Origin of the sequence: Tepidanaerobacter sp. EBM-49 (assembly GCF_001896645.1) — a bacterium.
GTDB classification, from domain to species: domain Bacteria; phylum Bacillota; class Thermosediminibacteria; order Thermosediminibacterales; family Tepidanaerobacteraceae; genus Tepidanaerobacter; species Tepidanaerobacter syntrophicus.
This window is the reverse complement of record NZ_MPPE01000004.1, coordinates 1-57,671: the sequence shown is the minus strand read 5'-3', so window position 1 is coordinate 57,671 and position 57,671 is coordinate 1. Positions and strand designations below refer to the sequence as shown.

Genomic DNA, 57,671 nt, shown 5'->3' with positions numbered 1-57,671 from the left:
AACCTTTGGAAAACCGCCACCCTTGCCTGCCGGAACGCTACTAGCTTTAAGAGCCAGTCTTGTTATACCCTGTGCTATATTATAAGATGTCAAATTAAACCTTTCTTTGCTATCATTAGTACCGAGCATAATTATTACAAGTTCCAACGGCGCATGGCTCATCAAACAGGGATAAATATATGTATAGCCATTTAAACCTTCAAATAAGGGGTCATCGGCCACACTTGTTCTACCGCAAAGCCCCTCCTCGATTACCTGAAATTCATCTCCAAGAAGTTTCCCTAGAAGGCATGGCCACCTGATGTCCTCCGAAAATCTTTCCATGGTAACGGCATTATAGCCCCAAGTATTTGAATCTCCAAAGCATACTATCCTTTTCATTTTACTTTCTTCCATTTCAAAATTGTGGAATCAATAAGTTCCTTTATATCTTTTACTTTATTTAAATCTTCTCCTGATACACCTTCAAGCGGCGCTCTGACACTGCCGAGGTTCATCCCTTTTAGCTTTAAAATTTCTTTTATCACAGAATACATTGACCCGTTAAACGAGGTTAATGCTATAATAATGTCATTAATATCGCCTTGGATCGCCCTGGCATTTTTAAAACTGCCGGATGTCACAAACTCTTCTGCTTTAAGGAATAGTTCCGGCATTACCCCATAGGTGCCCCCTATTCCCCCATCAGCACCCATTAATCTTCCTGCTACATACTGCTCGTCAGGACCGTTAAATACTATGATGTCATCGCCTCCGGCTCTTTTGAATCTTTCAATGTCAAGCACCGGCATAGAAGAATTTTTTACTCCTTTAACCTTTTTATTCGCAAGCATCTTTTTGAACAAATCTAATGAAAGACTGTATCCTGTAGTCTGTGGTATATTGTAGATAAAAAATGGCAGGTCTGTCGAATCTATTATTTCCGTCCAGTAGTTGTATATAGAACTTTCAGGCAACTTAAAATATATTGGCGGAATTGCCGATAATCCATCGTATCCTAATTCTGCAGCATATCTTGCAAGTATCTTGCTTTCTCTTGTAGAAGGCGCGCCTACATGTGCAATAAGTGTAAGCTTGCCTTTTACTGCTTCGGATGCATACTTTAACGTAGCTTTTCTTTCTTCTAGGTTTTGATATATACACTCTCCTGAACTTCCGCCTACGTAAAGGCCTTTTACACCTTTTTCATAAAGGTAATTGCATAAACTCATTGTTCTTTCTCTTGATATTTCCCCTGTATCATCATAACAAGCATATAAAGCAGGGAAAACACCTTTAAATTTTTCAAGTATCACTTTTATCTCCCGCCCGTTTTTTTAAATTGTTTAAATAAAATATATCATAGAAAAATCATTTTGTAAATAGTTTCTTTCATAATATTTAATTCTGGAAAAAATTTTTATTTATAAAATGCACATATCTGGTGTATAAAGTTTAAAAAGGCCGTCCTAAATAGGACAGCCTCAAGATTTATCTTTATTTCGTTCCAAACAGCCTGTCGCCGGCATCGCCAAGACCCGGCACGATATAGCCATGGGAATTTAGTTTTTCATCAATGGCAGCAGTATATATCTGAACATCTGGGTGATCTTTATGAACCCCATGTATTCCTTCGGGAGCTGCAATCAAGCACATGAGTTTTATATTGGTTGCTCCCTTTTCTTTGAGAATTTCTACCGCTTTGGCGGCAGATCCTCCTGTAGCCAACATTGGATCTAGTATTATAAGTTCTCTTTCGCTTACGTCAGAGGGAAGTTTGCAGTAATATTCGACCGGAAGGAGTGTTTCGGGATCTCTATATAGACCAATATGGCCAACTTTCGCTGTAGGGATTAATTTAAGCAAGCCATCTACCATGCCAAGGCCTGCTCGAAGAATTGGTATAATACCCAATTTTTTACCCGAAAGCATTCTAACCTTTGCAGGTCCTATAGGGGTTTTTACCTCAGATTCCTCTAACGGCATATTTCTGGTTGCCTCATAAGCCATGAGAACAGCCACTTCTTCTACCAGCTCGCGAAATTCCTTGGCGCCGGTGTTTTCATCCCTAATTAAAGCTAATTTATGCTGAATCAGGGGATGATCTAATACAAAAACATTTTCCATTAAGGCAACCTCCTAGTTTTTATTTCGCATAGAGCGGAAATTGTTCGCAAAGAGCAGCCACTGCTTTTGATATTTTTATTTTGACAAGTTCATCCTGTCCTTTAGTTAAGGCTTCGTCCATTAATTCGGCAATTTTTTCCATTTCCGCTTCCTTCATACCTCTAGAGGTAAGGGCAGGTGTTCCGACCCTTATACCACTTGTGACATTAGGACTTTCGGTGTCAAAGGGAACGGCATTTTTATTTACGGTAATGCCTACTTCTTCTAAAAGGTGCTCTGCTTCTTTTCCGGTAAGATTTTTATTTCTTAAATCTATCAATATTAGATGGTTATCGGTGCCGCCTGAAACAAGATTATAGCCTTTATCCGAAAGGGCGCCGGCTAATGTTTTAGCATTTTTTACTACTTGTTTCTGGTATTCTACAAATTCGTCAGTTGAAGCTTCTTTTAGGCAAACCGCTTTCGCTGCAATTACATGCATTAAAGGTCCGCCCTGAATTCCGGGAAAAATTGCTTTGTCTATGGCTTTGGCATATTCTTGTTTGCAAAATATAATGCCGCCTCTTGGACCTCTAAGCGTCTTATGTGTTGTTGTCGTTACAAAATCACATATGGGAACAGGGTTCGGATGAAGACCGGCTGCCACAAGACCTGCTATATGGGCCATATCCACCATAACATATGCCCCTACATCTTTTGCAATCTGCACAATTCTTTCAAAGTCAATAATTCTTGGATATGCGCTGGCGCCTGCCACTATCATCTTGGGTTTGTGTTCATGGGCCAATGCTTCCATATTATCATAGTCAATATATCCGGTTTCTTTAGAAACTCCATAAGGTATAAAATTATAATATTTCCCCGAAATGCTTGCAGGACTTCCATGAGTAAGATGACCGCCATGAGCTAAGTTCATACCAAGAACTTTATCTCCATAATTAAGATACGCAAAATAGACGCCCATATTTGCTTGGGAGCCTGAATGAGGCTGAACATTTGCATGTTCTGCCGAAAAGAGCTTTTTCGCTCGCTCTCGCGCGATATTTTCTACAATATCTACATATTCACAGCCGCCGTAATAGCGTTTTCCCGGGTAGCCTTCTGCATACTTATTAGTCAGAACAGAACCTTGGGCTTCCATAACTGCCTTGCTTGTAAAATTTTCTGATGCAATCATTTCCAGTTTATGCTGCTGTCTATATGTTTCTTTTTCAATGGCATCAGCTATTTCCGGATCTACGAGTTTAAGTATATCCACTTTGAACACCTCTTCTTGTATTGTTTGAAAAGTTAAAGGCCTATCTTCAAAGACTTATTTTGAATTTTCATATTCCATTATTTTTTCAACCCTACGTTGATGCCGATCTCCTGCAAACTCTGCTGCAAGCCACTCTTTTACAATATCTATCGCAAGGCCGGGCCCAATAACCCTACCGCCCATTGTTAGAACGTTAGCATTATTATGCTCTCTTGACATCCTGGCAGAAAAAGTATCGTGGCACAGTGCCGCACGAATTCCTTTAACTTTATTTGCAGTAATTGATACACCTATGCCGGTACCGCAGATTATAATGCCTTTTTCAAATTCTCCCCCAGCAACAGCCTCAGCACATTTGATGGCTATGTCCGGATAGTCTACCGGCTCTTCAGAAAAGCACCCCAAATCTTTGTAAGAAATCTTATTTTTATCAAAGTAGCTTATAATTTCGTTCTTTAGCTTGTAACCGCCATGATCACTGGCTATAGCTATAGTCAATTTATTACCACCCCTTTAATTAAAAAATACTTTTGTTAATTATATACTTAATTTGTGATTATTGTCCACTGTCTAAAGCTTGGTTATTATTTTTTGTAATTTTGCTTTAATTTCCCTTGCAACCATCCTATAAAAATTGGCATCCATGCCAATAGGATCCGGAATTTCTCTGCCGTCACCTGCATATTCGCTAAGGGTAAAAACCCTGCCGCGCATTTCGGGAAATATGCTGAGTATATATTCTTTTTGAGAGAGGGTCATTGTTAAAACAAGATCTGCTGTAAGGATATCTTCTGTAAGGGGACGCGACCTATGGCCGCTTAAATCTATCCCTTCATCCTTCATAACTTGTATTGCATTTTCAGAAGCAGGCAGACCGAAAATGGCGTGGGTGCCGCAGGATGAAACTTTAAATTCCTTAGATTTACCCTTGTCATCTAACATTTTCTTAAATAGGGCTTCTGCCATGCTGCTGCGGCAGGTATTTCCAGTGCATACAAAAACTATTTTCTTCAAGAAAGACCCTCCTACACTTCTACAATATTATATCCGGCGGCCTTATATAATCTATTCATCACCGCAAGGCCTATACCTGTTTTCGGTATGCTTTCTGCGAGGATTTTATCTACGCCAAGCCTGTCAAATTTTCTTAAAATAGAAAAAAGATTTGACGAAATGGTAAGAGGCGCCGTCCTGTCGCCTACTGAAATAACGTATCCTTTTGTATAAAAATGCCTTGTCTGAGCTGTTGCCATAATTCCAACTTCGAGACCACGGCTTTCAAGTTCTGCCGCTAAAGCGCAAATAGCTTTCACCTGATTTTCTACTGTCCCTTCAAAAACAGTAACTTGGGCTTTCGGGGCATAGTGTCGGTATTTTTGTCCGGGTGATCGAGGCTTTTCGCCAGGCGCAAGGCCCGGGTCTATTTCTACTTTTCCCAAGACTTTTTCCAGTTCTTCTTTTGTAACTCCGCCGGGTCTTAAAATTATAGGTATCTCTTCAGAAATGTCCAGTACTGTAGACTCCACTCCCACTTCTGCCGGCCCGCCGTCTAATATCATGTCGATTTTTCCCGAAAGATCTTCTGCTACATCCTGAGCACATGTGGGGCTTGGTTTTCCGGAAATATTGGCACTCGGTGCCGCTATCGGGACTCCGGATTCTTTAATAAGCTCTAAAGCTACCGGGTGTGCAGGCATTCGAATCGCTACGGTATCCAAACCGCCTGTAGTGCTGTAAGGTACAATATCCTTTTTATAAAATATAATTGTAAGTGGCCCCGGCCAGAACTTTTCCATTAGCGCATGTGCTTTTGCTGGTATTTCTTTTACCAATTCTTCCAATTGTATCAGAGAATAAATATGAACAATTAAAGGATTGTCTTGAGGCCTTCCTTTTGCTGCATATATCTTTTTTGCAACTTCTGCATCCAGTGCATTGCCGCCTAATCCGTAAACCGTCTCAGTTGGGAATGCCACTAGACCGCCGGCTTTAATTATCTTTGCCGCTTGTTTGATTATTTCTTTTTCCGGTTTATCTTTATCTACAGAAACAATCTGTGTATTCAACTAAAAACCTTCTTTGATTTAGTAATTTAAGCTTCCTGAAATTACCCTGTCAAAACCTGCGTAATCTTTTACAACTGAAATTGCCGTAAAGCCATTTGCCAGTAAAATTTTTCTTACTGCTTCTGCTTGATTCCAACCAATTTCAAAAATAATTTTCCCTTGAGGCTTTAAAAATCTCGGAGCCTCGAAAGCTATTTTTCTATAGAACATTAGGCCATCTAAGCCACCGTTTAGGGCTGATTCAGGTTCGTTTTTTACATCCGGCGGCAGATTTGCCAGTTCACTTTTAGGAATATAAGGGGGGTTTGAAACAATTACATCGAAATCTCTTATGTTATTTTCTTTGAAGGGCTCTAATAAATCCCCTTTGAATACAAATATCCGATCTTGTAAATTATAGGAATTTACATTGATTCTAGTAATTTCGCAGGAAATATCCGATATGTCCGACGCATATATTTTTACATTTTGGTTGTTTGCTGCAATAGCTACCGAAATTGCACCACTGCCGCAGCATATATCAGCAACTTTAGGTTTTTTTATATCCAAAATAGCATTTAAAGTTTCTTCAACTGCAAATTCAGTTTCGGGACGCGGAATCAGAACCCCGGGTTTCACATGTAATTTAATTCCGTAGAATTCTTTTTCTCCTATGATATATGCAATCGGAATGTGGCGGCATCGCAGTTTTAATAATTTATTAAAAGCATCTGCTTGCTCGCTGCTGAGCATAATATCATCATGTGTAAGCAGATATACCCTGTCTTTTTTAAGCACATATCCTAATATAATCTGCGAATCTAGAGCAGGATTTTCTATTTCCTTTGCGGCTAATATATTAGTACCTTCTGTCAAAGCTTCTCTGACTTTCACAAAGCTTCCCTCTTTTTATTGGGCTCTGGCCAGTTTTTTTGCTTGGTCTTCAGCAATTAAGGCATCGATTATCTCGTCAAGCTCGCCTTCTAATATGCTTGCAAGTTGGTGTGTTGTGAGATTTATGCGATGATCCGTTACCCTTCCCTGGGGAAAATTATATGTGCGTATGCGCTCACTGCGGTCGCCTGAACCGATTTGACTCCTGCGGCTCTGTGCTATTTCCCGATCCTGTTCTTCTTGCATTTTTTCCAATAATCGAGCTCTGAGTACCTTCATTGCCTTTTCTTTATTCTTGAGCTGCGAGCGCTCATCTTGGCAGGTAACAACTATGCCTGTGGGTATATGAGTTATTCTTACAGCCGAGTCGGTAGTATTTACGCCTTGTCCGCCGTGGCCGGAGGCTCTATATATATCTATGCGAAGATCATCCGGATTTATCTCTACATCTACTTCTTGAGCTTCAGGCAATACTGCAACAGTCGCAGCCGACGTATGAATTCTGCCTCCTGCTTCTGTTGTTGGAACTCTCTGCACTCTATGAACTCCTGATTCATACTTTAATCGGCTGTATGCACCTTTACCGTTTATTTCAAAAATTATTTCTTTAAATCCTCCAAGCTCTGTAGGATTTGATTCGATAATTTCGACTTTCCATCCCTTTTTCTCGGCATACCGGCTGTACATTCGAAACAAATCACCTGCAAAAAGTGCCGCTTCTTCGCCTCCGGTGCCTGCACGTATTTCCATTATGACATTTCTTTCATCGTTAGGATCTTTTGGAAGCAGCATTATTCGCAATTCTTCTTCCAGCTGAGCTTTTTTCTTTTCTAATATTTCTATTTCACTTTTGATGAGCTGTTCCATCTCAGGGTCATTATTTTCCTTCAAAAGTTCATAATTTTCTGCTAATTCTTTTGCAACCTTTTTATACTCTTTAAAACACGCTACAGTATCTTCTAATGAAGCGTGTTCCTTCGCAAGCTTTATCCATTCATCCTGACGGGCTATTATCTGGGGATCGGATATTTTTTGTGTAAGTTCATCATATTTCTTTTCAATTGTTTCTAATTTCTCTATCATAAAAAATCACCTTCCTGCGGTTTGAACAGAATTAATCTATTACAGCCTTCAACGCCGCTATCGCAACTTCCAATTGAGAATCATCAGGTTCTCTCGTTGTAAGTTTCTGAAGCCACATACCCGGAGTATTTAATATTTTTAAAAACGGACTGCTGCTTCTTCCTGCAAGTTGAATAAGTTCATATGAAATCCCTGCAACTACAGGCAGAAGCAAAATTCTCGAAACAATTCTTGCTATTATCCCCGGCCATCCCAATATAGAAAAAAGAAGTATGCTTACTATCATTACTATCATTATAAAACTAGTGCCGCACCTGGGGTGAACAGTAGAATATTTCTTAGCATTTTCCGGAGTCAGATCTTCGCCATGTTCATAACAGTGAACGACCTTGTGTTCTGCTCCGTGGTATTCAAAAACCCTGCGAATATCTTTCATAAGAGAAATAACTGCTACATATGCTACAAAAATTGCTATTCGCAAAAATCCCTCAGCAAGACTAAGCAAAAATGGTGTGTTTATATTTGCGCTTATAAATTTGACAGCAACAGTTGGTAAAATTATAAACAAAACAACTGCAAATACGACCGCAGAAGCCAGCGCAATAGCTATGTCCTTAGTGGTAAGGGTTTCTTCCTCTTCATAGCCTGCCATTGTAGCAGAATATGACAGGGTTTGAATTCCTATTATCATCATCTCAATTAGAGAAACTACTCCTCTTAATATAGGCAATTTAAGAAATTTATAGCGCTCAGAAATCGAGTGGTTTTCGTCTTTTTTTAAGACAATTTCACCATTGTCTTTTCTCACAGCAATAGCTGTGCTTTTGGGACCGCGCATCATTACGCCTTCAATTACCGCTTGGCCTCCTATGGCAGGTTTAACTTCCTTCATTTTTTCCTCCTATTGGCAATGCTTAAGGGATTAAGAAAAAAGGTTAGAGACAACCTCCAACCTTCTTGACCTACTCCTCGTCTTTTGCTTCTTGTAAGCCGTACCTCTTCTTGAATCTTTCCACACGGCCTCCGGTATCAACCAGCTTCTGCTTGCCTGAAAAGAAAGGATGACACTTTGAGCATATTTCAACGCGGAGTTCCTCTTTTGTCGATCCCGTTTCAAATGTATTTCCACAGGCGCATTTGACTGTAGCTCTCACATATTTAGGATGTATGCCTTTCTTCATGCCTTTCACCTCTTTGAATAAATTTATAAGATAAAGTTGGTTCGCCTCAAATTTAGAGTACCTTTAGTATTATAGCACACGCTCTAATTTTGCACAAGAGTTTTTACAAAGCCTCTCCATCACTGTTTTGGGTGCTAAATGATTTTTTCATTGAAAGCAAAACTAGCATACAGATAAATAAAATGCAAATTGAAATTATGTATATTAGCCGTGGATTCAAATCATAGATGTAACCTGAAATAAGTCCCATTGTTGCACTTAAAATGGAAATTCCGGTATTCAGCAGTGAATAAATTGTAGCTCTGGTATTGCCTTCTGTAACTTCTGCCAGCATAGCATCAGCAAATGGCCTGAATATACCAAAGCCTGCGGCAAAGACCATTACAGCTAGTATTGTAATTACAAGATTATTTGTTGGAATTGTAATTAGCATAAAGAGGCCACATGCTTGTAAAATCAATCCTGTCACCATATTGGTTATAGTGTTTTTTCCGCTTAAAATCGGATTAATAAAAACCAATGTTGCAATCATAGTAGCAGAATTTGCAACTCCCAGCAGTGATATCATAGATTTTTCTATTTTGAGAACTTCTGACATATAGGGAGCAAAATAAAGGCTAAGGTGGGTGCCGATTGTGGTATACATATTAAAAAGTATTAATACACTCATTATCATTAGGATTAAGGGTTTGTATTTAAGCTCAGCAATTACTTCTTTGTATATGTTTTTATTGTAGCCGGCTTTCTTTTTGTGCTTAGATCTTTCTTCTAATATAACCTTGCCTGTGGAAGTTTCGGTATGAAAATAATACCTAAGCGCCATCATTACTGTCATACTAACTACTGCCAATATCAAAAAGAATCTTTCTGCCTTTACTATACCATACATCTTTACTGCAATTCCTGCAATCGGTGTTAAAATACCTGCTGATATATTTATTATATTTATCAGATTAAAGGCAGCAAAGCGCTGTTCATTACTGGAGTCTTCTATCACCATTAAGTTGTAAGAGACAGCTGTAACTCGCTGAGCACTATTTATCATAATTCCCAGAGCAAACATCCAAAAATTGCTTGCAAAAGCATAAATCAGCGCAGCAAGGGGCCATGCTATAACGTCAAAAACAAATGTAGTTTTTCGCCTCCCCAATGTATCGGTTATGGGCCCTGCCAAAAGAGAAAATATTATTGCCGTTATAAACCCTAGCGATATCAGAAATCCTATTTGTTTATCTGTTATGCCCTGACTTTTCATATAAAGGCTTAAATAAAAATTATAGAGTACATAAGGAATGCCCCACATAGGTTCGAACATCACACAGGTCCTAGCATTGCCGTCGAGCATTCTAAATAAATCTATTATATTGTTTGCCGGTTTCTGGTCTATAGTAATTTCTCCTCTCCTGGCGCGTTTTTTTCATTATTAAAGCTTCATACATTTTTATCTTATTACCAGAATATCTCTGCCGCAATTTGGACACTTGCTATCTTCCATTTCTATTTGCACAAAGTAGCCTGTCCTTTGAATAACCATTTTCCCGCATGAAGGGCAGTAAGTATTGCTGCCTGTTTCATCTGTCATATTGCCAGTGTAAACATAATCCAAATATTTTAATGCTATTTCTCTAGCTTTCTTTATTGTCTCAAAAGGTGTAGCCGGGATATCCAATTTGTAGCACGGAAAATAGCGAGTAAAGTGAATAGGTATATCTTTTCTGAGAGAAGAAACCCACTTTGCAAGGGCTTCTATTTCTTCGGCGCTATCATTCATACCGGGAATTATAAGTGTTGTTAATTCAACATGGCATTTTTTCTGAGAAATTTCTATTGTTTCCATTACAGGCGCAAGACGTCCTGATGAAAGTTTCTTATAAAAATCTTCATGAAATGCTTTTAAGTCTATGTTCATGGCATCTACAAATGGGAGGATTTGATTTAGCGGTTCTTTTTCGATAAAGCCATTCGTTACCAAGACATTTTTAAGGCCTTCCTCGTGAGCAAGTTTTGCGCATTCCAACACATATTCATACCATATAGTAGGTTCGTTATAGGTATAGGCTATACCGATATTTTTCCGCTGTCCTTTAGCTATAGCAACTAAATCTTCTGGATTTACTTCTTGAGTTGGAACATCTGTAGATTGAGCGATTTGCCAATTTTGGCAAAATTTACATTTAAAGTTGCACCCTATGCTTCCTACTGAAAATATCACATTTCCAGGGTAAAAATGATATAATGGCTTTTTCTCTACAGGATCCATTCCCCACGATGAAACTTGTGCATAGTTTTCAGAATACAGTATGCCTCCTATATTTCTTCTTACTCTGCAAATTCCTGTGTGTCCCTCAGATATTATACAGTTATGTGGGCAAAGGACGCACTCGACGCTGCCATCGACATTTTTTCGATAATACATGGCTTCTTTCATTTGCATCAAGACTGGCTTTGCTTGTCAAAACCGTCTTTACCCTCCCTCCGTTACTTCCTTTTTCAATTATACTAGGAAATCTTATATTATTGCAAGCTTATAACATATAAAGCAAACCTGTAAAAAAATAAAGCATCAGCCGAAAAGATAGATGCTTTATTGGTTATTATATTTAGGTTGGTTAAATTATTTACTCTCTAATCTGACCATTACCTAATATGAGATATTTTGTTGTCGTCAGCTCTTCAAGTCCCATAGGACCTCTTGCATGAAGCTTCTGAGTGCTTATTCCTATTTCTGCCCCCATTCCAAACTCTCCGCCATCAGTAAATCGGGTAGAGGCATTGACATAGACGCACGCTGCATCCACACCTGCAAGAAATTTATTCGCTCTTTCATAATCTTTGGTAACAATGGCTTCGGAATGCCGTGTTCCAAAACGGTTAATATGCTCAATGGCTTCATCTATGCTGTCTACAACTTTTACACCTATTATAAAGTCAAGATACTCCATAGGCCAGTCTTCATCTTTAATCGGGATAGCATTAGGATAAATCTTCCTAGTCCTTTCACAGCCGCGAATTTCAACTCCTAGTTTTTGTAATTTCAAAAGGGCATCAGGCAAAAAATCTTTAGCAATTTTTTCATGGACAAGCAATTTTTCCGCAGCATTGCATACTGAAGGTCTGCTGGTTTTAGCGTTTATCAATATCTTTTCTGCCATCGGCAAATCGGCAAATTCATCCACATAAATATGGCAATTGCCTTCTCCGGTTTCTATAACCGGTATCTTAGAATTTTCTACAACATTTTTAATAAGAGCTCCGCCTCCCCGGGGAATTATGACATCCACATAATCTCTCATCTTAAAAAGTTCTTGAATCCTTTCCCGATCGGTATCTTCTATCAATTGTATACAGCTTTCTGGAAGACCAGATCTTTTGAGTCCGCTGCAAAGTGCCTTTACGATAACTTTGTTTGAATTTATTGCTTCAGATCCGCCGCGAAGAATAACGGCATTTCCGGATTTTATACATAGCCCAGCCGCATCTGAGGTAACGTTTGGCCTTGATTCATATATTATGCCGATTACACCTAATGGCACCTTTTCTTTTAGCAGAGTAAGACCGTTAGGCCTTTTAATTATCGTGCCACCACCTACAGGATCAGGCAAATCCAGTAGAGTCAAAAGGCCTTCTATCATTCCGGAAATTCGCTGTTCGGTCAATGTAAGCCTTTCGATAAGGGATTCCTTAAGTCCGTTTTTGCGCGCATTTGATACATCTTCTTGATTCGCCGAAATTATATCATCTTTCATATCTTCAAGTGCTTGTGCCATATAAGTTAACGCATCGTTTTTAACCGTGGTAGAACTTAATGCAATTTTATATGATGCTTCCTTTGCCTTTTTTGCAATATCCAAAACGCTGTCCAATAAAATCACCCCATCAAATTATGCTTCTTTAGCGCATTCCCCGGCTTTTTTGGGTTCAAAGAAAGTGCCGCAGGCAGTACTGCCATCTAAGATGTTGTAAATATCCGTAGGACTTTCGCCGCTGATAATTGCCATTGCTATTCCCGCTTCCGTAGCTATTTTTGCAGCCTTAATTTTGCTCTGCATACCACCGGTTCCAAGATTTGAATAGGACCCTTCTGCCAGAGCCTCGATTTCCGGCGTTATTTCCTTTACATAAGGAATCTTTTCAGCTCCCGGCTCATGGGGAGGCATAGTATAAAGACCGTCCACGTCTGAAAGAATAACAAGCAAATCTGCCCCAATTAGTTTTGCCACAACTGCCGCCAAAGTATCATTATCTCCATAGACAATTTCTTCTACTGCCACTGTGTCGTTTTCATTTACTATAGGAACGACTTCAAATTCAAAAAGTGTAGTCAATGTATTTAAGGCATTTTGCCTTCTTATATCAGTCTCCAAATCTTCTCTTGTGAGCAATACTTGTGCCACATTCACGCCATATTCCAAAAAAAGTTTCTCATAAAATTGCATTAAAACGCCCTGCCCCACAGCTGCTAAAGCCTGCTTAATTCTAATATCGCCTTTGCCTTTTATGCCAAGCCTGCCAGCTCCCGCCCCTACCGCTCCCGATGTAACGAGAACAACATTTTTACCGCTGTTTTTTATAGCAGAGATTACCCTGACCAGCTTTTCAATTCCTACGATATTTAGTTTACCATTTTCATTTACCAGTGTTGTAGTTCCGACTTTAACCACTATTGTCTTATATAAATCCTCTTTCAAAACTTTCACCTCAGGCTTATTAAGTATCTTATAATTATGCATTATATTGTATAATTATAACAAGTATATTTCAAAAATCAACCCTAAATTATTTTTCTTCATGCCTTTCCACTTCAAATTTATATATCTGATAGTCCTCATCAAGTCTTATCCCGGCTTTCGCAAGGGCTATTCTAAGCTGCTGCTCTACTGTATCCACACCTTCTAAATCAGGCAACAGCAGACCGGATTTATAGCCTTTTCTTACTAAAATACCGTACTTCTTAGGATCAAGTTCGTCAATACTGTACACCGGCACAGGCTCTGTAAGAACATCCACGGAATATTCAAGTTCAGGAAGTTCATCTTTTTCTACCGGGTAAAATCGTGGATCCTCGCACCCTGCACTTATAGCATTTCTTTGAATCTCTTCTGCGATGTTCTTGCGGGTGGGTAAAAATGTTCCTATACATCCTCTAAGTTGTCCGCCCTTCTTTATCGACACAAACACCCCGGCCCTTTGTTTGAGCATCTCTTCGGGTAAATCTTCGGGTAGCGGCGGTATAACGCCTTCTTTCACATAGGTTTCAAGGGTGTAGCGAGCAAGTTTTACATAAGGATCTTCTGTTTCTTTTTCAGGCGTGCTTGAATCTTCTTTTTGTTCGGCAACCTTAAATCTTGCTATACAGTAACCTACGCCAAAAGGCCCTTCATGTGAAAGCACTTCAGGCTCCACTTTGCAGCCGTCAAGAGTGCCTGCCATAATCCAAATTGATCTTAAGCCGCATTCTCCGGCTCTTTCGATAACCACCGGGTCAATAGATCGAAGAGCTTTTAAATCAAATTTTCTCAATGCATCTACCAATTGGTCTTCAAACACTTTTCCGTATGGGTCATAACCTGCAGGTGCATCTTTTGTAAGCCTGTGAGAAAGATCTCCGCTTGCTATTACTACTATTTTTTTATTTAGCGCTTTTGCAGATTCTTGTATTAGTTTTCCAAATTCGTAAAGGTCCTCATATGGAAGCATACCGAAAGATAAAGGCATTAATTTAAAATTCGAAGAATATTTGGCAATAAAATACATAGGTACAATTACACCATGATCCAGCTCCTCTTTGAAGCCGTATTTCCAAACCCCAACTTCACTGGTTGTAACAGTTGAAATGCCATGCCTGTTCGCCCTTTCGCGCACTTCATCTGCAAGCTCTGCGTCGCGTTCAAAACTCATCTTTACCTCAGGAGCGCCAAAGGATGCAAGACTGCCTTTTAAATTAAAATCATAGATACATAAGGCATCTGCGAAAATAGGACCATGAGGGGATATTATAACTATAGTATCAGGAGAGAGTTTTGCTATTTCCCTACCTACTGTATTGGCAGCGTTTATAGAAGAAATTACTTTTTGGGCCTCTTTTCCACCGACTTCCTCTACCATAATCGGGGGATGCGGCATTAAATAGCCTGACAAAACGCTCATTTCAAGACCCTCCTTTAAATTTTAAATAAGTATCATTATTCCAACTGCCTTATATAAGGTCTGTAAATATATTGATAAATCAGATAGCCTATAAATGGTATCGCCGCAAGAAAGAGATACAATCTTTCAAATGCCATATATTCACTAAAGCCGCCTAATGTAACACCTGCGGCCACCCCTAAATCAAAAGCCGCTGTAAATGCGCCTAATGCCGTGCTTCTTGATATACCGCGAATTGTAAGAACTAAAAGCGATGTCATAAAAGGGAAAAGCAGTGCAAAACCTAATCCGTATATTATAGCAACAACGATTAATCCTTGAAAACTATTTACAAAACTCATCAAAATAAGTGATACCGTAAGGTCGAGCAGAGCAAAGGCTATAATCTGTTCAAGATACTTATTGCTCCACCTTCCTACCAGCAGCCTTGTCGTAACTACTACTGCAGTATTTATTACGAAAAAGTATTCCGTTCCCGTAATATTTTTTGCAGCAGCAAAGAGAGGAAGCATTGCTGAAATTGCGCCAAATGTGGTCATACCGCAAAAGAGCACTATAGTCGGCAGATAAACGCTTTTGTTAAGCAGCACCCTTATGAAGTTAGAATCTTCTTCTTTTTTTGTATCTACTTTTATATCCGAAACGAAGGTCAATAAAATCAGGGCAAATACCGCAGCAGCAACTGTCGAGTAAACTGCAACATTAAAATTATAGTTATTAATAAGTTTTACTCCGGCGGCAGGAGCCAAGCCCTTTGCAATCATTACGGCTACTGAATTAAAACCCATAAATCTTACGAGATTTTCAGAGGATGATATATCAGCCGTAAAATTTGCTGATGCCACAGAAAATGCGCCTACTGTAAATCCGTAAATTAAAAGCGTCAATGAAAGACCTGCTAAAGCAGGAAATGTTTTTAAAAGCAGTGGTGTAAGAAAAAATAAAGCTATAGAAATTAGCATAACTTTTTTGCTTGTGTATGTATTTATCCAAATGCCGCCAATGGGTCTTGCAAGCATGGAACTTATAGAAAAAAGACCCATCGTGGTGCCTATCGTCAAGTTGTCAAAGCCAAGTTCTAGCATATATACGGGGATAGCGGGCATCATTATGTAATATGTGGAAACAAAGGCAACTGTCGCCAGTAAAACCATGATAAAATCTTTGCTCTTATTATTTTCTGCCATTCATTATCCCCCTAAAATTTATTCTCTTGTATTGTTATTTTAACATAGTACAGAGCAAAAATAAATTAAGTTCCGATATATACTAAAATTATAACCTCACCCGGTTACTTCAGGTGAGGTTATGGTTTCAGCTTGCCTGCTCTTGTTTTTTCTTCGCGTTCCTTTTAATGTTTTCAATCTGCTCCTGCGTTACTTCCCGTTCGAAACTCCTAAAGCCGGCTAATTTAAATCCATGCTTGTTGGCTATCCTTGTTATCTCTTCTACCTGTTCTACCGTCAGATCTCTACCCAAGGAAAAGCTCTCATAGCGGCCCTCTAACGCCAGCATCATAGTTTCAGCCATACAGGCATAAGAAGTTTTCGGCGGAAAACCAAAATTAAAATTGAAATTTACGTCGCCGGGAACTTCTACCACGCCACCCTCTATTATAAGGACATCATCGCGTTTTTCGGCAACTTCCTTTGAAACATCCCTTGGCCGGGATACATCGCATACTACCGCACCGGGCTTTAAATCCTCTGCTTCAATTATCGTATCAAGACTGCTGGTAACCGTCACAATAACATCTGCATTTCTTACGGCGCTTCTTGTATCTGATGTTATTTTCACAGAATTCCCTGTATCTTTTAGTATTTTATCAGCTACATCCTGAAGTTTTTCTGTATGCCTTCCAACAAGCGTCAGATGTTTGCAGTCTCTTGCAAGAATTTGAGCACATACCTTTCCGATAGACCCGGCAGCTCCAATAACCAACACCTGAGCTTCTTTTATGTCTTTACCCATAATTTCAGCAGCTTTTTTTGTGCCTTCTATGGCAGTAGCAACGGTATAGCTATTGCCCGTGGTAACAGGTATGTTTAAGTTTTTGGCAATAGTAATTCCGGCATCTCCCACTACTGATGTAAAGGCGCCAAGGCCGACTATTTTAGCTCCTAGTTTCTCCGCCAGTTTCCCTGCCTTTATAATTTTTTTAATTACAAAGTCTTCCGGAAGCTCAATCATTTGTCGTGTTGTCAGGGGGCATGTAACAAACCAGCCCTCGGCTTCATTGTATGGGCTTTTTACTCCCGTGATGTGAGAAATTGTAAAAGGCGGCACGTATTTCATTATAGCCTCCACCATGTTTGGCGGCAGCTTTTCCATGAACTTCAACTTTCTAAATACGTCAGATACTTCGATAGGATGTATTATAAAGGCAAATTTTTCCATGATCGCACCTCTTTAATTATTTTCTAGTTTAAAACCTCTACTCTTGGGGTAAGCCCGATTTTGTCTAAAAGTTCTTCATAGTCTGCTGGAGTTAAGGATTTATAAGGTTTGTCAGAAAGAGACACAAGAACAGCTTCCATGACATTTGTCCCAAAAGATCTGCCATTTAGTTCAGGTGTTGTTGTAATCAGCATTTTTACACCGCTTTGAGTCAGCATCTTTACATCGTCCGATGTTACGGTATTTGTTAATATAATCTTGCCATCAAGCCTATCAGGCATATAGCGCTTTATAAAATGAAAGTCACCGGCAATAATATCTGCCTCATTATAAAAACGCTCATATTTTGAGGAACCGGCTTTTTTCTCTTGTTTTTCTCCTGTAGGATACAGCATGTTAAATGGAAGCTTGCATATAATAGGGGCTAAGATGCTCGCTAAAATATTCAAGCTTTTAAGGGATCTTATTGGAATTGGCACTCCTACTGTAAAAATAAGGTCCCCAAATGTCAACTTACACCCGGTTTTATCTAAAGCCTCTGCCATGCCAAACCTATCTAGGCCGCAGACTAAGAGCACTTTCTTACCTTCAAAATCCACGATTTTGTTTTCGGCAAGGTAGTTCACTACTCGGCGCTCAAGAGTATTTTTTAAACCCGAGCCGTCCACGATAGGAGATATTTTAGCCGCTTGGGCAATCGGCACTGCGTCTCTTATTGTAAATCGCTTATTGCCGATGCAAACATAAAGGTCTATCCCCCCCATGCCGAAAGCACTTACTTTGCCATCGTTTTCTTTTATGATTTCAATGGCTTTTTCTATGTTTCCGTCAGTTCCCACACGCTCTATTATGAATTTTTCTCCTAAAATTTCTGTCTCCACTTTATGATCTCTTTTGGAAGAACCTATGCTCACGCTCATAACATGCTTCATTTTAATCTTCCTTCTTTATGGTTTTTATAATTTCTTTTAGGTTTTCAGGATCTACATAAACATCTTCTGTTATAGGTGATTTACCGATATTTACAGGTATGACTTCTTTGTCTAAAAGTGCTTTAAAAAGTCGAAGTCTTTGATCTGAGCCGAATAAAACAACTACATCATATTGTCTTACCTGGTAGATGATTCCCATAACTTCATTTAGCAGCTCTATTCCGCTTTTTTCATACACAAAATCCCAGCGTTCTTTATCATTCATAATCAATGTAAAGTCTACGCCTTCCTGAGCTGCCATTTGTTTAAGTTCTTCTGTGTTTTTTATTGGAAATCCAACTATTGCTATGGTTTTCCCCTTTCTTATTTCTCCTAAGCTCTCCAAGCGAGATAAGAAGGTCCTGTCAGTGTTAAACTTTTTAGCTACATCCGCTTGAGAAACTCCTTGCTGTCGCAAAATCAGCATTTCTTGAATGGTATTTTCTATTCGGGATATGCTAATAAGCTTACCGCCAATCCTTATAAAATCCACAGCGGCACCTCCTTGTGCACACTTTTGTGCTCACATCATTTTATATCAACTCACAAAAAAAATCAAGAGAAAATAATTTTGGCTTTCTCTTGATTTACCAGCAAATACCTTTATTGATAGCCTTGTTGAGCTAATTTTGCAAAATAGTCATTTAGTATTTCTTTAATAGATGTAACATCTTTGCATTTTTGTAGAGTATTTTTAACGGGAGCGGAATGAGGCAAACCCTTTATATACCAAGCCAGATGTTTGCGCATTTCAAGTATGCCAAGTCTCAAGCCATGATATGATATGGCTTTGTCTAAATGCAGCATCATTATCTGAAGCCTTTCGTCTAAGGTGGGAGGGGAAAGTTTTTCTCCTGTTGCAAGAAAGTGCTTGATGTCTCTAAAAATCCATGGATTCCCTAAAGCGCCGCGCCCTACCATTATTCCGTCACAACCGGTTTTAGAGAGCATGGAAAGTGCATCTTCAGGAGTAAATATATCTCCGTTTCCTATGACAGGTATACTCACTTTGTCCTTTACTTTTTTTATTATATCCCAATCTGCCTTACCTGAGTAAAACATTTCCCTTGTTCTGCCATGAACTATAATCATCGATGCACCACTTTCTTGCGCCATTTGTGAAAACTCAACTGCATTTACGCTCTCCTCGTCCCATCCTTTTCTAATCTTAACGGATACAGGTTTTGTGGAGGCTTCGGCAGTTGATTTTATTATACTTGACGCAAGTTTCATATCTCTCATCAGGGCACATCCATCGCCGTTTTTAACTATTTTTGGAGTCGGACACCCCATATTTATATTTATAAAGTCAAAAGACATATGATCAATTTTTTTAACTGCTATTTTAAAATCTTCCGGATTGTTTCCAAAAAGCTGAACCCCTATTGGCTTTTCTTCTTCGTCTATTATAAATAGTTTTTTTGTTTTTAAATCATTATAAACAATCCCCCGAGTGCTAATCATCTCGGTTATCAGAACATCCGCACCTAATTTTTTGCATATAAGTCTAAAGGGCAAATCGGTAACGCCTGCCATAGGCGCTAAATAAAGCGGTACATCAGAATAACCTGTCTGCAATATCTTAAACCTCCAAATCTAACCTTGCCTTTAATCATAAACACCCGTTATACGGATGGCTTATTGTTTTGCTTGCTTGATGTGCTAAAGCCTATAATTACAAAAAGTTAAGGGAAAACCCAGGTTTTCCCTTAACTTTTAACAGTATTTTTTTCATAAAGTAAGTTTAATCCATCAAGGGTAAGCATCATGTCAACTCTGTCAATATTTCTTGCATTGCTGCATATCAAGGGGGCTAGGCCGCCTGTGGCAATAGTGCATATCGAACCACCGCCCATTTCTTCTTTCATCTTGTCTACAATATTTTCAACTAGGCCCACATATCCGTTGTATATTCCTGATTGTATGCTGGATGCCGTGTTTTTTCCGATTACTCTTTCGGGTTTTGCTATTTCTACCCTATACAATTTCGCAGCGCTTTTAAAAAGCGCCTCAGAAGATATACCTATTCCGGGTGCTATAGCACCCCCAAGATAATCCCCTTCCGCTGTCAAGGCATCAAAAGTAGTTGCAGTGCCAAAATCTATAATTATAGCCGGTCCGCCATATTTATAAAGAGCGGCTACTGCATTGACAATGCGGTCGGCTCCTACTTCTTTCGGGTTTTCATATTTTATATTTATACCGCTTCTAATTCCCGGGCCAACTATTATGGGTGTAAATTCAAAATACTTTTTGCACATTTTTTCCAAGACAACAGTCAGTGACGGAACAACAGATGAAATGATTCCTCCCTCAATGCTGTTGCGATCCAAATCTTTTAAATGCAGCAGTGAAGTAAAAACAAGACTGTATTCATCTTCTGTATAATCATGATGTGTTGCTATCCTATATGATGCTGCGAGACTGTCATTGTGATAAATTCCAAAAACCAGGTTTGTATTTCCTACGTCAATTGCAAGGATCATAAGTTCACCTTCTGCTTTTTCGCATAGCTTTACAAATTATTACAGTAATAACTACGGCAACGATCATCTCAGGTATACCATGAGTCAGCACCACTATCCATGCTGCCGGTGCCGGCACATAGCCTCTTAGCACAGCTAAGCCCATAACGCCTAAGGTGTTGGTCATGCTCCCGAAGGCTGCAGCCAATCCATCGCTATGGGTAAGGCGATATACCTGGTATGTTACTACGCCGATTAGGATTCTAGGCACTAAGGCTATCAAAGGGTCTGCAAAAAGCGGACTGCTTGCCCTTAAAAGACTGTAAAGGCCAAAAATTAAGCCTGTTAAGGCTCCCGTTGTTGGTCCCTCCAAAACAGCGCCTAAAATTGCCGGTACATGCATTATCGTGGCATGGCCTGCCGCTGTAGGAACCGGTATAAAGCCTAAGGGCGTCAAACCCAACACTACCGATAAAGCTCCAAGCAAGCCTGATACCGTCAATGTTCGCGTGTATCGGCGATTAACTGTAAAATCAGTTTTCATGTTTTCACCTCCGTTCCAGCTCCTTTTTAGGATGCCGGACGTTTTTGAGTTGACTTAATGCACCCTAATTTTATCAATCCTATAGGCAAAAAGCAACATTTATTTCATGGATTTTTGCTTTCTTGTCCTGTAGCCAAAAACAGAAAGGGCTATTATCGTAATAATATAGGGAATTGTCATTGTCAGCTGGCTGGGAATTATATTTTGCAGGGAAACACTCAAGGTTTGAGCAGCGCCAAACAATAGGCTTGAGCCTATCACATACAAAGGATGGTTTTGCCCCATTCCGGCAGCAGCCATTGCTATAAAGCCCCGGCCGGCTGTCATGTTTTCTGTAAAGAGAGTTACTTGCCCCATGCTAAGCACACTGCCCCCAAGCCCTGATAATGCTCCGGAAAATGCAACTGCTGTCATCCTGATTTTAAGTGTATTTACTCCAAGGCTCTCTGCCGCTTCTTTATTGATTCCAATAGAATGAACCCTAAAACCGGCAACTGTTTTGAAAAGAAAAATATACATCAATATCGCTATTACATAAGAAATATAATCAACAACAGTCAAATCTGCCAAAACTCTGCCGATAAAAGGCAATGCTCTTATAAAAGATATATTTATCTTGCCTAGAGGTATCAAATCCGGACTACTGAAGCTTCCTCTTACTCCTAAAATCACAAAAAGCAATATACTTGTAAGGCCTGCGACTAAAAGATTAAGCGAGTTACCCACTACCATATCGGCAGCTTGGTATTTAACTTGAACAACAGCTACGATAGCACCGATAATTGTACCAGATATTATCCCTGCAATAATCGCAAGCAAGACACTACCGGTTAAATAATTTACAACTATTGAAGTAAATGAAGCTATAAGCATCTGGCCTTCAAGAGCAATATTAAATACACCTACCTGGCTACATATTGCAGATCCCAGCGCTACAAGTAAAACAGGCGTAGTAGATCTGAGCGTAGAATTTATAAGGCTTGCTATGTAATTAGAGTCCACCCTAATCTGCCTCCTTGTCGGCGCCTGTTTTGGCGTGCCTTTTCCATTTTATAAAATCAAAGGTAAGCTTAACTGACACAAAAAGTGTTATGCATGATTGGATAACCGTAGCCATTTGATAAGGAATATTAGAGGTGCGCTGAATGGATTGACCACCCACTTGTAATCCTGCAAGAAATGTAGAAGCAAAAAACATGCCTACAGGATCAAGATTTGCTATCAGCGCGGCCATAAGACCTGTCCATGCATAACCTCCGCTTACAAACATAGAATCAATGTAGCGATACTTTACTCCAAAAATCTCGCATATACCCGCCACTGCCGCAATAGCACCGCTTAACGCCATTGTCTTGAGCGTGACTTGTCTCTGGTTTACGCCTCCGTAGTGAGCAAAAACAGGGTTTAATCCTGTCATTTTCGATTCATAACCGAATACAGTCCTTTGGGAAATAAAAATAAATAAGAGCGTTATTCCGACAGCAATAAGAAATCCTATATTAAGAGTGCTCCTGCTGGAAAGCTTAAGAAAATGAAGGCTTTTATCTATGACCGCCGTCTGAGCCGCAATAGGATCTCCATGGGGATCTTTTAGGGGAAAATTTACAAAATAACTGGCAATATAATTTGCGATATAATTCATCATAAGAGTGCATATAACAATCGATGTGCCAAATCTTAAATTCAGGGCGGCTGCAATTGTGGAATAAAGCGCCCCTGCCATCATTCCCAATAATATTGAAACTGTCAACACAAATATAGGAGGGCCTGATAAATAAAGCGCGCATGCGGTGGCTGTAAAAGAACCTATGATCATCTGTCCTTCTACCCCTATGTTAATATTTCCCGCTCTCCATGCCGCTGCTGTGGCTATAGCGCAAATTATTACAGGTGTTGCTCGTGTCAAGGTTTGCATTAAATAATAGGGCTCAAGAAATGATTTTCTAAACATTTGATTATATATATTAATGGGGTTTTCACCTGTTGTCAAAATTAATACTGCTCCGATTAGTAGCCCAAAAACCGTTGCTATTATAGGCTGTTTTAAGGCATTCCATGCTTTTAGGCAAATTTTTATAAAGCTCTTTTGAGTATCGTTATTCATTTAATTTGCCTCCCATCATTAACAGCCCCAGTTTTTCAGAAGTTGCTTCTTCTCTAGTAAATTCGCCGTTTGTATTGCCGCCGTACATAACATATATTCTGTCGGAAAGTGATAAAATCTCTGTAAGCTCTGAAGAAATAAGCAGCACCGCGCCGCCTTTTGATCTTACTTCCAGTATTTTGTCATGTATAAACTCCATAGCACCTATATCCACACCGCGAGTAGGTTCTGCCGCAACCAAAAATTTATTCCCATGCTCTATTTCTCTTGCAACTATAAGCTTTTGAATATTCCCGCCTGATAATTCTTTTGCCTTTTGGGTTAAGCTGCTGTGCCTTACATCATATTTTGTAAGCAGATTCCGTGTAAATTTTCTAATCTCTGTAGTTTTCAAAATTCCTTTTTGTGAGTATGCAGGCTTGATATGATGGCCCATTATAGCAACTTCTACTAAATTGGCATCTTTAGCGCATCCCATGTAATACCTGTCTTCAGGTATATGCGATAGCCCCGAATACCTTACTTCCCAGACAGGCCTGCCTGTAATATCTTTGCCATCGAGCAAAATTTTACCGCCGGTAGGAGCGATCATACCTGTTATACACTGAATTAACTCTGATTGCCCGTTGCCGGATACTCCGGCTATTCCCACTATTTCGCCTTCGTCTACATGAATATTAACCCCTTTTAAAACATTTTTCTTCTCAGGAGTTACATATGTAAGATTTTCTATTTTTAAAACATTTTTACCCGATTTTTGTTTTTCAACTTTTCTCGCAGCAAGTCTTCTTCCCACCATCAGATACGAAAGTTCTTCAATACTCGTTTCTGTCTTTTTAACCTCAGCGATGCGCTTGCCCTCTCTCATGACCATAATTCTATCTGCAACGTCCATAACCTCTTGAAGTTTATGTGTTATTAGTATTATGCTCTTGCCCAATGCTGCAAGTCCTTTTATAGTCTTTAAAAGTTCGTCTACTTCTTGCGGGGTTAATACCGCTGAAGGCTCATCGAGAATAATGATTTCAGCATCTTTGTATAAAACCTTTAAAATCTCCACTCTTTGTTGAAGACCTACGGGGCAATCCTCCACCTTAAGTTCAGGGTCTATTTCAAGGCCGTACTTTCTGCACAATTCCCTTACAATTTCAGCCGCTTTTCTCCTATCAAAAAAAATTCTGTGGCTTCGCGGCTCTTTACCGTACACGATGTTTTCAGCCACAGTAAAAGGATTAAAAAGCATAAAATTTTGCTGCACCATCCCTATTCCTTGTCGTATAGCATCCATCGGGCTTTTGAAATCGCAAAGCTTATCATTTATGTATATTTCTCCACTGGTTGGCATTTCAAGTCCATAAAGAATCTTCATTAATGTAGATTTACCTGCTCCATTTTCGCCAACAATTGCGAGAATTTCACCTTTATCTAACGTTAAGCTCACATTATCATTTGCTAAAAGAGAGCCATATAACTTAGTGATATTTTCCATTCTTAGAAGCAACTCAATGCACCCCTATAATCTATAAAACTTCCAAGGAGGTCTTTGAAAACAATCCTAGGTTTATTTCAAAAACGGCCCAAAGTTCTTAATAGAGGCGGCAAGCCGCCCCTATTAATTAATACTATAAAACCATATCTACTTATAATCCTCTTCAGCAGGCATATTTGCCAAATCCAGCTTGCCTGTTTTTATATCCTCAGCAGCCTGTTTTACTTTGTTAAGCTCTTCAGCTGTTAAGCTTTCAGGTATAGGACCCTTACCTTCGTGAGTTACATGGACAGCTCCAATTGTGCCTTCTTTTACACCCCAGGTTTCATTGTCTGTTGTCCACTCTTCTGTCATATATTTTTGCACAAGATATTTTACGGTAGCATATGTGTCTTTTATCTGAGATGTTACGATATAGGGATTGTCAGGGGTTGTTAAATCAACATCTTGACCCGAGGTATAAAATCCCTTTTCTTTTGCCGCTTCAAAAATCCCCTTGTCTCCGCCTGCCGAGGCTCCGTTGATAAACTTACAGCCTTGTTCATACTGCTGAATAGCAAATTCCTTTGCTTTTGCCGGATCGTTAAAGTTTCCCGTGTAATTAAAGATAAATTTTGCATCGGGCTTAATGGCCTTTACGCCTTCCATATAACCATAGCGCCACTTCCATGAACCTGCTCCCTGGTTAACATGTATCGAGCCGAACAATTTGTCATTCTCATCTGTAACATAAGCTGCAATCATGCCTACAAGATATGCGCCTTCTTGCTCTCTATAAGAGATGCATTTGACGTTCTCTGCTTCTACTTCAGCATCTATTAATGCATAGTCTGCAGCATCCGGAAATTCCGTAGCCACCTTATTGATAGCATCCCCGGCCTGCCAGCCGCCGCCGATAATTAGATCCACGCCTTCTTCAATTAAGGCGCGTGCATTGTCTTCAAATGCCGCAGCATCGGCGCATTCGGTAACAATAGGCTCAAATCCGTATTCTTGAGCACTATCCTTTAATCCATTTATCATGCTTAAAACAAAAACCTGAGTACCTGCCACATCACATAAAAGAGCTATCTTTTTCTTTGGAGCCTGTTCGTCCTCCGCAGGTGTTTTGCTTTCAGATGTGCCGCCGCCTCCACCGCCGCATCCGGTCAGCAAACCAACCATCATAACAATCGTTAACAACAAAGCAAGAATTTTTTTCATAATGACCCTCCTTTTTTACTTTCATTCACTTCATAACTATAACTTTATCTGATTAGTTCTTCTTGTCAACTGCTACAATTCCTTAGTTTTTGCATTTAATGTAGAAATTGACTTTAGGCAGCATAATTTTACTTGGCACCGTAATAAATTGTGACTCAACAAAATGTATCCTGCACTTGAATAATTCAACCTCAAAACGAAAAATCCTTCTTGCTAAAAAAATAAAACCAACTCCCTTAAAATGATATTATAGGGAGTTGGTTGTTATTTCGTATTTATTAGCTTTCTGAGTAAGTATTTAATGTAAACAAATCTCAAAATACTGTTTTACGGCTTGTAACGTTCTTCTAATGCTTCATCAGACATATAACGGCGTTCTAGTTGATGCACATCAGGTAGTCCTATAAAATCAGTATATTGCTTAAAATCCCAATACAAATCACGGTCTTCATCTGCAAAGCTTTTTTCTTCAAACAAGTGGGTAAGCGCAACTTCCATGCCATGTGCTGCAGCGGCAATCGGCGCTACCGGAAAACTCAAACGTGCAAGCCCAAGATCGCAATACTGCTCATATGTTAAAATAGGCGCTTTTCCACCAAGTACTATTCCAAGACTGCACTTTCCCCCAATTTCTTTTACCGCCCGCTTAATATCTTCCGGTTTTGAGATCTTAGGCGCTTCAATAAATATCATATCGGCACCTGCTTTAAGATATGCTTGACCGCGTCTGATGGCTTCATCTATGCCATAAAGCGTACCAGCGTCAGTTCGGGCATTAATAATAAAATCCGGATCGCGGCGCGCATCAGCTGCAGCTCTGATTTTCCCTATCATTTCCTCTGTTTCAATTACCATCTTTCCGTCCATATGTCCACAGCGTTTAGGAAAAACCTGATCTTCAAGATTGATTCCTGCTGCGCCGGCATCTTCGAACATCTGAACTGTATAATAGACGTTTACAGCATTTCCAAAGCCGGTATCGCCGTCAGCCATTACGGGAATATTCACAGCATGACAGATATTACGGGTAACATCAAGCATTTGAGTTAGTGAAAGAACGGCGATATCTGGTAATCCAAGTATCGAACCTGCAACACCAAATCCGGATACTTGTAGTGCTTGAAAACCTATTTTCTCAATTATTTTTGCACTTAATACATCATAAGCGCCAGGACATATAAGCGGCTTACCGGGAATTAGTAAATTTTTTAAACGCGTAGTTTTTTTATTCTCCATTTGGCGGGCCTCCTATCTTAAAATAGTATCGTTTAAATTCTGTCAATGAAATTTGGCAAGATCTTCATTTAACCATTTTATTGTAACAATTGGACGGGTATTTGGTTTGGCAATACGGTTAAAACCAAGATCCTTAAACTGTTTCTCGATGATTTCCCAGTCTGTCTTTCCAACTGCTAGGTTTCCTCCGATATAAAGCAAGACATGTCCGAGCCCTGCTTCTATTAATTTTTGTTTGAATCCTTCGCAGTCGACAGCAGCATGGCCTCCAAGCGATGAAACCAATATAACCTTCGCATCGGTTTCAAGCGCTGCATTAATGAAGTCTTCCTGGCTAACAAAAGAACCTAAATTTGTTATGTGAAACCCAGCAGAGGTTAAAGCATATTCCAAGATACGATTTCCAATCGCATGTGAATCCGAACCTATAACACCCATCACAATATTATCATCGTAAAGCGCCTTAATGTCATTTTCGTCTTCTTCTTGACAACTATTTATATGAATAGATACAGAATATTCATTCTGAGCTCTATCCATTATCATACAAAACACATCATCAAGCACCATTTCGTACGGCTGTCGTCTTCCACGTTCTAAGGCTACTCTTTCATCAATTTTCTTCTTGTTATAATCCTTGACCCACTGGGGAAATGGCAGATTACCGCATTCAAGAAACCTATACGCTCCATTAGCGTCACAAACCGGAATTGCTTTGCCATAGTTATAAATACTAGGTGTAAATGGAACCTCAACTATGCCGGCTTCAATTCCTTTAATTGTGCCAAGCGCCGGATCGCCATTGCCAATGTCAAGAACCGCTTCAATAATTGCACGGGATTCTGCTTCAACTATTGCCATTTCTTCCTCCAGGGCTGAATTGTCAGGCATACGTTGATTTCCAAGAATGTGTATAATTTCCCGTGTAGCTCTAACACCAGCTGCATTAGACTCCATAGTTGGTATACCGACTCCTTCTTGAGTAGATTTGATAACTGAAATATCAGCTCCGCCAAGTACGGCAGTGGCAGCTCCAAGACAAATAACGCCCATTGCCTCATCAGGATTTTCAGGAAAGGCCCCTTGCCATTGATGTAAGATAGTATAAATATCTACATCAGAATATCCCAACTTAGACATATATTCATCGCTAAGTTTGCGAAGCACACGCATTGAGGCAATATCTTGAACGAGATTTCGCCCTTGTCCATATGCTGTCTGAAGGCAGCGCGCACCTTGTCCTGCTGAGATTAATGCCCCTAAAATAGTATTAGAAATTGAAATGCAAGGAACACGAAAGCAACCAGGTCCTTGCCCACCTCCTTGTTCATTGGCAAGGATAATACCATTTTCAGCATAGTAGCCCATTAATCTGGCAATATATTGTTGCACTTTCAAAACTTTGAGAATAGAAACACTCTTATTATAAGTAAGCCCCCAGCTGTAAACATTGCCGTTTATATCTGAAAAGCCTCCGCCAAAGCCTATTTCTGCCGCAAGTCTTGCATCAACCGAACCATGTTTGATAGTAACAGGACGACTAACTGCTTGCATAATCCGCTTTACACCTTGCACGCCATGATTAACTATGGGATAACCGTTTATTCTCTTTCCCGTTTTCAGTGCTTCCTCATTTTCATCAAAGTGCAGGTTTCTGGTGTTGCTATCTAAAGTTACGGGCAATAAATCTGCCCCGGCTTCTTGAATATAAATTAAGTCTTTTATTTGTTCTTCGACCGTTGGTTTGCCACAGCGCAATGATATCAAAGTGCGTTTTTCACTTCTACCCTTTTTAAGGACAGCAGCAACATTTTTATTTTCGCCAAGTCTTCTATGAAGCGCAAAGGATTGCTCTAAATCTTCTACTTCAATGCCGGTTTTCCACATTTTTAGCACATCTTTTCGCTGAGCAAGAAACTCGTCCAGCGGCATTTTATTGTTAGAAACTTCCATTGGTTTTCACCATCCTTTCCTAGAGTGTAAATTTCTTATCTATCTAATAGTTATTAAATAGAGCTTTGCTTTCCCATCCTACTTAAAATTTTGCGTTTATAAGTACAGCTTATTAAGATTAAACTATAAATGTCTCCATGCTCTGATAAGGCGTGGAGACATTTATGCATTTTAATATTAAATCAGAATATATTCGGTAGATTTTGTAGTTGTCGCAGCTGCACTACTTATTGATTTTCCAACCAAAATACTTAGGTCCAAGCTCAGCCATCATTTCTTCGACTTCCTGCATGTATTTTTCATAATCCTCCCCTTGAAGGATTTCAACTTCGATCCCTTGAGCAGCTAATTGCTCTTTGAGGCTTGGAGTTTGAAGTGCTTCTATAATAGCGTCAGTTAAAATTTTCAAAGCATCCTCAGGAACACCTGCCTTGGTAATGATACCTCTTGAGCTATCAGCAATAATTGAAACTCCTGTTTCTTCTAAAATCGTCGGCACTTCAGGAAGTTGCTTTACACGCTCCGGAGCGGCTGCTGCAACGACTTTTATCTGCCCGGCCTTAATCGGATTGCCTACCTCGCTGACATTCATAACACAGATATCCGCATGCTTACCAAGTAAATTAGTAAGCGACTCAGAAGACCCGGTGGTTGCAAGTTGGACAAATTTAGCACCTTCTAGTAGATTAAACTGTGCAATGGCTATTCCGTCATCACCTGCACCCGAAGTACCTGCCACAGTGAGCTCATGTGTTTTACTGTACTCATAAATTTCCTTAAATGTGCTGAACCGATCTTCATCGGGGCGTATGCACACAACAATGTAATCGCGGGCAAAATTCACAAGCGGTGCAAAATCTTTATAGGTATTTTTGCGATTAGCATCCGGATTAAGATAGTTTGCAATCATTCCCGGCAGCGAAACGCTGCAAATGGTATATCCGTCTGCATCAGACGAGAGAAGCATGTCGTAGCCAATCCAGCCTCCTGCTCCTTCAGTATTTGTAATTTTGACCGGGACGCCAAGTATTTTCTCTAGTTCAGGAGCTATAAGACGCGCACAGATATCATTTGCTCCTCCAGGTTTCCATGGCACAATCCAAGTTATTGGACGAGATGGAAAATCACTAGATTTTTCGGAAGGTTCTGTAGAATTTGAAGCAGGTTCACTTGAAGTATTAGTATTTGAACATCCGACCATCGAAATTGCCATTAGCAATACAAGAATAAGACATATTAGACTTCTTTTCATATTCGTCCTCCTCAATATTTTTAATATTTTTACATTTTATCTTAATTATTCTTTAAAAATTGACCATTTACTAAATCCCCGGGTGGTAATAGCTCATTTCTCTCGATGCGGAAAATATTGTCGGCAACGTGTTTAATCATTTCATCTCTTGTGTCGGCTGTATTGCCGCCTATATGTGGTGTAGTCACAACATTGTCTAACTGAAGAAGGGGATTATCCGGTGATGTGGGTTCTTGCGCAAAAGTATCAAGCCCGGCGCCAAATATCTGGCGTTGTCTCAAAGCATTATATAAGTCAGGTTCATTTACAATGCTGCCGCGAGCTGTGTTGATAAGAACGGCAGAATGTTTCATTTTCGCTATAAAAGACTCGTTTACAAGTCCTTGGGTCTCGGGAATTGCCGGCATATGCAAGCTAACAATATCAGACTGTGACAGCAGTTCATCAACCTCCAAATATCGAAGTGCAAGCTCATGTTCTCTTTCAAGTGGCAATCGGCAAGGATCATAATAAACCACATGAGCATCAAAAGCTTGAACTTTTCGGGCTACAAGACGGCCTATATTGCCGCAGCCTAGAAGCCCAACTGTTTTACCCTTAATTTCAAATGTTTCATCGAAATAATCCTTCTGATTCCAAGTCCCAGATACTAGAGCATTATGTAGAGGAATAAGATGGCGGTAGAGAGCAATTATTAACCCAATCACTAATTCCGAAACTGCATTGGCATTGACGCCGCTGGTAATTGCAACAGCAATTCCCAGTTTACCGGCATGTTCTATATCTACACCGTCATATCCAACGCCCCATCGTTGAATCAGTTTCAGCTTTTCTCCAAAAGCATCAAGAGTATCGGCGTCTATCTTGAATCCTCGTAAAATCATGTAATCGGCTTCTTTTAATTTGTAAAAATCTTCTCTTTTAGAAATCCAAATACAATTGAAGTTTGAAGATAACCTACGTTCTAATTTGTCTAAAATGATTGGGCTGTAATCGCCTACAATCGCAACTGTTTTCAATGATGTCACCTTTCCTTATGCTTTGTTCGGATACAGATGTTAACTAAAAAGGTTAGGCTTAAAAGTTTCAATCAGTTTTTGTCGTAATTTTTGATAATAGAAAAAATCTCTTTCCAGTCTGAAGGCTGCCTGTCAATAAACAATTTATCAAATTCATATCGTTCAAGCATCATGTGACGCTTTCGGGCAGCAGCAGTCATAACGCTGCAGAGATTAGCCTCTTCAAGCATTTTAATAGCGCCTTCAAGCTCTGCAGCACGACGATGAGCATGAATTGCTGTGCTGCTGACCAGACGGTTAAGATGATCTTTGAAAGGTATCCCATCAAGCGATGTGCCAATTGAATTTATAACATATTCTGAAACATTATGTGCCTCAGCTCCATCAAGCATCTCAAACATCAGTGCTGCTAAGCCCTTCATAAATATGCTACGCACAAGCTTAATCGCTGAAGCCACGCCGGGTGTTTCGCTAACCACTTCAATTTTCATACCATAAGGCGTAAGCGCGTCATGAAAAGCTTGAGCCCCATTGCCGCTTGCTATAATAGGAACCTTATGACGGCTTAGCGGAAGCGATCCCAACATTGCACTGTCGGAAAATAGAACCCCTTTGTCTTTAATCAGTTCCCATTCTTGTTTTTTTATTTCAGGTGTTGATGCACTTACGTCTACATAAATTTGTCCTCTAGATAGTGAATTAACAATTGAGCGGCAAGCATCAATGGTGTAACTCGATGGAACTGAGATAATTACAACGTCAGCATATCTGGCCACATCCTCAGGACTTGGCAGTAATTTTACTTGCGCCTCAACGGCACGGCGTTCAATCAGTTCACGCATCGGCTTTTGGTCTGCCATTGTGTCATAGGCCACAATTCCTGAAACGCCTTCATCGCGAAGACCGATGCTTATATTAAATGCTGCTTCTCCAAAACCTATAAATCCTATTTTAACCATATATTATGCCACCTTTATATAACCATATAAAATGCATGATGCAAGATTATGTGGTACTAAATTTCAGATTCTTTGTCACCTAGTTTTTCTTTAATTTTGGCTTTTCCTATTATACCAATAAACAATGCCCCAACAATTATAGTAATAAGGACCACGCAAATAGGACGATGAAAAATTTGCGTCATATCTCCGCGAAACATAGTCATTGACTGGTCAAGCGCGAGCTCAAGATTGTCGCCTAGTATAAAAGTCAATATCAGCGGAACCATAGGAAAATCAGCCATTTTCATAAAATAAGCAATTAAACCGGCAATTACCATAACCCACACATCAAATAAATTATAATTGATACTATAAACGCCAAGGATGCTTACAATAATAATCGATGGAAATAAATATTTATTAGGAACTTTTGTAATCTGCGCCCAAACATTTGCAAGAGGCAAGTTCATAACAACAAGCAATAGATTGCCGATAAACATACTGGCAATTACTGGCCATACAACTTCCGGATGTTCAGAGAAAAGTGTCGGACCCGGAGCTACGCCATGCATAATAAAAGCCCCCATCAGCATTGCCATTGCTGGAGATGTAGGTATTCCCAAAGTAAACATCGGGATAAGTGCGCCACCACAAAAAGCATTATTTGCTGTTTCAGGGGCGGCAACTCCTTCTATTACTCCGGTACCAAATTTTTCCGGATGTTTCGATAGTTTTTTTTCAACGGAATAGCTAATTACAGTAGGAATCGATGAACCGCATCCGGGGATAAGACCCATAAAAAACCCGATAAAGCTACCGCGAAAGATTGATTTTAAAACGATTGGCCATTCATCTTTATAGGGAAACATGCTTTGTATTTTAGGAATTTCTTTTTTGACAGTTAGATCCTCAGCAAGATTTGCAAAGATTTCTGTTAATGCAAAGATGCCCATCGATACTGCAATAAAGTTAATACCGCTGATAAGATTTGGCTGCCCAAAGGCAAACCGTATAGTGCCATTAAAAGGATCGACTCCTACTAGCGACAACATCAGACCGAGAAGAGCAGCTATTAATCCTTTTACTACCGATTTGCCCAGTAAGCTTATTACTAATGAAAGTCCCATCAGAATTAAGCAAAAGAACTCAGGAGGACCAAATTTCAAAGCTTGATTAGCAAGTACCGGACCAACTAATAAAAGACCTAACAATGCAATCATTCCGCCAATAAAAGAACCAATCGCCGCAACACCTAATGCAGCACCAGCTCGGCCTTGTCTTGCTAATGGATATCCATCGAGGCAAGTGATAACTGACGCAGTTTCTCCCGGAGTATTAATCAGAACCGACGTAATAGTGCCGCCATACATGGCGCCATAGTATATACCTGCAAGCATTATAATTGATTCGGCCGGGGTCATTCCAAACGTCATAGGAAGCAAGATTGCTGTACCTGCCGTAGGGCCAAGTCCGGGAAGTACACCTACTAGCATACCGAATATAACGCCAATCGCACAATACAGTAAATTCATGCCACTTAGCACAGTGGCAAAACCACTTATTAAATAGCTAAATGTTCCGCTCAACTCCATTCCCCCCTCTCTTACCATCCAAAAACGTTGGTTGGAACTTGTACTTGTAAAAGAGATTTAAAGATAAAAAAGAAACACAGAGTAACAGCAGTACCAATAATCGCAGCTTTATACCATCTAACTCCTCTGCTAAATAAAGCTGTTAGTAAAAGACTGCCGGCAATAACAAAACCCAACTTTTCAACAAAAAGTAAAAAGAATATTAGTCCAAGCCAGCAAACATAAAGGTTTATACGGCGTTTTCGATCTGATGGTAGAGCTTCAGAGAGTGTCACACCATCTTCTCGCAGGGATTGAATAAAAGCTATAATGGAAAGCACCAACATTGCGCCGCCTGCCCAACGCGGGATAAATCCCGGACCTGGAGCATACTTACTGCTCCAGTATTCAAGTTTCGATGCTTCATATAAGAAAAAGGCCGAAAAAGCAATAAAACCACCGCATACAACAGTACTGACTTTAATTTTTTTTATCACGGCATATCCTCCCTCAAAAAAGTTCAAGTTAACTATGATAACAATCAAACGGCACATTATATTGTTTAGCAAGCGCTTCTAGTTCCTTAATTATTTCATCAGATAATTGAATACCTTTACGCTGGGCAATTTCATAGTTGTTATACTCAATTTCTCCTGGAATCATGATTTCAGAAACTTCCGGTGCTCGCCGAGCAGATTTTATACTATCAATCAACGCGTCGACTTCCTTTTTGAAATCATCAAGCGGCATAATGCTTTCCACGTTTAATGCTCCAACAAAAAAGCCTGATTGCTGTATAGTATTATAATCATAGAAACTCCCCATTTTTTGACCGTTCAAAGCTCCGCTAAGACAGCTGCAGAATATTTCTACCATAAGCGAGAGGCCATATCCCTTTGGACCGCCAACCGGCAGCACTGCATTAACTTTAGCCGGATCTGTAGTGGGAACGCCCCTATCATCAACTGCCCAATCGGCGGGAATTTGTCGACCTTCTTTTTTTGCTAACGTAATTTTTCCTCTGGCAACAATACTTGTTGCCATATCAAGCGTCGGAGGGTGATAGCGCATAGCGGGAATCGAGATAGCTATTGGATTTGTTCCCAATATCGGATCAACGCCTCCTGTAGGCGGCATGGCAGCGGGGCTATTGGCTAATGTGATGCCAATCATTCCTTTTGAGGCTGCATATTCAGTAAAAAATGCGGCATATCCAAAATGATTCCCGCCTCTAACAGCAGCAAAACAGCTTCCCTTTTCTTTGGCACGATTTATACAAATATCCATTGCATAATACGCCGTTACTACTCCCATACCATTTTTTGCATCAATTAATAACAGCGAACCCCCATCTTGAAGAATTTGCGGTCTTACGTTTGCAGCAACTAGTCCATCATGCAGTCTGCGTGAATAAGCAGTAAGACGAGTTAAACCATGAGAACTGATACCGCGCATATCTGCATTAACCAGACTTTCCGCAAATAATACACTGTCTTCTTTATTAAGTCCAGACTTCTGCATAATCTTAGCAGTAAAATCTTTTAATTTATCGGCATCATAAAGCAATTTTCTTTCCTCCAATATGTAATTGCGTTTAAAGGTCTATTTTATTCCTTCTATATTATTATCCTCTATAAAAATCATCAATTATTTCAAATCCCTTTTCTGTAATTGATTTTTCTACCCATCCTCGATCAGTAGTGCCATTACTAGCTCCTTCTAATTTAGCTTGGTCGGCAATTTGAAACTTTTGTGCCTCCTTCAGAATAATCAGGGCGTCATTTTTTGGAATAACAATAACGCCATCCGGATCTGCCAGAATAATATCGCCGGGGGCCACACTAATTTCACCACATGAAATTGGAACATTAACTTCGCCTGGGCCTTCCTTATAAGGCCCGCCCGGTGTAGTTCCGGTTGCATAAACCGGAAAGTCCCAATCTGCAATGTCCGCAATATCTCGGATCGGACCGTCTAGGACAATTCCGGCGGCTTTCTTGTAACGATAAAGATATGTCATCATTATCTCTCCAATTAAGGACCTGGTATTTTCTCCCTCGTTTGACACTACAATAAAATCATTACTTTGGGCTATATTAAGAGCCATATGCAGTGCAAGATTATCGCCGGAACGTGCCTTTACAGTAAGAGCAACGCCGGAAGCTATTGGAGTTTTTGGTTTGCTCATAAGCCTTATGCGCGGATTCATCGCACATGAACGTCCCATGACATCTGCAACATTTGATGCGGGAATATGTTTAAATTGTTCAATTAAATCAGGATCAGGCATATTACGTTTAAGATATATACGTTTTCCAACAGGCACATTTATTACTCCTTTCATACATCTAATAAGTGTTTTGCAAACATTGCTTAAAACTGCAATTTTATAATAATATCTTGCAAGTTCTGTGCCGAAGATATTAAATCGTCTGTCTCAATTGATATTTGAGAATATGCCGCATAGACTCGCAGTTTATAAAGAAAGTATCATTTGATATTTAAGAGATTTTGTAACATTTACTAGATTTCTTTACAATTATATGTTAAAATCATTTCATAATCGAGAAGTATTTTTCGATATTGAAATTCAATTTAGAATAAACTTCCTGTAATTGATGATGGTTCAAAATTAACTAAATTTTTTGTCTAGTCCTGCATAATATTTTTGTTACATAATCAATGATTTTTAGTTTTGTAACTAAATACCAAACTTCATTATAAGGAGTAATAAAATGGATAACAGCATAATATATATAGCGACTACTCCGCAGCAAGCTTTCCGTATACAGGAAGTACTGAAAAAGATGCAATTGTCTTTCCCTATTTATAATGCTTACGGAAATGATGCTGTTGCAATTGCCAAACAGATGGTGAATCAAAATCATACCCGTGTTATTGTTTCAAGGGGCGGAACCGTTGATCGTCTTCGCAAGAATCTTAACGTTCCAGTCATTGATATACGTCATAGCTTTATAGATATTTATCTATCAATGGAAAGGGCTCTGAAAATCAGTGACCGGATAGCTATTGTCGGTTATCCTAACATGTGTGCGGAGGCTATGCGGTATAAAAAAATTATGGGTAAGTCTGTTGAAATTGTGGCTGTAACTTCTGATGCCGAATTTGAAGATGCGATTATTGCACTGAAAGCTCGCGGCATTGAATTGATAATCGGCGGAATGCAAGCTATTTCTGCGGCTCAGCGGCATGGCATGCTCTTTGTTCCGGGTGATGCTGATGAAAATGCAATAACATATGCTACTCATGAAGCATTGACTATGTTGCGTATAGAAAATGAAAGGCTTGAACAATATCAGGCAATACAAGCTATCTTGAATTATACAATCGAAGGGATTTTACAAGTTGATGCCAATGGAAATATCATCCACATAAATAATAATGCTCGGCAACTCCTTGGTCATGATAAAGATTCGATAGTTGATACGCAGCTTGAACGATGGGCTGTAAACACGCTGAATAATGGATCGATATACGTAAATCAACTTATTGAACTTAACGGAATTCCTATCATCCTTAACTGTATACCAATTACTGTCAAGAGCAGCACCGTCGGTGCGATTATAACACTGCAAAGAGAAGAAGATATTATAACACTAGATCACAAGATACGCCATAAAAACGCCGAAAGGGGCTACGTAGCAAAGAAAAATTTCTCAGATATTGTCAGTTGTTCAGATTCAATGGATAAGTTGAAACAGAAGGCAATGCAATATGCGCGCTCAGATAGTACTATTGCTATTTATGGTGAAACCGGAACCGGTAAAGAGGTTCTAGCACAAAGCATTCACAATCATAGTCCGCGCGCGCGTAATCCTTTTGTGGCCATCAATTGCGCCGCCCTACCCGAAAGCATCCTCGAAAGTGAACTATTCGGATATGCAAGCGGTGCTTTTACCGGGGCTCGGCGTGAGGGTCGAGCCGGAATATTCGAGCTTGCGCATCGAGGTACAGTTTTTCTTGATGAAATCAGCGAACTTTCTACGAATGTTCAGGCTAAGTTTTTGCGTGTAATTCAAGAAAAGGAAATATCGCGAATAGGAGACGATCGCATTATTCCTGTTGATGTACGAATTATTGTAGCTAGCAATAAACGCTTATCTGATGTAGTAAAAAACGGAACTTTTCGCGCTGACCTTTACTATCGTCTTAGTGTGCTCGAACTAGAATTGCCTCCGTTAAGAGAACGTCGTGACGATATTCCGCTACTTGTTAAATATTTTCTTGCTGAACGTGGGCTTACAAACACTGTTTCTTTCACTCAAGATGCTCTAGACCTTTTATGTATACAAAGTTGGCATGGTAACGTTCGGGAACTTTCAAATATTGTAGAGCGCATCTTAGCAATTAGTCATGGTTCAACCATTACAAGCCAAGAGGTAGTGGAAGCTATCGGGCATAGTATTGAACAAGAAAGCTTCTTATCTCCATGTCATGAAGATAAATCAAAATCCGGCCCATTGGATGAGGTTCAAAAACAGATGGTAGTGCGTGCGCTTAATCAAGCACATGGTAATCGAACTAAAGCAGCGGAAATTCTCTCAATTAGCACAGCAACACTCTGGAGAAAAATGAAAAAATATAATCTTCTTTAGAAAATGCTTGTTAAAAATTCCTGACCTACAAATCAATTACTATCATAAGATATATGCTTTAATAAAAACCAGCCCCTGCCTCAAAAGATATTGAGTGGAGCTGGTTTGTTATTTTGGACAAAAGATTTAGAATTGCTTCAAGCTATATTTCTTTTATATAAACCGCTCTAAGCAAGACATCCAGCTTTAAAGCGTCATTGAAATCAGACGGGTCAAGACCGGTAAGCTCTTTTATTTTTTCAAGTCTTGAGCTTACCGTATTTCGTGTAACATTGAGGGTTTTAGCTGTTTTAGAGATATTTAAATTAGATGAAAAATAGGTTTTTAAAGTCGTAGTCAACTTCGTATCTTTTAAAAAAGTCTTAGCCTCGCCTTTAGAAACTACCTGGTCAATATACGTATCTATAATTTCTTCGGGCACAGCTGAAAGCATCATTTCAAGGGCAATATCTGATGCAAAAATGAGTTCCGGGAGCGTTTGAGAACCTTTTAAAATTTTTTCTTGTAATTGAAGTGCTTTCACCGCCTCTTTATATGATTTACGGATTCCGGCAAGGCCCGGATAGTATGAGCCCACTCCAATAGAAAACGTGGCCGAATATTTGCTAAGGTTGCGTTTTAAAATTTCTGCGGTTTTACTAAGCTCTTCCTTTACAAATTCAGGGTCTGTTTCATCAGTCGCATAAAGGACGATATAATTATTGCTGCCATTGTGGCTTACCATATGCTGGGGATTGTTAAAAACGTTTTTTATGCAAGCAAGTATTTTTTCTTGTATTTCTTGAGATGCCAACTTTTTATGTCCTGTATTAATGCTTTCTTTTATCTTTACTGCAAGTGCAATCCGATAAATAGTCATGTCAAAACCGAAAACTTGTCCTTTAGTCAAAAACGCATTTATGTCTTGAATGTTACCGTTTATGATGTCGTTTACATAAAGTTCCTTTGCGTTTTGTTCCATACGAAGCTGTTCTGATAAAAATATTTGATTTAGCATTGTTTCAACTGAAATTTTTAGCAGTTGTCCAAACGGCCTTACTTCATCAGGTTCCCCGGTAATTCCAACAACTCCTACGATTCTATCATTAAGGTAAACCGGAAGGTTAACGCCCGGTTTTACACCTTCCAGTTTTTCAGCTTGCTCAGACGTTATTTCCATACTTTTCCCTGTTTTTATAACTTCTGCCGCGCCTTCATGGTAGGTATCTATTCGGGATTTATCGCCACTTCCCACAATTATGCCCAAACTGTTCATAATATTTATATTTTTACCAAGTAGATCTTTAGTTTTTTCAACTATGCTCTGAGCATATTCATGGGTTATTTCCAAAATAATACCCTCCCAGCCCCAACTATTCTATTAATATTATTCTCTACATACATTTACTTATCCTCTTTATTTATTTCAAGTTTTCCTATTTCGTTTAATCATCTTATTTATTTACTACATTAACAGGCCGACCTTCCAAGAAAGCTCTTAAGTTATCTACTGCAATATCCATTAATCTCTGGCGTGATTCTTTTGGCGCCCAAGCAATATGTGGCGTGATAAATATATTCTTTGCTTTAAGCAGGGGATTATCTTCTTTGATAGGCTCTTTTGATACAACATCTAACCCTGCGGCATATACCTTGCCTTGATTTAATGCTTCTGCTAAATCTTCTTCAACTATAAGCTGACCTCTCGCTGTGTTTATTATAATTACGCTGTCTTTCATCTTGGCTATTGTACTCTTATTTATTATACCTTTGTTTTCTTCTGTTAGTGGACAGTGTAAACTTATTACATCTGAATTTTTAAGAAGTTCATCTAAGTCAACATACTTCATGGTTTCGGACTCAAGATCTTTATTTTGATATTTATCATGTGCAAGTACTTTCATGCCAAATGCTTGAGCTATTTTTCCTACCGCTTGCCCTATTCTTCCATACCCAATTACACCCATGTTTTTATCCGCTAGTTCAATGAGGGGATATTTCCAAAAACACCAATCCGGATTATTGGTCCACTCTCCGGCTTTAACAGCTTCGCTATGCGCGGCCACATGGTGACATATCTCCAATATATGTGCAAATACCATCTGAGCTACTGATGCTGTCCCGTATGTTGGTATATTAGTAACTGGTATACCTTTTTCTTTTGCGGCATTAATGTCAACTACATCATAACCTGTAGCAAGAACTCCAATATATTTAATATTTGTTTTTTCTAAAACTTCTCTTGTTATCGGCACTTTATTTGTAAATACTATTTCTGCATTGCCTATTCTTTCTATGATTTTATCGTTGGGTGTCCGATCATATACTGTTAAGTCACCTAGCTTTTTAAGATCTTCCCATGATAAATCACCGGGGTTTAACGTATATCCATCTAAAACTACTATTTTCATTTGCATCCTCCTTAATTTTATGGATCTATGTGATCTAAATTTTTGTAAAAGCTAGATCGTATTTTATTTATAGAGCAAACCCTAGTCTAATATTTATTACATTAAATTAGTGACCATGCTCGATTAAGAACTCTTTTGGCATTAGCAACTACAAGATCCGGATTCTCACCTTTCCAACCTTGAACCTCAAAGCTGACTATCGGAGGTTTTTCAGGATTCAAAAATCCTATATACAATAATGTCCTTAAGTATTCTGTAAGCTCTTCCACATCATTTTCACTGTTAGGGAATCCAAACCTTGGATGTTTATCGCCATAAGCAGGCATTGAAGGATCTTCCATTACGCAATTACCCATATGTGCATGTACTATGTAGTCTTTTATCGGAAACAGTGATTCTTCTACAGTTTCATGCAATAAAGGAATATGACTTAAATCTACCATTAACCCAAAGTTATCATAATCTTTTCTGATTTCTTCAGCAAATTTCCTTGCCAATAGAGCTGGTCCTATTAATGATTTTTTATCTATATCATAATCGAATACTTCAAGGGTAATAGTTAGGTCACCTTTTGATTTGGCATATTCGCACATTTCTTTAGTAGATTCTACTAAAGCTTGATAAGCCTTTCCCCTTTTATCTTCTGGGTATTTCCCGCTCAAGTATTGATACCCTACTGCACCCATTTCATAAGCCTCATCTATCCCTTCTTTAAGGGTTGTTAATGCTTTCAATCTTCCTTCTTCATTTAAATCATTGATATTAAGTCCTGTTGTCAATAGCCTTGGCGAACTGCAATATGCCACAGTCATATGAGCAGTGTCAAGGATTTTCTTAGCTCTCTTCCTAATTTCCGCATCTTTAATCCATGTAATTTCAACTGCATCAAAGTAATCATCTACAGCTATCTTTTTTAAAGTTTCTTCAATAGGACCATCGCCCCTCATTGTTTCAGGATAGGCCATACAGTGGATTAATCCAACTTTCATATATTTATGCATTGATTCAATCATTCAGAAGCACTCCTTTGTTTTGTTTTATTTAAAACTTCTTGAACCTTTTCTGTAATTTTCTCTGCTGTAAGACCATACTTATCTAAAAGCTGTCCATACTCACCTGATTCAGCAAATATGTCTTGTACGCCTACGTTTACTGCATACACCGGATAATTTCCAACCAGAACCTCTGATACTGCACCATATAAGCCTCCGTATATTCCATGTTCTTCTGCCACTACAATTGCTCTGGTATTTTTAGCGCAATCAATAACAAGCTCAGTATCTATGGGTTTTATTGTATGAATATTTACTACTCTAGCATTTATACCTCTTTTATTTAGCATATCAGCTGCTTCCAAAGCTTTATGAACCATTAATCCTGTAGCAATAATACTAACATCTTTGCCTTCCTTGAGCTTAACTCCTTTGCCAACTTCAAAATTATAATCGTCGGAAAAAATTATAGGCATTTCTGCCCTGCTTAGTCGCAAATACACAGGCCCATCTATATTCAATGATGCCTTAACTGCTTTTTTTGTTTCTATGGCATCGCAAACCGAAACTACGGTCATATTTGGAAGTGCTCTAAAAAATGCTATATCCATATTAGCGTGATGGCTTGCACCATCATAACTGTCCGATAATCCAGCATACGCACCACATATTTTTACATTTAAGTTTTGGTATGCAATTAGGCTTCGAATGGGATCACCGGCTCTTAACATCATAAAAGCTGCAAATGTGTTAATAAAGGGTGTTTTGCCCATCAATGCCATACCAGCTGCCATACCTGCCATGTTAGCCTCAGCTACACCCACATTATAATATCTGCTAGGGAATTCCCTGCCAAATAGTATACTTTTAGTGGAATTTGATACGTCAGCGTCTAAAACCACTACATCTTCACGTTGTCTTCCAATTTCAACCAGTGTTTCGCCGTATGCATCTCTTATTGCTTTTTTTATCATCAGTGCTCACCTCCTAACTCGCTTAAGGCTTTGGCATATTCTTCATCTCCAATAGCCTTTCCGTGCCATTCATTTTTACCTTCCATAAATGAGATTCCTTTTCCTTTTATAGTATGAGCTATTATAGCTATAGGTTTATGTTTTAACAATTTCGCAGCATCTATAGTATTAGAAAATTCTTTTATATCGTGACCATCACTTTCTAACACATGCCATCCAAACGCTTGCCATTTATCCTTTAAAATGCCTAATGGCATTATCTCTTCAATAGTCCCATCTAGTTGCACTCCATTATTGTCAATTATCGCAATCAGGTTATCTAATTTGTACTTACTAGCTGCCATAGCAGCTTCCCAGACTATGCCCTCTTGTATTTCTCCATCGCCCATGAGCGCATAAATGAAATTTTCTGTTTTGTCTGCTTTCGCAACAGCAGCCATTCCCACGGCTGCGGATATCCCTAATCCTAGAGGACCCGTAGAAAGCTCGACTCCAGGAGTTTTTTCTGCACAAGGATGCCCTTGTAACCTGCTATTTATTTGTCTTAAGCTTTTAAGCTCTTCCTTCGGGAAAAATCCCATCTCGGCCAAAATTATATACAGCATCGGCGCAGCATGCCCTTTAGATAAAATAAATCTGTCTCTATCCGCGGATTTAAAGTTCTTTGGATTTATATTCATTTTTTCAAAATACAACGTGGTTAATATCTCAGTACAGGAAAGAGAACCACCGGGATGACCAGTTTGTATATCATGTAATAAATTTATTAGATCTATTCTAAATTGTCTACATTTTTGCTCAAGAAATTTAACCCTATCAGGTGTTAATGACACTTTTCCACCTCCCAAAAACTTGTATTTTACTTATTGTTAGTTTTTGAATCTGTAAGTATGCTTTTCAATTGTTCTATGCAAAGTTTTGGACTGGAAAGCACCGGAATTTGGCATATCTTAGCTATATCTTCCTCTATCTCTGCCATTGATGCTTGTGCGAGCACTACTACATCCTGATCTTTTATGCAACATGCCTTTTTCATAATGATTTCATTATGCCACGCAATATCCCCTGATTTCATTGCTGCATAAGCATCGGGACATCTAATTATAGAAAGTTGTATTTTTTTGTTCGATTTAGCGGCTTCCCTATATAAGCCCTGCGTAGTAGGTATTATAGTGCTTTCTGCTGTCGCTATAACAGCAATATTTGACCCAATTTCAACTGCTTTTTTGAGCATAGCTTCGTCAATGGCAATCAGCGGTACATTAATAAAAGGTTTTACTAATTCAACAGTAGGCGATAATGTTGAGCAAGTTACAACAATTGCATCGGCATCTGTCATCTCTGCACATTTAATAATTTTAAAGAGTCTATTCATATTTTTTATTGTAAATTCTCCACGTTCGGCGGGATCTGCTGCTAAATATTCATCTAATGTATTTGTAATCTTAATATCTTTAATTGCAGTTTTTACCTTCTCTCCAAAAGTTTCTAAAACCAGCTTAACCGTGTGTATCAATGCTACTTCTTTCATCTCATCACCTCGCATTATATTTTAGCTATTTCATTCATTTATTTTATCTCGAATTACGTTAAGGTGTTTAATTGCGTTTATTGCTGCTGTTTCTTGGTCTGGAATTTGAAATATCTCTGTACAAAAAGCGCCGCTATAACCAGTTTCTTTAAAAGTCCTTAAGATTTTTTCAAAATCTAGTCCGCAATGGCCCGGATATCGTCTGTTATTATCAGCTAAATGAACATGAATGTTATATTTTGAATATTTTTTAATTGTAGCTATTATATCTCTTTCTTCTATATTTAAATGAAAAATATCCATCATTATTTTAAAGTATTCATTATCGACATCATCTACAACTTTAATTGCTTCTTCTACAGTATTTATAAAATTTGTTTGCATTATAGTAACACTTTCCAGTGCAATTTTTACCCCTTTTTTACCCGCATATTCACTTATATCTTTGAAGGCATCAATCGCATATCCATAAGAAACTTCTTTAGGAAGTTCCTCGCAGTATTGTCCCCTCACTCTTCCAATATTAATATAAGCCCCTAAGTAAGACGCAAAATCAATTATTTCTTTAACCCGAGATCTTGCATATGCTCTTATTTCAAGATTTTTATCCATAAAGGAAAGCTTTTCTTGGCCATATATTTCTCCAGTACACACCATTACAATATCAAGTTTGTTTTTTTCTGCTTCCCTTTTTATAATATCCCAGTTTAAAAGTCTAGGATTCAGTGTCATAAGTTCAACACCATCATAACCAAGTTCCCCTAACCTTCCAAAAGTATAACTGGTGCACCCTTGAAAAGCAGTAACCGAAGGAGAAATTGCTACATCTGGTGTTGCAACTTGATAACATAATTTCACTTGAGCACCCCCTCAGAATGGTTTAATTAACAACAATCTTTTATTTCTTTAATACCAAAAAACTTTTGTATACACTGAGTCATTCTTTTGCTGTTGCTCAAATTTTAAAATTTGAGCAACAGCAAAAACTATTATTATTTCTCCAAGGTTTTCAAATAATCTTCTTGATAATCTTTCATATACTTGGCAGCTTCATTAAAAGGCATGTATTTTGATGTTAGCATGTATTTTTCTATATAATCCTTTTGCCATTTTTCAGTTTCTGACACTTTTCTTAAAGCATCGCTCCAGAACTCTACTGCCTCATCAGGTGTAGATGCTGGTGCTACAACGCCGCGCCATACTGGACATTCTACATCTTCATAGTCGCCAACTTCGCTCAATAATGGTACATCAGCAAGTATTCCACTGAAATGTTCAGAAGACAAGGCAACTACCGGTTCCATATCCTTAGATTCAATGTATGGCATGGCGGCGGCAGGCTTACTTATTGCAAAGTCAACGTGGCCTCCCATTAATGCGGTAAGAGCTTCCGAAGTAGAATCATACATGATATAAGCCATCTGAGTATCATCTAGTCCCAAAGATTCCAGCATTTTATTGTAGGTTAAGACATCATCGCCTTTAGAACCTCCGATTACCACTTGCGTTCCTGATTTTGCTGCCGCTATTCCTTCCGCAAAATCAGCATATTTTGTTTTTTTGCCTTTTAACAATAATTGCCTATCTACCGCCATAATAGCAATGGGTTTAAAATTTTCAATCCTTAAATCGGTGTTTTGTACCATTGGCATTAAATCACCACTATTAAAAGTTAACAACATATGACCATCATCTTTAGCCTGACTCACTTGGCGCCTTCCTACTTCGCCTCCACCGTCCGTCTGATAAGTAATAATAATTGGTTGACTAACAATATTCTCTTTTTGCATAATATCCATAATTGTTCTTGTAAAAATATCACTGCCTCCACCTGGACTTGAAGTTACAACCCATTCGATGCTCTTAGAAGGTTCCCAACTTTTTACCTCTGCCTCTTGCTTAACATTATTGCTACTTTCGCTACAACCCGCTATTAACATTGAGAAACTCATTACTAAAATAAGAAGTAGATTCAACTCTCGCTTCATCTTATTGCCTCCCTAATTTTTCTTTTTTAAATTAAATTTTCGTTTTAACTAATTGGCTCTTTCTTAAATTTATATAAAATCTTTTTTATTGCAGGTGATAGAAGGAAAATGAAGAAAATTGTCATGAAAAAAGCGGCGATCGGTTTTTCAAAGAAAATCGAAATACTGCCTTCTGATATAATAAACGCTCTTCTCGCATTAACCTCCAATATTTTGGATAATACCACTGCTAGTATTAAGGGTGCTATTGGGTAGTCGTTCTTGTCTAAAATATATCCTAGTAAACCTGATAAAAGCATTACAATCACGCCATACATCGAATTAGTTGTACTATACGAACCAATAATGCAGACTACTGTAATAGCAGGAATCATAAGACCTGCCGGAACAGAAACTACTTTGACCAAGAATGGTATACATAGTATAGCTATTAATAATGTGATTATATTAGCCAAAAATAATGAGGAGATTAGTCCCCAAGCAAAATCAGGATTTGTACTAAACAGTAGAGGCCCCGGATTAAGGCCCCACATCATAAGGCCTGCCAAAAGTACTGCACCAGTACCGGAACCAGGTATGCCCAAGGCTAGAAGAGGTGCAAATGCTCCGGCGGCAGCAGCATTATTAGCTGATTCACATGCAGCCACTCCTTCAATAGCTCCGGTTCCCAATGGTTCCTCACTTTTAAAAATTTTTTGCACAGCATATCCTATAAAAGCAGCTGTTGTAGCTCCAGCTCCTGGCAGCACTCCAACAAAAGTGCCCAATAGACCAGAACGCAGCGCAGGTGGCAAGAGCCGTTTCACCTCATGGCGCGTAAGTAGGCTGTCACGAATAGATATATTCATATCGATTTTATTAGGTTGTAATCTATCTGTCATCATTTTCATTACCTGAGAAAAACCTACGACTCCAATCACTAGCGGAGTAAAGGGAATTCCTCCCAATAAATAAACATTATTAAAAGTATAGCGTGGTTCACCTGTTACTGTATCTATGCCTATACAAGCTATCAATATGCCAACAAGAGTAGAAATAATACCTTTTGTAGGATTTTCGTCTAAAAGCCAGCTAATAGATGTCATGGCCATCAATAATAAGGCAGTCATTTCAGCCGGACCGAAGTTGAGACCAAAACGTGCTAGTGCAGGCCCTACAAAAGTTAAAATAATCATGCCTATTAATCCACCGATAAAGCTAGACATGTTAGCTGTCAAAAGAGCCTTTCCTGGTTTCCCTTTTTTCGCCATGGGGAAGCCGTCTAATGTAGTCATAATTGCCGGACTGTCGCCTGGTATATTGATTAATATGGCACTATATGCACCGCCAAACATATTTGAATAGTAAAGTGATCCTAACATTATAATTGCTGTCGTAGGATTGAAATTATATGTTATAGGTAATAACAAAGCCACTCCAGCAAGGCTTCCGATCCCAGGCATTGCACCAACTATAATACCCATTACAGCACCCGCTGCAGCTGCAGCAAAATTTTGTAAAGTCATCGCTACTTTAAGACCATAAAGTAAGTAGGATAAATTTTCCATAATAATACTGTCCTCCTTTCTACATTATCATCGTTTGAAGTAAAATACCCTTTGGAAATTGTACATCTAACCATAAAACAAATATCCCAATAACAATACAACCAATAAACAGCATTGCAGTTATTGTAGTTTTCCATGAGAACTTTTCAACATATCTTGCCCATACAAGAACGTATATTAAAACAGTTGGTATCATTCCAATAAGATAACTTGCTGCTATAATTAATACAACCGACAAGGCAGGTAGCCAATTTTCTTTAGGAAATATCGGTGCTTTTTCATGAAGCGCTTGCAAAATCGCTAAAATACTAGTAAGTAAAAGCGCTATGCTAACCAGTGTAGGATAGAATCCACTCATGGGACCTTTGCCGTTCTGCCAAAAACCATATTTAGTCATACCAAGATAAATAAAAGCAATAGACACAATCGCCGTTAAGATAGGAATTAAAATTTTTGTATTAATATTCTTCAAACATTTTGCCTCCCCTGCTAAGTTTTATTTCAATATTCAATTAACAATTCTAGATAATTTTAAATCAATTGTGCTAATCGCCAAACTTCTCGAATATCTGGCATTATCTTTGATTTATTTTTTGAGTTCTCTGTTTTTATCAAAAATAGCCATTTTTGCTGTCATTTTTATCGCATTTTCAAAAGCTGTTGTTTTTGCTATGCCTTTTCCGACTATGTCATAAGCCGTGCCATGGGAGCATGTTGCAATCGGTGCAGGAAAGCCCGCAGCTACAGTTACACCTTGCTCAAAACCTTTGAGTTTCATGGCAATTTGCCCTTGATCATGATACATAGTTACAGCAACATCAAATTCTCCGTTAAACACTTTGCAAAATAATATATCTGATGGAAATGGACCTGAAACATTAATTCCATTCTTCGATGCTTCTTTAATAGCTGGTATTATTACATCAATTTCCTCTGTTCCACATAATCCATTCTCGCCCGCATGAGGGTTTAATGCGGCTATTGCTATTCTTGGATTTGAAATATTAATCCGTTTCAAAGTTTTATCTGCAAGTATAATCGCCTTTAAGATAGATTCTTTTGTTAATTTACTGCTTACATCTTTTAAAGGAATATGGCTTGTAACCCTGGAAGTCCAAACATTATCTAAGACATTCATTTCTCCATAAGGTCCATCACATTCAAAATAATATGCAAATAACATTTGCTCACTTTCGAAGTCATGGCCTCCTAATCTGAGAGCTGCCTTATTAAGAGGAGCAAAAGTAAAACCATCTATTTTACCCATTTTAAAAAGATTTATAGCGGTTATTAACAATTCTCCTGTAGCTTTACCACTATATGCACTGATCTTTCCTTGTTCTATCTTAGATGGATCAAGATTTTTTTGATCGAGAACTGGTATACCTTTATCCCAAGTAACCTCATCTATGTCTTCGAAAACTGCATATAAAAAATTTACTCCTGCATTTTTCATTCCGAGTTTAAGCACTCTTAGATCTCCTATTATAATAGGTAAACAATATTTTTGATAAAAATTTTTTGCCGCGACTTTGGCCACAATTTCTGGACCAATACCTGTTGCATCACCCACGACTATTCCTATCACTGGTTTTTGCTTCAAAATTTTATTTAACAAATTTTTGCCTCCTAATTTTAGTAAAATAAGGCTAGCCTGTTATTAATATAAAGCATAAACCATGCCAACATTGCCCGTCAGCATGGTTACTTAATTGGTCCCTTACTTCCTGTCGCAATAAATTTTCAAATCTGTCAAATAATGAAACATTATCGTTCATATATGAAACATGTATTGTTTTAATATGAAACATATATTTTTGCTTTATGCATATGCTGATTTTTATTGTAAAAAATGTTTACTTAATCCTTCTATAGAAAATATTTACAGTCTTAGAACATGATATGGCAAATGCCGTGCTAATTGTAATAAACTACAAGTTAAACATAAACAATTCCTCCCGGAAATCATAAACTATATTTAGGAGGATGAGAAAAATGGTAAGAAGACAATTTACAAAGCAGTTTAAGGAAAATGCTTTAGCCTATGTCCATGACAATTTAATCTAAGTGTTAATGCTTGTGCGTGCAATCTAGGCATCAGCACAAGCACGCTCCATAGTTGGATAAAAAAGCCAAAGAGGCAGGAGAGGTCCATCGAGGCTTGCAAAACTATGCATCCTGCAAGCTAAAGAAAATGCTCTCCAAAAAGGGAATTGTATGATACAAAAGATGCTCTTGAAATCTTAAAAAGCCATCAATCCTTTACGACTGACCAGGGAGATCTTCTCTCAAACATCAAAGCGCAAAGAAGAATTCAAGAAAGAAGCCTTGCCCGCCTTAATGAAAGCTAAGTGCTGCGGATTCTAGGCGTATCTTAAAACGCTATAACAGCTTCAAGGAAGAAAGTCCGGTAAAGGTAACAAGTGAGCACCTAAACAGAAGATAAAGATTAATCCTCGACATTTACATACAATCAAATGCGAATATAGGTGCTTTAAAAATCACGAAGAAGCTTGAGAAAATGGGTATTAAAATCGCCGAAAGACCGCCCGCGACTATATGCGCAAGATGGGTATTAAAGCCCGTTATATCAAGCCTTTTATCAAAACTACCGTTAATCCTGATTTCGATAATAACCTTAAAAATCTTCTTAACGAACAATTTAACCCCAAAAAACCAAACGCAATTTGGTGCTCAGATATCACCTATATTTATACCAAAGATGGATTTGTTTGCTTGACCAGTATTATGGACTTATTCTCACGAAAAATCATTGCTTGGCGACTGTCTGAAATGCTTGAAGCAAAATGGGTAGGCAAGTGTTCTTGAGGCCAAGAAAAGAGACGTACTACACAGCCCTTGGTTCTTCACTCTGATCGAGGATCTTAGGTGCGACAAGAAGTCGCGTAATATATTGTTGAAAGACTACCCTATCATTCGGCGTAACTCTATCGTGACTAGCGTAGATGGTAACGTCCGGGTTAGAAAGCTCACGAGACAATGTGGAAGTCCGAGCAGCCTAAAACTGGGACAACTGCTAGAGTAAGAATGCTATGGAGAACGTAAAGTGAATCATTGTAGAAATCGTTACGCTGGAGAAAGCGAAATAGGCTGAAACACTTTGACCAAAAGGTATGGAGTCAAGCAAAGACTATCTGTCAAACCAATGCGAATGGATGAAGAACTCCCGGTTTAAAGGTGGCTCCTAAGGCATTCACAATTATGTATTATGCAAAACTTGGTAAACCCTATATATTCCTCTCTAAAGAGGTATCGAACTGTAAGGGGATGAAACGACATAGAGGGCAGACGAAAAGGATAAAAAGCAAACGCCGATTTTGTAATAAAATCGGATAAGGGTTCAAAATTTGCCTTGACCTGAAAAGGTGCAGACTTATCCAACGGTATTTCTTAGTGGGAAAGGATTGTAAACCTATGAATTTTAGTAACTCAACGACGGGTAAAACCGAGAGTCTAAAAGGCACAAAAATGCTTGCCAATCAATGGGAATCCATTGATTGGTCTAAAGTCGAATATGAGGTTAATAGGCTACAGACCCGAATCGCCAAGGCAACGGCAAATGGTGACAGAAATAAAGCTAAACGGTTACAATATCTGCTCACCCACTCTTTTTCAGCCAAAGCTTACGCAGTAAGAAAGGTAACTACCAATAAAGGTAAAAACACTTCAGGTGTAGACAAGAAACTTTGGTCAACATCTGCATTTAAAATGAAAGCTGTACTTTCTCTTACCGACAAACACTATCGAGCAAAGCCTCTCAAACGTGTATATATTGCAAAGAAAGGTAAAAACAAAAAGCGTCCATTAGGAATACCAACTATGTATGATAGAGCCATGCAAACCTTATATGCTCTAGCACTTGAATCTATCGCTGAGACTAAAGCGGATACCATCTCCTTTGGTTTCCGTCGAGGACGAAGTGCAAAAGATGCGTGTGAACAAATCTTCTATGTGCTCGCTAGAAAATGTTCACCAACGTGGATACTTGAAGGAGATATTAAAGGCTGTTTCGACAATATAAATCATGAATGGTTACAATACAACATTCCAATGGATAAAAGAATCATGAAACAATTCCTAAAATCAGGTTTCATATATGAAGGAAAACTGTTCCCAACAGAAATAGGTTCACCACAAGGAGGAGCCCTCTCAAGTTTATACGCCAATATGACATTAGATGGTCTTGAGAAAGTAATTCAAGATAAATACCATCGAAATTCCAAAGGTAACATAGCAAGCCATTATCGAGCTAAAACGAAAGTTAATTTAGTTCGATATGCTGATGACTTCATCATCACAGTAAACTCAAAAGAGACTGCAGAAGAACTTAAATGTGTCGTCAGCAAATTCCTTGAATCTAGGGGACCAAAGTTATCAGAAGAAAGGACCATGATAACACATATAAATGACGGCTTCGATTTTCTTGGATGGACATTTAGAAAATTCAAAGTAAAAATTATTGTCAAACCTTCAAAGAGTTCAATCAAAAGCCTGATTAGGAAATTCTCTACCATCATACTAAAAGAAGGAAAAGCAAGTACACAATCTGATTTAATAAGGAGACTAAACCAAGTAATTAGAGATTGGACTAACTACCACAAACACGTTGTAGCAAATCAAGCATTCTCTTATGTCAACAATATACTTTATCGCTTATTATATTTATGGGCTAAACATCGCCATCCTGGCAAGAGCAAATGGTGGCGGTTAAACAGGTATTGGCACGTAAAAGATGGGAAACCGTGGGTATTCGTGACTGACGATTACACTCTCATTAATCTCAGACGAATAAAAATCGTCAGACATCCAAAACTACAAATTTCGAAAACACCTTTCTTAGATAAGAAATACTTTATCAAAAGAAGAATGAAACTTCGCATGCTCGTTGCCGCCTGAAAATGGTGAAGAAATGCTTGAGCCATATGAGCTGGAAACTCTCACGTACGATTCTTAGACGAAGAAAAGGGAGCAATCCCTTTTCTTTAGTCGAGTATATCTGTGGAAACTACTTTGAAGCTCTAAATACAATTATGCCTAGCTATTCTCAAAAAGCTAGCCCATGGCAAAATGCTTGTATTAAATCCTTTCACGCCTTAATCAAGAGAGAGTGGTTATATTGCTTTAAAATCAAGAACTTCGGCCATGCTTATAAACTTGTTTTTGAATATATTGAGACTTGCAAAACCATAGTCACTGTGGATAGTTATCGTCAAAAGAGTATGAAGGTTATTATTATGCTCAGCTGAGAAAGTCTTTAGCGAAAACTGGATAATAAGGAATTGTACCCGTTTGGGTGGTACTATTTATTACATAGTGCCAACTTTCTTTAAATTTCATACTAGCTGGTTGCCTTATTATAATGTGAAATTTTAACATGCAAAAAAGTAGGAAAACAACGGGTAAGTGTAAAAACCTCATCATTTTCAATAGTATTACTTTAAAAATAACTCAACAGTAAGAAAATTGTAAAAAGGAATTCACAACAGCAGGGAACGTTGCACTTTCTATTCACTTTCTATTAGTATATATTGAATGCAACCGCTAACTAAATTTCCCCCCTCTCTAATTATTGTAATTGTTGAAAAGCATTATTGCTAATTGAGCTCTAGATTTGTTGTATTAACTTCTTAAAGGACTCTGTATTATTGGCATGAGCCAGCTGTATACTTATAACAAAAAAGATATAGGTCTTCGAGATATTAGTATTTATTCTCAATATTCATTTCTTTTAACTTCCTCCACAATGTAGTTCTGCTAATTCCAAGTCTTTTAGCTGCTTTCGTTTTATTAAAATCCGTTTCTCTTAATACATTTGTTATAGTTTCTTTTTCAGCATATTTAAGAGAATATTGAGAGTGTGCCTTTTGAATTTCTGTAACTATACTTTCAGGATTTATATTCACAAAATATTTGCTACTACTATAATTAATTTGTTTTCTAATATCTTGTTCAGTAATCTCGCCTTTCTCGTCTAGGACAATCAATCTTTCGCAAATGTTTTTAAGTTCTCTTATGTTACCGGGCCAAGCGTATTGGCTTAAAGCTTCATAAGCTGCTATAGTTATCAGAGGCGCAGTTTTTTTGAATTTTTCTGCATACTCATGTATAAAAATATTAAATAAAAGCTTTAGATCTTCTATTCGCTTTCTTAGTGGTGGTATATTAAGATGCAATACATCTAATCTATAAAATAAGTCTTGCCTAAAATCACCATTTTCTATCTTCTTTGGTAATTCTGTGTTTGTTGCTGAAATTACCCTTACATTTACCGGGATCACTTTGCTGTCACCTATTCTTCTAACTTCATTTTCTTGTAAAACTCTCAGAAGTTTTGCCTGCAAATTTGGTGGCATCTCTCCTATCTCATCCAGAAATATAGTTCCATTGTGCGCTAATTCAAACAATCCAGCTTTTCCGCCCTTTACTGCGCCTGAAAAAGCTCCTTCTACATATCCAAAAAGTTCACTTTCTAAAAGATTTTCGGGCAAAGCTGCACAATTTACAGCTACAAATGGCTGCTCTGTTCTAATACTCGCACTATGTATGCTTTGGGCAAATAATTCTTTACCTGTTCCTGTTTCACCTATAAGTAATATATTTGAGTCAACTTGGCTAAATTTATATGCCGTTTCTATCGTTGCCTTTAATTCACTGCTCTTTCCTGCAATATCGTTGAAAGTATATTTAGCAACAAGCCCTTTTTTACCAAGTTCTCTTCTAATTTTACTTTCTATTTCCTGAATCTCATCAACATTCTGAATGGATATGACAGCTCCTTCTTTCTTTTCATTCACTTTGATAGGATTAATATTAACTACTGCCAGTTTATCTCTTATCTTATATATGGCACCGCTTAGTTTTTCTGCTTTTTTTATTGCATTTAATACTTCAGGTTGCGAAAAAATTTTTTTTACTGTAATTTCATTAATTTTACAATTTTGATCAATATCTAAATTTCTATAAGCAGTCTTATTAATAGCACTTATATATCCATCTTTGTCCACGGCTATTATGCCGTCCTTTGCTTTATCTAATATTATTTTTAAAAGCTCTGTCTTAGCTCTTTCTTTCGTTACAACGTCCGCTGAATTTATTGCCTCTCGTATTGCTTGCCTTATTGCTTCTTTTCCAGTCTTTATCCACACCGAATTCCAGCCCATGCTCTTGGCTATGTTATACGTCATTAAGCCCCCAACAATTGCTTCACAATTATTCTTTCTAGCCATTTCTAAGGCTTCTACCGCTCCCTGCTCATTCTTAATTTGAAAAGTATGAAGTTTAACATTCATTATTTTATTCAGACTCTCAGCACCAAAAATCATTGATTCTGACCCAATAACTGCAATTCTTTCTGTATTGAAACTGCGTTTACATTCATCAATTGCCCTTATAACGTCATAACCAGTTACTGCTATTTCAATCACTGGTATATCCTTTAATTTTTCTTTTAAAGCTAGATAAGTTACTCCTCTTGCGATTACTATATCGGAAAAAAAACTCCTTGTTGAAACTTCTTTAGTACCAACCATATAAGTTGTTTTGAAGTTTATGCCTTCTTCTTTTACATCAGCCAAAGAACTCGAAACCTCATTTGTAATTTCATTGTAAGGTATAACAAAAGTAATATCTACCAAATTTTGATTTCATCCTCTCTCTTTAATCTTAAAGACTAAGCAAATGCATTGGCAGTTTTCACGCTAATATTAGTATATGGGTTTAGGCATCAAAAATGAATATAACAAATGGGGTCTGATCCCATATAGCTAGATAATATCTTTATATTTTTTACAAAATTATACTTTTGGTTTAAATTTAGTATTGTATTTAGCTAAAAGTCAGTTAGGCTATAAAGAAAGATAATGATTTTTGTAATAAAACTATTTGCTATTTGATGCTATTTGCGTTTTAGTCGCTTTGGATACTAATATTAAGAGCAACGGATAAATTATTACAATAAGAACTCTTCTTACTGTTTGTATAGTCAATACTGCAACATGGTTTACCTTATAAGACTGTGATAAAATTATCATTTCTTGCATGCCTCCTGGCACGCTACCAAATAAAGATGTATAGAGGTCAATGCCTGTAAGTATATTTACAACAAAACCTGTTACTATACCAAAAATTGCTAAAATAACTACAACCAATAATGCAGGTACTGCATAGTGTTTAAGTTCTACCAGAACATCACTCGTAATATCAAGACCTAAAAAACCACCTATAATAATTTGAGCACCAATATTTAATAACTTGGGCATTTGCGGTTCCGCTTCAAAAATATTCATTGCGCCTACGCAAACCATTGCACCTACCATTTCGCCCGCAGGGAACTTAAGATAATGACCAATCAAACCACCTACTAAAGCCGCCATAAAAGTCAAAATAATTTTATTCGTAATTAAAACCTCCGTTCATATGTTTAAATTAATTTTAAGTAAAATCATCTGACATAGTCAGTACCACCAGCTTAGCTGGCGGCTTGATTAAGCCCTATAAGGGCTTGTTACTGGCGGCGCTACTCGCGCTCTGAAAAAACTGCCAATCGCAAAACTTTCCAGCGGCCACCCTCGTCGGGTGGCTTATTTTATTTGCTCCCTTTTACCTGCTCACCCGTAAACGGGTCTATGTATTCCTTTAAACTTATTTGATCTGCTATTTGATCCTCTTGAAGCTGATTTTGTATATACTTTGCAATTGCATTTTTATTTCTTCCCACTGTATCTACGTAATATCCCCTCGCCTAAAGTGCCTATTTCCGTATTTATATTTTAAATTTGCAAACCTATCAAAAATCATAAGACTGCTTTTACCTTTTAATATTCCCATAAATTTCGATACACTCATTTTCGGCGGTATACTCACTAACATATGTATGCGATCGGGACATGCATTTGCTTCTATTATCTCCATCCCATTTTTTACACATATCTCGCGTAATATTTTTCCGATCTCCGTTTTATACTTTCCATAGATCATTTGTCTTCTATACTTCGGTGCAAATACTATGTGGTATTGACACCTCCATTTTGTATGTGATAAGCTGTCTATGTCGTTACTCATACGACACCTCCTATGATTTTTATGTTTTGCGATTGTCAGTCGCTATTATTTTATCATAGGAGTTATTCTTTGTTATAGTTAATTCTGCTTATAGCTAAAGCCTTTTTATCCACTGGCATAGCCAGTGGATGTCTATGTAATATGGATTTGTGTCAATAATTTAGACACAAATCCATATGCAAAATCTTGAGAAGTTATATAAAATAGATATAAACTAATTCTGTAAACAGTTAATCTCGTATCTATCGTCCTAACCCAAGCCCAACAAATAACAATCTGAACAAATTCTCTGATGTCTTATACAGTAATTCCTCCCCCCTTTCCATTGCTTCCTTAAGGTCCATTGGTTTGTTCACTATACTGAACATCGCTGAAATCCCATATTCATATAATTGCTCATAACCTTCAAGGAGAGAGCCGGAAACACATATTACCGGCTTATTATATTCTTTTGCCACTTGCGCTACTCCAAAGGGAACTTTGCCAAATTTTGTTTGATAGTCGGTAGAACCTTCGCCTGTAAAAATAATATTTGCATCTTTTACTTTTTCCTTAAAATTTGAAAGCTCCATTACAATTTCTATCCCGGGTCTTAGTTGTGCATCTAAAAACGCCATCAAAGCTGCTCCCAAGCCCCCTGCAGCTCCTGCTCCCGGCAAGTCTTTTATATCCTTGCCAAGATCTCTTTTTATT

General features: G+C 38.4%; 53 protein-coding genes and 1 pseudogene (1 of these 54 running past the window's edge). 3 read left to right on the top strand and 51 right to left on the bottom strand.

What is annotated here, in order from left to right; genetic code table 11:
- The 36 genes from BUE08_RS00565 to BUE08_RS00390 form a co-directional block, all read right to left on the bottom strand.
- A protein-coding gene (locus BUE08_RS00565) for an SGNH/GDSL hydrolase family protein (protein WP_213950611.1) crosses the window boundary here: on the bottom strand, positions 1-381 show its 5' portion. The gene continues 255 nt to the left of window position 1, outside the view; the window shows 381 of its 636 coding nt (coding positions 1-381); its start codon is at positions 379-381; its stop codon lies off the left edge, out of view.
- Positions 378-1,295 (bottom strand): dihydrodipicolinate synthase family protein, encoded by a 918-nt coding sequence (locus BUE08_RS00560; protein WP_213950610.1) that lies wholly within the window; start codon positions 1,293-1,295, stop codon positions 378-380. Before BUE08_RS00560 ends, BUE08_RS00565 begins: the two co-directional genes overlap by 4 nt.
- Before the next feature lie 181 nt (positions 1,296-1,476).
- Positions 1,477-2,106, bottom strand: coding sequence for a uracil phosphoribosyltransferase (upp, locus tag BUE08_RS00555; RefSeq protein ID WP_213950609.1), 630 nt, complete (start codon positions 2,104-2,106; stop codon positions 1,477-1,479).
- A gap of 19 nt (positions 2,107-2,125) precedes the next feature.
- Positions 2,126-3,364, bottom strand: coding sequence for a serine hydroxymethyltransferase (glyA, locus tag BUE08_RS00550; protein ID WP_059031078.1), 1,239 nt, complete (start codon positions 3,362-3,364; stop codon positions 2,126-2,128).
- Between the two features lie 54 nt (positions 3,365-3,418).
- A complete protein-coding gene (rpiB, locus tag BUE08_RS00545; protein ID WP_273039460.1) occupies positions 3,419-3,862 on the bottom strand; it encodes a ribose 5-phosphate isomerase B in 444 nt (147 codons plus the stop codon).
- Positions 3,863-3,934: 72 nt separating this feature from the next.
- Entirely contained in the window at positions 3,935-4,378 is a 444-nt protein-coding gene (locus tag BUE08_RS00540) for a low molecular weight protein arginine phosphatase (RefSeq protein ID WP_286680102.1), read from the bottom strand.
- Between the two features lie 11 nt (positions 4,379-4,389).
- On the bottom strand, positions 4,390-5,430 hold the full coding sequence (locus BUE08_RS00535) for an L-threonylcarbamoyladenylate synthase (protein WP_273702372.1): 1,041 nt from the start codon (positions 5,428-5,430) through the stop codon (positions 4,390-4,392).
- Positions 5,431-5,448: 18 nt separating this feature from the next.
- Positions 5,449-6,303: a peptide chain release factor N(5)-glutamine methyltransferase gene (gene prmC / locus BUE08_RS00530; protein ID WP_213950607.1), complete on the bottom strand. Its 855-nt coding sequence runs from the start codon at positions 6,301-6,303 to the stop codon at positions 5,449-5,451.
- A gap of 15 nt (positions 6,304-6,318) precedes the next feature.
- Positions 6,319-7,386: a peptide chain release factor 1 gene (gene prfA / locus BUE08_RS00525; RefSeq protein WP_059031067.1), complete on the bottom strand. Its 1,068-nt coding sequence runs from the start codon at positions 7,384-7,386 to the stop codon at positions 6,319-6,321.
- 31 nt (positions 7,387-7,417) lie between these two features.
- Positions 7,418-8,278 (bottom strand): DUF1385 domain-containing protein, encoded by an 861-nt coding sequence (locus BUE08_RS00520; protein ID WP_213950606.1) that lies wholly within the window; start codon positions 8,276-8,278, stop codon positions 7,418-7,420.
- Positions 8,279-8,348: 70 nt separating this feature from the next.
- On the bottom strand, positions 8,349-8,567 hold the full coding sequence (gene rpmE / locus BUE08_RS00515) for a 50S ribosomal protein L31 (protein ID WP_059031063.1): 219 nt from the start codon (positions 8,565-8,567) through the stop codon (positions 8,349-8,351).
- A 103-nt stretch (positions 8,568-8,670) separates the two neighbouring features.
- Complete coding sequence (locus tag BUE08_RS00510) at positions 8,671-9,882, bottom strand: MFS transporter (RefSeq protein ID WP_059031061.1); 1,212 nt, start codon at positions 9,880-9,882, stop codon at positions 8,671-8,673.
- Between the two features lie 126 nt (positions 9,883-10,008).
- Positions 10,009-10,995, bottom strand: coding sequence for an AmmeMemoRadiSam system radical SAM enzyme (gene amrS, locus BUE08_RS00505; protein ID WP_213950752.1), 987 nt, complete (start codon positions 10,993-10,995; stop codon positions 10,009-10,011).
- 190 nt (positions 10,996-11,185) lie between these two features.
- On the bottom strand, positions 11,186-12,430 hold the full coding sequence (locus BUE08_RS00500) for a glutamate-5-semialdehyde dehydrogenase (RefSeq protein WP_213950605.1): 1,245 nt from the start codon (positions 12,428-12,430) through the stop codon (positions 11,186-11,188).
- Between the two features lie 18 nt (positions 12,431-12,448).
- Entirely contained in the window at positions 12,449-13,255 is an 807-nt protein-coding gene (gene proB / locus BUE08_RS00495) for a glutamate 5-kinase (RefSeq protein ID WP_213997548.1), read from the bottom strand.
- Positions 13,256-13,343: 88 nt separating this feature from the next.
- Positions 13,344-14,714: an AmmeMemoRadiSam system protein A gene (gene amrA, locus BUE08_RS00490; RefSeq protein WP_213950603.1), complete on the bottom strand. Its 1,371-nt coding sequence runs from the start codon at positions 14,712-14,714 to the stop codon at positions 13,344-13,346.
- Positions 14,715-14,749: 35 nt separating this feature from the next.
- Complete coding sequence (locus BUE08_RS00485; protein WP_286680101.1) at positions 14,750-15,901, bottom strand: MFS transporter; 1,152 nt, start codon at positions 15,899-15,901, stop codon at positions 14,750-14,752.
- A 127-nt stretch (positions 15,902-16,028) separates the two neighbouring features.
- On the bottom strand, positions 16,029-17,111 hold the full coding sequence (locus BUE08_RS00480) for a saccharopine dehydrogenase NADP-binding domain-containing protein (protein WP_059031050.1): 1,083 nt from the start codon (positions 17,109-17,111) through the stop codon (positions 16,029-16,031).
- A gap of 23 nt (positions 17,112-17,134) precedes the next feature.
- Positions 17,135-18,043: a DUF8754 domain-containing protein gene (locus BUE08_RS00475; RefSeq protein ID WP_286680100.1), complete on the bottom strand. Its 909-nt coding sequence runs from the start codon at positions 18,041-18,043 to the stop codon at positions 17,135-17,137.
- A 1-nt stretch (position 18,044) separates the two neighbouring features.
- Complete coding sequence (locus BUE08_RS00470; protein ID WP_213950600.1) at positions 18,045-18,575, bottom strand: transcriptional regulator; 531 nt, start codon at positions 18,573-18,575, stop codon at positions 18,045-18,047.
- Positions 18,576-18,685: 110 nt separating this feature from the next.
- Positions 18,686-19,660, bottom strand: coding sequence for a tRNA dihydrouridine synthase DusB (gene dusB / locus BUE08_RS00465; protein WP_286680099.1), 975 nt, complete (start codon positions 19,658-19,660; stop codon positions 18,686-18,688).
- Between the two features lie 131 nt (positions 19,661-19,791).
- The gene (locus tag BUE08_RS00460) at positions 19,792-20,568 is read right to left on the bottom strand and encodes a type III pantothenate kinase (protein WP_286680098.1); all 777 of its coding nucleotides are present in this window, start codon (positions 20,566-20,568) and stop codon (positions 19,792-19,794) included.
- 4 nt (positions 20,569-20,572) lie between these two features.
- Complete coding sequence (locus BUE08_RS00455; RefSeq protein ID WP_059031040.1) at positions 20,573-21,091, bottom strand: ECF transporter S component; 519 nt, start codon at positions 21,089-21,091, stop codon at positions 20,573-20,575.
- A 99-nt stretch (positions 21,092-21,190) separates the two neighbouring features.
- Positions 21,191-22,093 (bottom strand): ABC transporter permease, encoded by a 903-nt coding sequence (locus BUE08_RS00450; RefSeq protein ID WP_286680097.1) that lies wholly within the window; start codon positions 22,091-22,093, stop codon positions 21,191-21,193.
- A 1-nt stretch (position 22,094) separates the two neighbouring features.
- Complete coding sequence (locus tag BUE08_RS00445; RefSeq protein WP_286680096.1) at positions 22,095-23,195, bottom strand: ABC transporter permease; 1,101 nt, start codon at positions 23,193-23,195, stop codon at positions 22,095-22,097.
- A complete protein-coding gene (locus BUE08_RS00440) occupies positions 23,188-24,696 on the bottom strand; it encodes an ABC transporter ATP-binding protein (protein WP_059031034.1) in 1,509 nt (502 codons plus the stop codon). Before BUE08_RS00440 ends, BUE08_RS00445 begins: the two co-directional genes overlap by 8 nt.
- Positions 24,697-24,831: 135 nt before the next feature.
- Complete coding sequence (locus BUE08_RS00435; protein ID WP_059031031.1) at positions 24,832-25,887, bottom strand: BMP family protein; 1,056 nt, start codon at positions 25,885-25,887, stop codon at positions 24,832-24,834.
- A gap of 327 nt (positions 25,888-26,214) precedes the next feature.
- Positions 26,215-27,123: an isocitrate lyase/PEP mutase family protein gene (locus BUE08_RS00430; RefSeq protein ID WP_286680095.1), complete on the bottom strand. Its 909-nt coding sequence runs from the start codon at positions 27,121-27,123 to the stop codon at positions 26,215-26,217.
- Between the two features lie 42 nt (positions 27,124-27,165).
- Positions 27,166-29,076: a methylaspartate mutase subunit E gene (locus BUE08_RS00425; RefSeq protein WP_286680094.1), complete on the bottom strand. Its 1,911-nt coding sequence runs from the start codon at positions 29,074-29,076 to the stop codon at positions 27,166-27,168.
- A 223-nt stretch (positions 29,077-29,299) separates the two neighbouring features.
- Positions 29,300-30,328 (bottom strand): tripartite tricarboxylate transporter substrate binding protein, encoded by a 1,029-nt coding sequence (locus tag BUE08_RS00420; protein WP_273039860.1) that lies wholly within the window; start codon positions 30,326-30,328, stop codon positions 29,300-29,302.
- A 41-nt stretch (positions 30,329-30,369) separates the two neighbouring features.
- Positions 30,370-31,347, bottom strand: a complete 978-nt coding sequence (locus BUE08_RS00415; RefSeq protein ID WP_273039861.1) for a 2-hydroxyacid dehydrogenase — start codon at positions 31,345-31,347, stop codon at positions 30,370-30,372.
- Positions 31,348-31,418: 71 nt separating this feature from the next.
- A complete protein-coding gene (locus BUE08_RS00410) occupies positions 31,419-32,306 on the bottom strand; it encodes an NAD(P)-dependent oxidoreductase (protein ID WP_273039862.1) in 888 nt (295 codons plus the stop codon).
- A 56-nt stretch (positions 32,307-32,362) separates the two neighbouring features.
- Positions 32,363-33,874 (bottom strand): tripartite tricarboxylate transporter permease, encoded by a 1,512-nt coding sequence (locus BUE08_RS00405; RefSeq protein ID WP_273039863.1) that lies wholly within the window; start codon positions 33,872-33,874, stop codon positions 32,363-32,365.
- Positions 33,875-33,891: 17 nt separating this feature from the next.
- The gene (locus BUE08_RS00400) at positions 33,892-34,356 is read right to left on the bottom strand and encodes a tripartite tricarboxylate transporter TctB family protein (RefSeq protein ID WP_273039864.1); all 465 of its coding nucleotides are present in this window, start codon (positions 34,354-34,356) and stop codon (positions 33,892-33,894) included.
- 28 nt (positions 34,357-34,384) lie between these two features.
- Complete coding sequence (locus BUE08_RS00395) at positions 34,385-35,425, bottom strand: Ldh family oxidoreductase (protein ID WP_273039865.1); 1,041 nt, start codon at positions 35,423-35,425, stop codon at positions 34,385-34,387.
- A gap of 58 nt (positions 35,426-35,483) precedes the next feature.
- Complete coding sequence (locus BUE08_RS00390; protein ID WP_286680093.1) at positions 35,484-36,185, bottom strand: RraA family protein; 702 nt, start codon at positions 36,183-36,185, stop codon at positions 35,484-35,486.
- Positions 36,186-36,594: 409 nt separating this feature from the next.
- On the opposite strand from BUE08_RS00390, the gene BUE08_RS00385 reads away from it, so the two are divergent.
- Positions 36,595-38,475, top strand: coding sequence for a sigma 54-interacting transcriptional regulator (locus BUE08_RS00385; protein ID WP_273039867.1), 1,881 nt, complete (start codon positions 36,595-36,597; stop codon positions 38,473-38,475).
- Positions 38,476-38,617: 142 nt separating this feature from the next.
- Here the strand turns inward: BUE08_RS00385 and BUE08_RS00380 are convergent, their stop codons facing one another.
- The 11 genes from BUE08_RS00380 to BUE08_RS00330 form a co-directional block, all read right to left on the bottom strand.
- Positions 38,618-39,805: a CdaR family transcriptional regulator gene (locus BUE08_RS00380; RefSeq protein ID WP_286680092.1), complete on the bottom strand. Its 1,188-nt coding sequence runs from the start codon at positions 39,803-39,805 to the stop codon at positions 38,618-38,620.
- A 103-nt stretch (positions 39,806-39,908) separates the two neighbouring features.
- Positions 39,909-40,865, bottom strand: a complete 957-nt coding sequence (locus BUE08_RS00375; RefSeq protein WP_286680091.1) for a D-2-hydroxyacid dehydrogenase — start codon at positions 40,863-40,865, stop codon at positions 39,909-39,911.
- A gap of 101 nt (positions 40,866-40,966) precedes the next feature.
- Complete coding sequence (locus BUE08_RS00370; protein WP_286680090.1) at positions 40,967-41,878, bottom strand: sugar phosphate isomerase/epimerase family protein; 912 nt, start codon at positions 41,876-41,878, stop codon at positions 40,967-40,969.
- The gene (locus BUE08_RS00365; protein ID WP_286680089.1) at positions 41,875-42,831 is read right to left on the bottom strand and encodes a transketolase family protein; all 957 of its coding nucleotides are present in this window, start codon (positions 42,829-42,831) and stop codon (positions 41,875-41,877) included. The genes BUE08_RS00370 and BUE08_RS00365 overlap by 4 nt, the downstream gene beginning before the upstream one ends.
- Positions 42,831-43,664, bottom strand: coding sequence for a transketolase (locus BUE08_RS00360; RefSeq protein WP_286680088.1), 834 nt, complete (start codon positions 43,662-43,664; stop codon positions 42,831-42,833). Before BUE08_RS00360 ends, BUE08_RS00365 begins: the two co-directional genes overlap by 1 nt.
- Before the next feature lie 26 nt (positions 43,665-43,690).
- Entirely contained in the window at positions 43,691-44,362 is a 672-nt protein-coding gene (locus BUE08_RS00355) for an aspartate/glutamate racemase family protein (RefSeq protein WP_286680087.1), read from the bottom strand.
- A 30-nt stretch (positions 44,363-44,392) separates the two neighbouring features.
- The gene (locus BUE08_RS00350; RefSeq protein WP_286680086.1) at positions 44,393-45,220 is read right to left on the bottom strand and encodes a sugar phosphate isomerase/epimerase family protein; all 828 of its coding nucleotides are present in this window, start codon (positions 45,218-45,220) and stop codon (positions 44,393-44,395) included.
- Positions 45,221-45,354: 134 nt separating this feature from the next.
- Complete coding sequence (locus BUE08_RS00345; RefSeq protein ID WP_286680085.1) at positions 45,355-46,350, bottom strand: Bug family tripartite tricarboxylate transporter substrate binding protein; 996 nt, start codon at positions 46,348-46,350, stop codon at positions 45,355-45,357.
- 44 nt (positions 46,351-46,394) lie between these two features.
- A complete protein-coding gene (locus BUE08_RS00340) occupies positions 46,395-47,897 on the bottom strand; it encodes a tripartite tricarboxylate transporter permease (RefSeq protein ID WP_286680084.1) in 1,503 nt (500 codons plus the stop codon).
- A 19-nt stretch (positions 47,898-47,916) separates the two neighbouring features.
- On the bottom strand, positions 47,917-48,369 hold the full coding sequence (locus tag BUE08_RS00335; RefSeq protein ID WP_286680083.1) for a tripartite tricarboxylate transporter TctB family protein: 453 nt from the start codon (positions 48,367-48,369) through the stop codon (positions 47,917-47,919).
- 114 nt (positions 48,370-48,483) lie between these two features.
- The gene (locus BUE08_RS00330) at positions 48,484-49,515 is read right to left on the bottom strand and encodes a PdxA family dehydrogenase (RefSeq protein ID WP_286680082.1); all 1,032 of its coding nucleotides are present in this window, start codon (positions 49,513-49,515) and stop codon (positions 48,484-48,486) included.
- A gap of 941 nt (positions 49,516-50,456) precedes the next feature.
- Between BUE08_RS00330 and BUE08_RS10920 the strand changes: the two genes are divergently transcribed.
- Together BUE08_RS10920 and ltrA are read left to right on the top strand one after the other, a co-directional pair.
- Positions 50,457-50,726: a DDE-type integrase/transposase/recombinase gene (locus tag BUE08_RS10920; protein WP_353682059.1), complete on the top strand. Its 270-nt coding sequence runs from the start codon at positions 50,457-50,459 to the stop codon at positions 50,724-50,726.
- 606 nt (positions 50,727-51,332) lie between these two features.
- A complete protein-coding gene (gene ltrA, locus BUE08_RS00325) occupies positions 51,333-52,814 on the top strand; it encodes a group II intron reverse transcriptase/maturase (protein ID WP_286680081.1) in 1,482 nt (493 codons plus the stop codon).
- 803 nt (positions 52,815-53,617) lie between these two features.
- On the opposite strand, the gene BUE08_RS00320 is transcribed toward ltrA, so the two are convergent.
- From BUE08_RS00320 to BUE08_RS00305, 4 genes and pseudogenes are all read right to left on the bottom strand, one after another.
- Positions 53,618-55,492 carry a sigma 54-interacting transcriptional regulator gene (locus tag BUE08_RS00320; RefSeq protein WP_286680080.1) on the bottom strand — a complete coding sequence of 625 codons (1,875 nt, stop codon included), beginning with the start codon at positions 55,490-55,492 and terminating at the stop codon, positions 53,618-53,620.
- A 303-nt stretch (positions 55,493-55,795) separates the two neighbouring features.
- Positions 55,796-56,299, bottom strand: coding sequence for an AbrB family transcriptional regulator (locus tag BUE08_RS00315; RefSeq protein WP_286680079.1), 504 nt, complete (start codon positions 56,297-56,299; stop codon positions 55,796-55,798).
- Positions 56,300-56,502: 203 nt separating this feature from the next.
- A pseudogene (tnpA, locus tag BUE08_RS00310) lies at positions 56,503-56,978 on the bottom strand (IS200/IS605 family transposase).
- A gap of 242 nt (positions 56,979-57,220) precedes the next feature.
- Positions 57,221-57,671: glycerate kinase (locus BUE08_RS00305; RefSeq protein WP_286680078.1), on the bottom strand; the 451-nt coding region annotated here is incomplete at its 5' end.

Bases quoted from the DNA above. Each gene is read 5' to 3' on its own strand.
- BUE08_RS00340 (WP_286680084.1), bottom strand. From the start codon at position 47,897: ATGGAAAATTTATCCTACTTACTTTATGGTCTTAAAGTAGCGATGACT.
- BUE08_RS00455 (WP_059031040.1), bottom strand. From the start codon at position 21,091: ATGAAAACTGATTTTACAGTTAATCGCCGATACACGCGAACATTGACG.
- BUE08_RS00430 (WP_286680095.1), bottom strand. From the start codon at position 27,123: ATGGAGAATAAAAAAACTACGCGTTTAAAAAATTTACTAATTCCCGGT.
- BUE08_RS00420 (WP_273039860.1), bottom strand. From the start codon at position 30,328: ATGAAAAGAAGTCTAATATGTCTTATTCTTGTATTGCTAATGGCAATT.
- BUE08_RS00480 (WP_059031050.1), bottom strand. From the start codon at position 17,111: ATGGAAAAATTTGCCTTTATAATACATCCTATCGAAGTATCTGACGTA.
- BUE08_RS00370 (WP_286680090.1), bottom strand. From the start codon at position 41,878: ATGATTGAATCAATGCATAAATATATGAAAGTTGGATTAATCCACTGT.
- BUE08_RS00435 (WP_059031031.1), bottom strand. From the start codon at position 25,887: ATGAAAAAAATTCTTGCTTTGTTGTTAACGATTGTTATGATGGTTGGT.
- BUE08_RS00520 (WP_213950606.1), bottom strand. From the start codon at position 8,278: ATGAAGGAAGTTAAACCTGCCATAGGAGGCCAAGCGGTAATTGAAGGC.
- BUE08_RS00425 (WP_286680094.1), bottom strand. From the start codon at position 29,076: ATGGAAGTTTCTAACAATAAAATGCCGCTGGACGAGTTTCTTGCTCAG.
- BUE08_RS00475 (WP_286680100.1), bottom strand. From the start codon at position 18,043: ATGAAGCATGTTATGAGCGTGAGCATAGGTTCTTCCAAAAGAGATCAT.
- BUE08_RS00375 (WP_286680091.1), bottom strand. From the start codon at position 40,865: ATGAAAATAGTAGTTTTAGATGGATATACGTTAAACCCCGGTGATTTA.
- amrS (WP_213950752.1), bottom strand. From the start codon at position 10,995: ATGAAAGAAGCCATGTATTATCGAAAAAATGTCGATGGCAGCGTCGAG.
- BUE08_RS00345 (WP_286680085.1), bottom strand. From the start codon at position 46,350: ATGAAGCGAGAGTTGAATCTACTTCTTATTTTAGTAATGAGTTTCTCA.
- ltrA (WP_286680081.1), top strand. From the start codon at position 51,333: ATGAATTTTAGTAACTCAACGACGGGTAAAACCGAGAGTCTAAAAGGC.
- BUE08_RS00445 (WP_286680096.1), bottom strand. From the start codon at position 23,195: ATGAATAACGATACTCAAAAGAGCTTTATAAAAATTTGCCTAAAAGCA.
- BUE08_RS00460 (WP_286680098.1), bottom strand. From the start codon at position 20,568: ATGATCCTTGCAATTGACGTAGGAAATACAAACCTGGTTTTTGGAATT.
- rpmE (WP_059031063.1), bottom strand. From the start codon at position 8,567: ATGAAGAAAGGCATACATCCTAAATATGTGAGAGCTACAGTCAAATGC.
- amrA (WP_213950603.1), bottom strand. From the start codon at position 14,714: ATGAGCGTTTTGTCAGGCTATTTAATGCCGCATCCCCCGATTATGGTA.
- prfA (WP_059031067.1), bottom strand. From the start codon at position 7,386: ATGATAGAGAAATTAGAAACAATTGAAAAGAAATATGATGAACTTACA.
- upp (WP_213950609.1), bottom strand. From the start codon at position 2,106: ATGGAAAATGTTTTTGTATTAGATCATCCCCTGATTCAGCATAAATTA.
- BUE08_RS00355 (WP_286680087.1), bottom strand. From the start codon at position 44,362: ATGAAAGAAGTAGCATTGATACACACGGTTAAGCTGGTTTTAGAAACT.
- BUE08_RS00410 (WP_273039862.1), bottom strand. From the start codon at position 32,306: ATGGTTAAAATAGGATTTATAGGTTTTGGAGAAGCAGCATTTAATATA.
- BUE08_RS00485 (WP_286680101.1), bottom strand. From the start codon at position 15,901: ATGGCAGAAAATAATAAGAGCAAAGATTTTATCATGGTTTTACTGGCG.
- BUE08_RS10920 (WP_353682059.1), top strand. From the start codon at position 50,457: ATGCGCAAGATGGGTATTAAAGCCCGTTATATCAAGCCTTTTATCAAA.
- BUE08_RS00365 (WP_286680089.1), bottom strand. From the start codon at position 42,831: ATGATAAAAAAAGCAATAAGAGATGCATACGGCGAAACACTGGTTGAA.
- BUE08_RS00385 (WP_273039867.1), top strand. From the start codon at position 36,595: ATGGATAACAGCATAATATATATAGCGACTACTCCGCAGCAAGCTTTC.
- BUE08_RS00510 (WP_059031061.1), bottom strand. From the start codon at position 9,882: ATGTTCGAACCTATGTGGGGCATTCCTTATGTACTCTATAATTTTTAT.